Origin of the sequence: Chryseobacterium sp. BGARF1, from assembly GCF_001677955.1 — a bacterium.
In the GTDB taxonomy this organism is placed as follows: domain Bacteria; phylum Bacteroidota; class Bacteroidia; order Flavobacteriales; family Weeksellaceae; genus Chryseobacterium.
In genome coordinates, this window is record NZ_LELA01000080.1 from 57,672 (window position 1) to 106,375 (window position 48,704).

Annotated in this window: 38 protein-coding genes (1 of these 38 only partly in view); 18 read left to right on the forward strand and 20 right to left on the reverse strand. The window is 34.8% G+C overall.

Features of this window, described 5'->3' with window-relative positions; all coding sequences use genetic code 11:
* Nucleotides 1–303: the 5' portion of a M28 family peptidase gene (locus AB671_RS15130; protein WP_066676492.1), read on the reverse strand. 621 nt of this gene lie to the left of the window's left edge; the window shows 303 of its 924 coding nt (coding positions 1–303); it begins with the start codon at nt 301–303; its stop codon lies off the left edge, out of view.
* 285 nt (nt 304–588) lie between these two features.
* Nucleotides 589–978, reverse strand: coding sequence for a DUF4293 family protein (locus AB671_RS15135; RefSeq protein ID WP_066676494.1), 390 nt, complete (start codon nt 976–978; stop codon nt 589–591).
* A 144-nt stretch (nt 979–1,122) separates the two neighbouring features.
* Here AB671_RS15135 and rho point away from each other — a divergent pair, with 144 nt between their 5' ends.
* Nucleotides 1,123–3,015, forward strand: a complete 1,893-nt coding sequence (gene rho / locus AB671_RS15140) for a transcription termination factor Rho (RefSeq protein ID WP_066676496.1) — start codon at nt 1,123–1,125, stop codon at nt 3,013–3,015.
* 55 nt (nt 3,016–3,070) lie between these two features.
* Here the strand turns inward: rho and AB671_RS15145 are convergent, their stop codons facing one another.
* Nucleotides 3,071–3,664 (reverse strand): hypothetical protein, encoded by a 594-nt coding sequence (locus tag AB671_RS15145; RefSeq protein WP_066676497.1) that lies wholly within the window; start codon nt 3,662–3,664, stop codon nt 3,071–3,073.
* Nucleotides 3,665–3,813: 149 nt separating this feature from the next.
* On the opposite strand from AB671_RS15145, the gene AB671_RS15150 reads away from it, so the two are divergent.
* Complete coding sequence (locus AB671_RS15150) at nt 3,814–4,410, forward strand: superoxide dismutase (RefSeq protein ID WP_066676498.1); 597 nt, start codon at nt 3,814–3,816, stop codon at nt 4,408–4,410.
* 54 nt (nt 4,411–4,464) lie between these two features.
* On the opposite strand, the gene AB671_RS15155 is transcribed toward AB671_RS15150, so the two are convergent.
* Together AB671_RS15155 and AB671_RS15160 are read right to left on the reverse strand one after the other, a co-directional pair.
* Entirely contained in the window at nt 4,465–4,884 is a 420-nt protein-coding gene (locus tag AB671_RS15155) for a DUF6146 family protein (protein WP_066676499.1), read from the reverse strand.
* Nucleotides 4,885–4,933: 49 nt separating this feature from the next.
* Entirely contained in the window at nt 4,934–6,133 is a 1,200-nt protein-coding gene (locus AB671_RS15160) for an endonuclease (RefSeq protein WP_066676576.1), read from the reverse strand.
* 265 nt (nt 6,134–6,398) lie between these two features.
* On the opposite strand from AB671_RS15160, the gene AB671_RS15165 reads away from it, so the two are divergent.
* The 10 genes from AB671_RS15165 (at nt 6,399) to AB671_RS15210 (ending at nt 21,289) form a co-directional block, all read left to right on the forward strand.
* Nucleotides 6,399–9,110, forward strand: a complete 2,712-nt coding sequence (locus tag AB671_RS15165; protein WP_228391045.1) for a carboxypeptidase-like regulatory domain-containing protein — start codon at nt 6,399–6,401, stop codon at nt 9,108–9,110.
* A gap of 13 nt (nt 9,111–9,123) precedes the next feature.
* Nucleotides 9,124–11,268: a DUF5689 domain-containing protein gene (locus AB671_RS15170; RefSeq protein WP_066676503.1), complete on the forward strand. Its 2,145-nt coding sequence runs from the start codon at nt 9,124–9,126 to the stop codon at nt 11,266–11,268.
* 131 nt (nt 11,269–11,399) lie between these two features.
* Nucleotides 11,400–12,029: an NAD(P)H-dependent oxidoreductase gene (locus AB671_RS15175; protein WP_066676505.1), complete on the forward strand. Its 630-nt coding sequence runs from the start codon at nt 11,400–11,402 to the stop codon at nt 12,027–12,029.
* Between the two features lie 34 nt (nt 12,030–12,063).
* On the forward strand, nt 12,064–13,641 hold the full coding sequence (gene nadB, locus AB671_RS15180) for an L-aspartate oxidase (protein ID WP_066676510.1): 1,578 nt from the start codon (nt 12,064–12,066) through the stop codon (nt 13,639–13,641).
* A gap of 13 nt (nt 13,642–13,654) precedes the next feature.
* Entirely contained in the window at nt 13,655–14,698 is a 1,044-nt protein-coding gene (locus tag AB671_RS15185) for a YhcG family protein (protein ID WP_066676511.1), read from the forward strand.
* The gene (gene nadC, locus AB671_RS15190) at nt 14,698–15,558 is read left to right on the forward strand and encodes a carboxylating nicotinate-nucleotide diphosphorylase (protein ID WP_066676512.1); all 861 of its coding nucleotides are present in this window, start codon (nt 14,698–14,700) and stop codon (nt 15,556–15,558) included. The genes AB671_RS15185 and nadC overlap by 1 nt, the downstream gene beginning before the upstream one ends.
* Nucleotides 15,559–15,770: 212 nt before the next feature.
* Nucleotides 15,771–18,470, forward strand: coding sequence for a TonB-dependent receptor (locus AB671_RS15195; protein WP_066676514.1), 2,700 nt, complete (start codon nt 15,771–15,773; stop codon nt 18,468–18,470).
* An 89-nt stretch (nt 18,471–18,559) separates the two neighbouring features.
* A complete protein-coding gene (locus AB671_RS15200; RefSeq protein WP_066676515.1) occupies nt 18,560–18,991 on the forward strand; it encodes a hypothetical protein in 432 nt (143 codons plus the stop codon).
* A 32-nt stretch (nt 18,992–19,023) separates the two neighbouring features.
* A complete protein-coding gene (locus AB671_RS15205; RefSeq protein ID WP_066676517.1) occupies nt 19,024–20,016 on the forward strand; it encodes an aspartate-semialdehyde dehydrogenase in 993 nt (330 codons plus the stop codon).
* Between the two features lie 277 nt (nt 20,017–20,293).
* The gene (locus tag AB671_RS15210; protein WP_066676519.1) at nt 20,294–21,289 is read left to right on the forward strand and encodes a cation diffusion facilitator family transporter; all 996 of its coding nucleotides are present in this window, start codon (nt 20,294–20,296) and stop codon (nt 21,287–21,289) included.
* Nucleotides 21,290–21,674: 385 nt separating this feature from the next.
* On the opposite strand, the gene AB671_RS15215 is transcribed toward AB671_RS15210, so the two are convergent.
* A complete protein-coding gene (locus AB671_RS15215) occupies nt 21,675–22,118 on the reverse strand; it encodes an exosortase F system-associated membrane protein (RefSeq protein ID WP_066676521.1) in 444 nt (147 codons plus the stop codon).
* Entirely contained in the window at nt 22,105–22,635 is a 531-nt protein-coding gene (gene xrtF / locus AB671_RS15220) for an exosortase family protein XrtF (protein WP_066676523.1), read from the reverse strand. The genes AB671_RS15215 and xrtF overlap by 14 nt, the downstream gene beginning before the upstream one ends.
* 49 nt (nt 22,636–22,684) lie before the next feature.
* Here xrtF and AB671_RS15225 point away from each other — a divergent pair, with 49 nt between their 5' ends.
* The 5 genes from AB671_RS15225 (at nt 22,685) to AB671_RS15245 (ending at nt 26,370) form a co-directional block, all read left to right on the forward strand.
* Nucleotides 22,685–23,707, forward strand: a complete 1,023-nt coding sequence (locus tag AB671_RS15225) for an aminoglycoside phosphotransferase family protein (protein WP_066676524.1) — start codon at nt 22,685–22,687, stop codon at nt 23,705–23,707.
* Between the two features lie 162 nt (nt 23,708–23,869).
* On the forward strand, nt 23,870–24,277 hold the full coding sequence (locus AB671_RS15230; protein WP_066676530.1) for an RNase adapter RapZ: 408 nt from the start codon (nt 23,870–23,872) through the stop codon (nt 24,275–24,277).
* Between the two features lie 93 nt (nt 24,278–24,370).
* Complete coding sequence (locus AB671_RS15235; protein WP_066676532.1) at nt 24,371–25,084, forward strand: NDP-sugar synthase; 714 nt, start codon at nt 24,371–24,373, stop codon at nt 25,082–25,084.
* Nucleotides 25,085–25,089: 5 nt separating this feature from the next.
* Nucleotides 25,090–25,842 carry a TIGR00730 family Rossman fold protein gene (locus AB671_RS15240; protein ID WP_066676534.1) on the forward strand — a complete coding sequence of 251 codons (753 nt, stop codon included), beginning with the start codon at nt 25,090–25,092 and terminating at the stop codon, nt 25,840–25,842.
* Between the two features lie 57 nt (nt 25,843–25,899).
* A complete protein-coding gene (locus AB671_RS15245; RefSeq protein WP_066676535.1) occupies nt 25,900–26,370 on the forward strand; it encodes a DUF6702 family protein in 471 nt (156 codons plus the stop codon).
* 415 nt (nt 26,371–26,785) lie between these two features.
* Here the strand turns inward: AB671_RS15245 and AB671_RS15250 are convergent, their stop codons facing one another.
* From AB671_RS15250 to AB671_RS15310, 13 genes are all read right to left on the reverse strand, one after another.
* The gene (locus AB671_RS15250; protein ID WP_066676536.1) at nt 26,786–29,056 is read right to left on the reverse strand and encodes a T9SS type B sorting domain-containing protein; all 2,271 of its coding nucleotides are present in this window, start codon (nt 29,054–29,056) and stop codon (nt 26,786–26,788) included.
* A 190-nt stretch (nt 29,057–29,246) separates the two neighbouring features.
* The gene (locus tag AB671_RS15255) at nt 29,247–31,502 is read right to left on the reverse strand and encodes a lectin-like domain-containing protein (protein ID WP_066676538.1); all 2,256 of its coding nucleotides are present in this window, start codon (nt 31,500–31,502) and stop codon (nt 29,247–29,249) included.
* A gap of 155 nt (nt 31,503–31,657) precedes the next feature.
* A complete protein-coding gene (rnhA, locus tag AB671_RS15260) occupies nt 31,658–32,134 on the reverse strand; it encodes a ribonuclease HI (RefSeq protein ID WP_066676539.1) in 477 nt (158 codons plus the stop codon).
* 84 nt (nt 32,135–32,218) lie between these two features.
* Complete coding sequence (gene dnaB, locus AB671_RS15265; RefSeq protein WP_066676540.1) at nt 32,219–33,796, reverse strand: replicative DNA helicase; 1,578 nt, start codon at nt 33,794–33,796, stop codon at nt 32,219–32,221.
* Between the two features lie 153 nt (nt 33,797–33,949).
* Complete coding sequence (locus AB671_RS15270) at nt 33,950–36,034, reverse strand: gliding motility-associated C-terminal domain-containing protein (RefSeq protein WP_066676542.1); 2,085 nt, start codon at nt 36,032–36,034, stop codon at nt 33,950–33,952.
* Nucleotides 36,035–36,148: 114 nt separating this feature from the next.
* Nucleotides 36,149–38,224, reverse strand: coding sequence for a gliding motility-associated C-terminal domain-containing protein (locus AB671_RS15275; RefSeq protein WP_066676543.1), 2,076 nt, complete (start codon nt 38,222–38,224; stop codon nt 36,149–36,151).
* 91 nt (nt 38,225–38,315) lie between these two features.
* Nucleotides 38,316–39,551, reverse strand: coding sequence for an MFS transporter (locus AB671_RS15280; RefSeq protein ID WP_066676544.1), 1,236 nt, complete (start codon nt 39,549–39,551; stop codon nt 38,316–38,318).
* Nucleotides 39,552–39,645: 94 nt separating this feature from the next.
* Nucleotides 39,646–40,008 carry a hypothetical protein gene (locus tag AB671_RS15285; RefSeq protein ID WP_066676545.1) on the reverse strand — a complete coding sequence of 121 codons (363 nt, stop codon included), beginning with the start codon at nt 40,006–40,008 and terminating at the stop codon, nt 39,646–39,648.
* A gap of 133 nt (nt 40,009–40,141) precedes the next feature.
* Nucleotides 40,142–40,519 (reverse strand): hypothetical protein, encoded by a 378-nt coding sequence (locus tag AB671_RS15290; protein ID WP_066676556.1) that lies wholly within the window; start codon nt 40,517–40,519, stop codon nt 40,142–40,144.
* A gap of 23 nt (nt 40,520–40,542) precedes the next feature.
* The gene (locus tag AB671_RS15295; RefSeq protein ID WP_066676558.1) at nt 40,543–42,042 is read right to left on the reverse strand and encodes a GH3 auxin-responsive promoter family protein; all 1,500 of its coding nucleotides are present in this window, start codon (nt 42,040–42,042) and stop codon (nt 40,543–40,545) included.
* Nucleotides 42,043–42,165: 123 nt separating this feature from the next.
* Nucleotides 42,166–42,423, reverse strand: coding sequence for a hypothetical protein (locus tag AB671_RS15300; protein WP_066676560.1), 258 nt, complete (start codon nt 42,421–42,423; stop codon nt 42,166–42,168).
* Nucleotides 42,424–42,502: 79 nt separating this feature from the next.
* Complete coding sequence (locus AB671_RS15305) at nt 42,503–44,353, reverse strand: T9SS type A sorting domain-containing protein (RefSeq protein ID WP_066676562.1); 1,851 nt, start codon at nt 44,351–44,353, stop codon at nt 42,503–42,505.
* Nucleotides 44,354–44,559: 206 nt separating this feature from the next.
* Nucleotides 44,560–44,949, reverse strand: coding sequence for a hypothetical protein (locus tag AB671_RS15310; RefSeq protein WP_066676564.1), 390 nt, complete (start codon nt 44,947–44,949; stop codon nt 44,560–44,562).
* Between the two features lie 242 nt (nt 44,950–45,191).
* Here AB671_RS15310 and mfd point away from each other — a divergent pair, with 242 nt between their 5' ends.
* On the forward strand, nt 45,192–48,554 hold the full coding sequence (gene mfd / locus AB671_RS15315; RefSeq protein WP_066676566.1) for a transcription-repair coupling factor: 3,363 nt from the start codon (nt 45,192–45,194) through the stop codon (nt 48,552–48,554).
* The last annotated feature ends 150 nt before the right edge of the window (nt 48,555–48,704 follow it).

The following is a 48,704-nucleotide window of genomic DNA, read 5'->3' on the forward strand; positions in this document are numbered from 1 at the left end:
AGAGAATCCTAAAAACTTTTCAGATTTTCCTTTTTTAATTCCACATACATTGTAAGCTGTTTTTCCTTTATAGTCAAAAGGAACGAGATAAGATTTTCCGGTACAATATTCCAAATTGTTTTCTTTAAAAAGCTGAGCGATATATTCTGCTGCTTTATCGTTTTCAGGTGTTCCGATTTCACGGCCTTTCATTTCGTCTGAAGCAAGTGTTGAAATGACGGTTTTTACTCTCTCTTCAGAAACATCCTGTGCAAAAGCCGAAACAGAAAAAAGTGAAAGAAAAAGATAGGTTAGTTTTTTCATAGGTAGATTGATTAGTTTAATTATAATCGAATCTGTCGTAATTTTATATGAAATGTTGCAAGTCTTCTTAATTTATTTACTCTCCACAGGTTTTATGATGATTAAATTAATAATTTACTACCTAAACCTTATTGGTTTTTAAAACCTACAAGGTTTGAAGAATGATTATCCAAATATAAAATCTTGATGTTTTTAAAAAAACTGAATGGTTGTGTAAATCTGTGGGAAAATAAAAAAAACAGCTCCCAAAAGGAAGCTGTTCTCACTCAAAAAATCGTTGTAAGGTTATCGCAGTCTGTCTACAGATTTTACGAGCCTCTCATCTTTTTTGATAAATAGGTTTGCCAAAAACAAACAAATTATCGCAATCGATGGAAAAACCGGCTCAATACCCTTCTCAGGAAAATCTATTCCTCCGGATAAGTTTTGCATCCAGTACACCAATACACCAATCAACAAAGCGTTTATTATAATACTGATGTTATTCAGCAAGATTTGTCTTTTTCTGTTTTTAAAACTGAACAAACTCAATGCTCCTAGCAAAACTAAAACAACTGATGCAATGCTTATAATCGGAGTTTTTCCGAAAACATCTACATCCTGTCCTGTAATATATAGGAAAGCGGCGGCTAAAACCGAGAGCAAAATCCAAATAGTCTGTATCCTCTGTAACATAGAATTTTAAATTCAGAAGCAAAAATAACATAAATTTTGCACAATTCAAAAATAAGTGTAGATTTGCAACATACAATGTACTTGAAAACAAAAGTCACCCGACTTACTTTTCTTACTCACAACTAATTACATTTTTACATAAATATGTTTAACATAGAAACGTTAAGGTCAAAATCTGTAACGGAATTGACTAAAATCTTAAAAGATTTGGGCGTTAAGGTTGCAAGAACCAGCAATGAAAATGATAAAATTTTTGCTATTCTAGATTTTCAGGCTTCCAACCCTAAAGTTACAAAAGATTACTTCAATACCACAGAAACACCAACTGCTGTTACAGAGGAACAGCCAGTGGAAAAGGTGGTAAAACCAGCTCCTAAAAAAGCTGCTCCCAAAAAAGCTGTAAAACCCAAAGTAGAAACAGCAACGGAGCCAAAAGAAACTCCACCTGCAAAAGCACCGGAAGTTATCAAAGAACCAGAGGCAATCAAAGTAGAAGAAGCTCCTGCTGAAGAAGTGAAAGCAGAAGTTACAGAAAGTGCTCCAGAAGAAAAACCAGCTTCTCCTAACAACAGACAAAAAAGAAAAAGAGTTTTACCTCCTGCAGGAAATAGTGAAATTGAAGCGCAGGGAACGATAGAACTTCCTTTAAATATAGATTCTCAGCCAAGTGCACCTGCACAGGCAAAAGAGGAGAGACCTAAAAGACCACAACAAGGTCAGTCACAACAAAATCAAAAAGGTCAAAACCATCCACAGCAAAACAGTGGAAATTCTCATAATAGAAATCAGAACAATAACCAAAATCAGAATTCTAATCAAAACAACCCTAATCAAAACCAAAATCCTAATCAGAACAGACAGCAACATGCCGAAAGACCTGAGAGACACGAGGAGCAGCACGAACAGAAAAAAGAGTTCAGCTTCGACGGAATGGTTAGCATTGAAGGGGTTTTAGAAATTTTACCAGATAACTACGGATTTTTACGTTCATCAGATTTTTCTTATATTTCTTCACCGGATGACGTGTATGTTTCGACTGCACAGATTAGAAATTTTGGTTTAAAAACCGGAGATACCGTAAGAGGAATTGTAAGACTTCCGAAAGAAGGCGAAAAATATTTCTCATTACTAAAGCCAACTGAGGTAAACGGTCGCGATTTAGCATATATTAAAGACCGTGTTGCTTTTGAATATCTTACACCGTTATTCCCTGAAGAGAAATTTAATCTTTCAGGAGATAATTCTACGATGTCAACAAGAATTGTAGATTTATTTGCACCAATCGGAAAAGGGCAGAGAGCAATGATTGTTGCTCAGCCGAAAACCGGTAAAACAATGTTGCTGAAAGATATTGCTAATTCTATCGCAGCCAATCACCCAGAAGTTTATATGATGGTACTTTTAATAGACGAACGTCCTGAAGAAGTTACCGATATGGAAAGAAGTGTGAATGCAGAAGTAATTGCTTCTACATTTGATGAAGCTGCAGATAAACACGTAAAAGTAGCTAACTTAGTTTTAGCGAAAGCTCAGAGAATGGTAGAGTGCGGTCATGATGTGGTGATTCTTTTAGATTCAATTACAAGGTTGGCAAGAGCTTATAATACTGTAACTCCTGCTTCTGGAAAAGTACTTTCTGGTGGTGTAGATGCAAATGCACTTCATAAGCCAAAAAGATTCTTCGGAGCTGCAAGAAAAATTGAAAACGGAGGGTCGCTAACCATAGTTGCAACCGCTTTAATTGATACAGGTTCTAAAATGGATGAAGTTATTTTTGAAGAATTCAAAGGTACCGGAAACATGGAGCTTCAATTAGACAGAAAAATTGCCAACAGAAGAATTTATCCGGCCATCGATTTGATCTCTTCAAGTACAAGAAGAGATGATTTGTTGCTTGACGAGGTAACTTCACAAAGAATGTGGATTTTCAGAAAGTATCTTTCAGAAATGAATCCTATCGAAGCAATGGAATTTGTCAGCAAAAACATCAGAGGAACTTTAAATAATGAAGAGTTCTTGATGTCGATGAACAGATAATAAAGTATTTACTTTAAAAATATAAAAGCAGTCAAATTTTTGACTGCTTTTTTTATTAACTTCTTTTAACCCATTCGTTATGAATTTTTCGAAAGCGGATAAATCTTGGTATACAATCGTTACCTGTAATGTTCTTACATTTCTGATAATAGATAATTGCCTTCTCACCCGATTTATCGATGATGGGTCGGCTTAAAGTAATTTTGCCAAGAAATTCACCATTTTCGCTTGGCTTTTCTACCTTTTCGTAATTTTCAGGGAATTTTATTTTAGTTAAATCTAAACTTGTTGCCTTTAAATTTTCTTTTGCCGGAACAATACTGTCTAATTCTAAAAGAGAATGATACACATTGCTGCTCGTAGAAGAACTTTCGATACTGTCGGAAATTGCAAATTCAAATTTTCTTCTCATTGCAATGGCATCTTCAATTATTTTTGCATCTTTCTCACTCATTGTTCGATTTAAATCAATTCCGTTATTAGCGGCAATTTCGTTCATTTCATCTTGTGAAAGATGAGTCATTCCGTATGGTTTTAGAATTTCATTGACAGATTCATTAAGTAGAGCATATTCATCTTTAGAAATACCGTCATTGTTACAGCTTATCAATAATAAAAATAATGTGGAGATTGTATAAATTTTCTTCATAACGACAAATTTAAAAAAATAATGGTTTTATAAACATTTAGCTATCTTTTTGTTATTATCAATGTTAAAGATTTATTAAAATAATATACAATCTTTGATATTGGCTTGAATATTGGCTAACTTTGAATCATAACATTAAAAATAAACTTATGTCATTTGAATTACCAAAATTAGGATATGCTTACGAAGCTTTAGAGCCAACAATTGATGCAAAAACAATGGAAATCCACCATTCAAAACATCACCAAGCGTATGTTGATAACTTAAATAAAGCAATCGAAGGAACTGATCTTGACGGATTAACTATCGAAGAAATTTGCAGAACAGGTGTTGAAAAACCAGCTGTAAGAAATAACGGTGGTGGTCACTTCAATCACTCTCTTTTCTGGGAAATCTTAACTCCAGGAGGAAGTAAAGAGCCTGTAGGAAGCGTAAAAGCTGCTATCGAAAATTATGGTGGTCTTGAAAAATTCAAAAATGATTTTTCTGAAGCTGCTAAAACAAGATTTGGTTCAGGATGGGCTTGGTTAGTAAAAAATGAAGACGGATCTGTTTCTGTAACTTCTACTCCAAACCAAGATAATCCATTAATGCCGGTTGCTGATGCAAAAGGAACTCCAGTTTTAGGATTGGATGTTTGGGAACACGCTTATTACTTAAACTACCAAAACAGAAGACCTGATTATGTATCTGCGTTCTTCGATGTTGTAAACTGGGATAAAGTAGAAGAATTATTCAACAAATAATCTTTAGTTACTTTAAAAATAAAAAAGGTTCAGAATTTTCTGAACCTTTTTTTGTTATCTGAATGTGTCGCTTGCGCTCAACCCATTCATTCTCAGTTTGTATTTCCAATTAACATAAGCGAAAACCTGATATAGTTTATACTCAAATTTAATTCCGTATTGTTCTCTTGGGTCGTAGTCGATGGAAGATTCAATGATATTACGATATCTTCCTGACATAAAATAGGAATTCCACTCGTTGACCAAAATGGTATTTCTGCTTTTCAAATTAGCTTCAGTGTACTGATTCATTGGTTTTGCAATAGCATTCATAAAATAATCAAACTGAGTGTCGATTACAATCAAATCCCATTCTCCATCATCATTTTTTGATGGTTTCATTGCAGAATCTTCCTTTTCGTTTTTAGGATTACTCTGTGCAAATGAATGTAATGGAATAAGAACTGTAAATAATATGATGATTAAATTTTTCATAATGAGTAATTTACACAAAAAAAAGCACTCCAAATAGAGTGCCTTTGTTTTATTTTTTGATGTATTCTTTCTGAAGAACTGATACAGCTGGGAAGTGGTCGCTGTAACCACCGGTGAATCGGTCACCATCCCAAGAACGAAGCGGATAGCCTTTCCATTGCCCTTCTTTATTCACTAAATAAGACGGAGCATAGATTTCTGCTTTAAAAACACTGTAACCAGGAGTCAATTTTTCTTTTGAATATAAATTCTGAGAAATAATAATTTGATCGAATAAGTTCGGAGCGTCTCTGTAGGCCAAAGAAGCAACTCCAGCTTTATATAATTTGTACATTAAATTATAATAAGGAGTTTTGTCAGATAAGTCTTCTGGCTTTTCTACTGCGCCAAGATGTTTTTTCAAACTCGGACTTACCGGGTCATCATTATAATCTCCCATTGAAATTAACTTGATTCCAGGGTATTCTGCAGATAATTTATCCATTTCACCTTTCAAAACGGCAGCAGCTGCGTTCCTTCTAGGTTGTGAAGCTGCTTCACCACCGCTTCTTGAAGGCCAGTGATTCATGAAAACCGCAATTTTTTCACCATCCAAAAGTCCTACTGCTACAAGAACATCTCTTGTGTATTGTCTTCTTCCGTCTTCGTTGTAGACTTTTATTTCTTTAGTGTAAGAATTTTGAACTATAAATCTGCTTTTCTGATAAATAATAGCGATGTCAATACCTCTTGCATCATACGAGTTGTAGTGTACAATTCCATAATTACTTTTAGCTAAAACGGGTTGCTTAATAAGGTCTTCAATTACCTGTCTGTTTTCTACTTCAATTAAACCACAAATTGCCGGGTTATCGTTGGTGTACTGTCTTCCAAGTTCAGAAATTACTTTTGCTTCGTTGGCTAATTTTTGGTTATAGTATTTCGTTCCCCATCTTTTTGGGCTGTTTGCCGTGAAGTCAGTCGCTAAGATTTGATGACGAATTACTTTTTTTCCTACTAAAAGTTCATTGCTCCATTCTCCTTTGTAGTCTTCAGTAGTTTCCAAAAACTTTAGAGAATCGATTGGTACACTTCTGTGAAATTTAGGATTAGAAAAAGGAAGAGTTCCATCAATATAATCTGCGGATGCAATGGTGTCCCAAAGATTTTCTACATTCAGGAAAGCTACGGTTGCTCTTTTAACTTGTTTTTGCTGAGAAAAACCAAAATTAAAACACAATACCGCAAAAAGGATAAGATATTTTTTCATGTTTTTAAAAAATTCAAAAAATTGAGGGGCTAAAATTACAACTTTTAAAATCATTTAGATATTAAATTAATCTTAAGAAGTATTTTTGAATTAAATCATAATAAGGGCTTTTTATTGAGAGTATTATTGAGTGTTAAGAATAATTAATAGAATGAAGTAGTAAAAATGTTTTTGTTTATGAAAATAATCCTAAATTTGTTGCCCCTTAAATAAAGAAGGTGAAAAAAATAAGTTTATTATGATTAAAAAACTATCCCTAATCTCTTTGTTTACACTATTACCTGCATCTTATTACTATGCTCAAACTACTGTTTATGCGTATGTTAAAGGTCAGGATGGTAAGCCGGTAGAGAGAGCAGAGGTTGATCTTGAACAATCTGTTGATGACGTAACTGCAGACAAAATCGGTTACTTCCAGTTTGTAGATTTAAAGCCGGGACATTATCTTATTACCGTTACGAAGCCAAATTTTGAATCTAAAATTTTAGAGTTTGATGTAACTGCTGATGAGAAAAGAAAAGACTTAGGTGTCATTGTACTAAACAACAGTTTGGGAACAGATGCTGGGGTTGTTGTGATTGATGATTCTGCAACTGATACTGAAGATGGAGGTTCTTCAATGCAACCAACAGTAGGTCTTTTGAGTTCAGGTAGAGATGCTTTTCAAAATGTTTCTGCTTTTGAGCTAGGTGCTTATTGGTTCAGACCAAGAGGGGTAGATAACCGTTTTGAAGATGTGATGTTCAATGGAGTTTCGATGTCTAAAAACGATGACGGAAGAATCGACTTCAACAACTGGGGTGGTTTGAATGATGTTACAAGATATCCTTATGAAAATGTAGATAATATTACGCCGTCAGAATATGCTTTTGGTAACTTGGGTGGTGTTGCATATTATAATACTAGAGCTTCTTCTTACAGAAAACAAACATCTTTAGCTTATTCATTCACAAACAGAAGTTATTTGCACAGAGCAATGGCAACTTATTCTTCAGGAATGAGCAAAAGTGGATGGGCATTTACATTCTCTGGAAGTAGAAGATGGGGTGATAATGCAATCATCGATGGAGTTTACCAGGATGCTTATGCTTATTTCGCATCAGTTGAGAAAAAATTCAGTGAAAGACACTCTATTAACTTCACCGGTTTTGGATCTCCTACTTACAGAGCTTCAAACTCACCAAACACTCAGGAGGTTTATGACATCATGGGTAAAGATTACAACTCATACTGGGGATGGCAAGATGGTGAAAAGAGAAACTCAAGAATCAGAAAAGTGTTCGAACCGATGTTCATGCTTACTGATTATTTGAAAATAGGTAAAAATTCAAACTGGATCAATACAGTTTCTTACCAGATCGGAAGCGATGCTAGAAGCAGACTAGACTGGTTCCACGCAGCAGATCCAAACCCTACTTATTACAGAAAATTACCAAGTTACGGTCTTTTAACAGCTGACGAATTTAGAGCGCAGTCGCAAATCGATTGGAATTATTTATATAATACTAATCGTTTGAACCTTACCAATATGGATGGTTCAGTAAAAGGAGCTTCATATAGTTTAGTTGAAGATGTAAATAAAGATAAAACGTTCAACTGGGCGTCTCACTTTGATACAAGATTAAAGGAAAACTGGAAGTTGAATATCAATTTTAATTTTCAAAATTTAAATTCGGATAATTTTAGAAGAGTTAAGGATCTATTAGGTGCTAATTATGCTAATAATCTTAATCCTTTTAATAATGATGCACGTTATAATATTGATGATGAAAACTATAAAGTAAAAGAAGGAGACAGAACGCAGTATTCTTATCAACTTCATAAAAATCATTATACTTTAAACGTTTCTACAGAGATTGATTTCAACAAATTTAATATTGTAGCATCTATTTTCTCTTCATACTCTGAAGCTTACAGAAATGGTGATTACAGAAGTGGAATTGCTGAATTTGCAAATAATTCTAAAGGTAAAAGTGCTATTTATGATGCTTTAGATGCCGGAATCAAAGGTAAAATCACTTACAAAATCAATGGTAAAAACTTTATCGTTTACAACGGGGCTTTCTTTAGTTTAGCACCAACGTTTAACGAGATTTATATTAACCCAAGAGTTGTCGATTTTGTAACTCCAGGTGTAAAAAATCAAATAGTTAATTCAAACGATTTGAGCTACATCATGAGAGGACAAGTTTTAAAATTAAGGTTATCAGGTTATTATACAACAATTAGTAATTCAACAGAAATTTCAAGGTATTATGCGGCATCATCATCATCTACAAATTCAGGAGCGTATAATACGTTGATCAACGAAGCGATGAGTGGTGCTGATAAGAGATATATGGGTGCTGAATTAGGATTTGATGTTAAAATTACACCTACATTAAACGCAACCGGTGTTGCAAGTGTAGGTGAATATAAATTTACAAACACTCCTCAGGTATATTCATTTGATGACCAAATCGGATTCAGAAGCTATGGAAAAGCAAATATCAAAGATTATAAAGTTGCCGGAACTCCTCAAAAAGCATTCTCTTTTGGATTAAAGTATAATTCACCGAAATATTGGTGGGTGGGTGCTTCCGCTAATTATTTAATGGATCAGTATTTAGATTTCTCTGCGCTTAATAAGACAGCAACTCTTTATACTATTCCTGGAACATCTGATGTATTGTATGATGGTGTTACTCCTGAGCTTATCCAGCAACTTACTGCACAGAAGAAATTCGATGACCAGTTTATGTTGAATGCTAATGCGGGTAAATCTTTCCAATTCGGAAAATACAGAATGGGGATCAGTGTTTCGGTAAATAATATTTTAAATAATAGAGATTACGTTACCGGAGGTTTTGAGCAAGGAAGGCTTGCAAACTTCCCTCAAGCTCTGGAAGAAAACAACAGAGGGACACCTTATTTCGGTCCAAAACTTTGGTACGACAGAGGAAGAACATTCTTTACTAATGTTTATTTAAGATTCTAAACTATTGACTATTATGAAAAAATTTAATTTAATTTTCTCCTATATTTTTGCTCTCATTACAGTCCTAATTATTACAGGCTGTGTGCATGACGACAAATATGATGAACCCAATCTTGAGAATTACCAGTGTAGAACTGCTGATTATTATACAAAGGCTGAAAACAAATATGTAAAATGGACTTTGCATGATTTGAAGTTGAAGACTTTAAATGAAGTAATTACAGAGAATGCTTATGTTGAAGGATATGTGTCTTCTACAGACGAATCTGGGAATATCTATAAAACGATATATATTCAGGATGATCCGGAAAACCCTACAGAAGGTTTAACGATAAGCGTGGATATGGTAAGCACATATACGAGATTTCCACAAGGATATAAAGTATATATTGATCTGAAAGGTCTTGCTGTTACAGCGTATGGTAGTGTAAAACAATTAGGCCAAATCACTCCTGCCGGAACGAGAATATTGGAAAAAGAAGTTCCAAACCACATTTTCAGAGATTGTAATATTAGAGCGAATATTAAACCTAAAGTTTTAACAATGGCTCAGTTCGCTGCAAATGACGCTCTTGTAGGATGTTTGGTACAACTTGATAATGTAGAATTTGACGAAAGAGCTTTATGTACCAACTTTGCTCCGAACGGAGAAACTGTTGATAGAACGATTGGTCAGGGTTGGATTAGTGCAACTCAAAAGTATGCATCAACGGCAATTGTAAGAAACAGTGGTTATGCATCCTTTGCAAACCAAATTGTTCCTGCGGGACAAGGTAAGTTTGTCGGAATTTTGAGTAGATTTAATTCTATTTATCAATTGTATATCAATAAGCTTACAGATCTTGATATGAAAGGTGTAGGTGCGGATGGTGTTGATCATCACTTCCCACGTGTTGATGGTAAAACTGCAAATCCATGTAACTTCAGTGCAGATGGATTAACAGCTAAAACAGTTGCTGATGTTAAACAATTAGCAGGGAATTTGGCGCCAAACGGGCTTGTTCAAATTACCGGTGATTTCTATCTTAAAGCGCAAATTATTGCGGATGACGCTACTGGAAACTTGTTCAAGTACCTTTACTTAGAAGATGCTACTGGAGGTATTAAAATCAATATCAACAGAGCAAATCTATATTTTGAAAAAAGATTTAAACTAGGAAAAGATCTAAATGTTAAACTGAAAGGTTTATACATTAGAAATGTAAACGGAGAACTTCAGTTAGGGTCTAATGATTCTTCTTCTGCTGTTGCTTACAGAATTAAAGACGAAGAGATTTATAAATATCTATTTGATAGCAATGCTTTAGCAAGAGCGGTTGTTCCTACGGAAAGAACAATTACTCAACTTACAAAAGCAGACGTAGGAAGATGGATTAAAATTAAAGATCTTCAGTTTATAAATAGTGATCTAGGAAGAACATATGCTGATGGAACAGCGGCATCTAACAGAACGTTAGAAGATTGTTCAGGGAATAAAGTAACCTTGAGAACGAGTGGACGTGCTATTTTTGGAATAAAAGCGGCCAGTGCTATTGATGTAGCCGGAGGTAAAGGTGATATTTATGCAGTTGTAAGCATTTTTAATGATAGTTACCAGCTTTGGATTCCTCAGCTTACAGATATTAAATTTATTAATCCAAGATGTGATGGCTCAGTTTATGTTCCGCTTCCAGTATTATATAAAGATGATTTTGCAGCAGGAGGTTTCAGTACAGATTGGACTGCAGTAAATGTGACAGGACCTAACCAGTTTTGGAAAACTTCAAACCAAGGTAACGGAACCAATTATTATGCGATAATGAATGGTTTTGCTTCTGGAAATAATGTTAACGAAGACTGGCTGATTTCTAAAGCAGTAAGTTTAGTAGGAAAAACCAAAGCAGCAGTAAGTTTTACATCTGATGTAAATTTTCCTGGACCTGCTCTTCGGGTTTACGCTACAGAAAACTATACAGGAGATCCTACAACAACTACTTGGGTAGCTTTACCAGCATTATTAGATACAAATAATAGTGGATTTGGTGACTGGGTAAGTTCAGGAAATGTAGATTTATCAGCATTCTTAGGCAAAAATGTAAGAATTGCATTTAAATATACGTCAACATCTTCCGAAGCGGCAACGTGGGAAATTGATGATTTCAAAATTAAAGGTCAGTAATTCGCTGATTTATTTAGATTTATAAAGAACCTGTCTCTTCATTGAGGCAGGTTTTTTTATTTAGAAAATTTACAAATAGATATTTTATTTAAAACAGGCTTTATTCGGCATCAATTCTTAAATTTGTTGTTATGAATTATTTGGAAGCTTTAAGCAGAAGATATTCTGTGAAAAAATTCAACCCCGAAATGATTATTCCGCAAGAAACCCTTCTCAGTATCCTTGAGTCTGGAAAACTTGCGGCAAGTTCGCTGGGACTTCAGCCTTATAAAATATTCGTAGTAGAGAGTCAGGAAATGAAGGAAAAGTTGATACCAGCTTTTTACAACCCTTCACAAATTTCTACATGTTCGCATCTCATTATTTTAGTTTCTAAAAAAAATATTGAAGAAACTTATCTCGATGGATATTTCAGACACATCTCTGAAGTGCGTGATCAACCTGTGGAAAGTTTAGACTTATTCAGAAACAGCATTACAGGCCATTTTGGAAGACAGGAGCATGATGATATTTTAATTTGGGCAGAAAAACAGTCTTATATCGTTTTAGCCAATTTAATGTATGCTGCAGCGATTGAAAATATAGACACTTGCCCTATGGAAGGTTTCAGACAAGATATCATTGAAGAAGTTTTGAATATAGATTCTGAAAAAGAAAAAGTGACAGTTACTTTAGCTTTGGGGTACAGATCAGGAGAAGATCAGTTTCAGCATATGAAAAAAGTGAGAAAGCCAAGCGAAAAATTGTTTAAATTTATTTAATTATTTAGATAGACGGTCGTCTTAAAGCAAGAATATGATAAAAGCGGATGTATTAGTGATTGGTTCCGGAATTTCCGGATTATCTTATGCCATAAAAGTTTCAGAACAGTTTCCCGATGCCAAAATAATCATTGTAACAAAATCAGATGAAGATGAGAGCAATACCAAATATGCTCAGGGTGGTTTGGCGGTGGTTACTGATTCTAAAAATGATAATTTCGAAAAGCACATCGAAGACACCATGAGAGCCGGCGATGGCGAAAACAAACGTGATGTTGTAGAAATGGTCGTAAGAGAAGCTCCCGCAAGATTTAATGAAATTGTAGAATGGGGCGCCAATTTTGATAAGAAAAATGGCGAATTTGCTTTAGGAAGAGAAGGCGGTCATACCGAAAATAGAATTGTACATCACAAAGATATTACCGGTTTTGAAATTGAAAGAGCTTTGCTTCAAACGGTTAAAAACAGCCCAAATATAGAAATACTCGATCATCATTACGTAATCGATATCATTACGCAGCATCATGTTCCGGGAAAAGAATTAAATGAAGGCGAGATCAATTGCTACGGAGCCTATATTTTAGACGAAAAATCAAGATCAATAAAAAAGATCACTTCGAAGATCACATTAGTTGCAACAGGCGGAGCTGGTCATGTTTATAAAAACACTACAAATCCTACCATTGCAACAGGAGACGGGATTGCTTTCGTTGCCCGTGCAAAAGGAAAAGTAAGCAATATGCAATATTATCAGTTCCATCCGACCGCTTTGTACAGCAAACTTGATGGGATGTTATTTCTAATTTCTGAAGCTGTTCGTGGTGATGGTGCAAAACTGAGAACCAAAAAAGGGGAAAAGTTTATGCATAAATATGATGAAAGGGAAGAATTGGCTTCTAGGGACATCGTTGCAAGAGCAATTGACGCCGAAATGAAAATCACAGGTGACGAATATGTTGGCCTTGATTGTCGTGAAATGAATCAGGAAAGGTTTTTAGAACATTTTCCTAATATTTATAAAAAATGTAAAAGCGAAGGGGTAGACCCTTTCGTGCAGCTTATTCCGGTAGTTCCGGCCTGTCATTATCTGATGGGTGGAATTGATGTTGATAAAGACGGACAATCTTCATTAAATAATTTATTCGCTGTTGGAGAATGTACCAACTCCGGACTTCACGGAGCTAACAGATTAGCTTCAAACTCTTTATTGGAAGGTTTGGTTTTTGGTCATAATGCAGCGATGAAAACCGTAGAATTGTTAAAAGAGAATAATTTTAATTTTGATGATTTAAAAGCAGTTCCAGAATGGAATGAAGAAGGAATGAAAATTATTGACGAAATGGTCATTGTTTCTTATCTCCGAAAGCAGCTGCAAGAAATGATGAGCAACCTGGTTGGGATTGTGAGAAGCAATAGCAGACTAAAAATGGCATTGCAGAAACATGCCGAAATTGCTGCTGCAGTTGACGAAATTTATCATTATTCTATTCTCTCGCCTCAACTTTCAGAACTGAGAAATCTTACTACGGTTGCGCATCTCATCATCATCCAATCAATGGAAATGACGCAAAATAAAGGTGCATTTTACAATAAAGATTTAATTCAAGCATAAAAATCAAGCAATAATGCTGGAAAAAAGCAATGAACAATACATTAGTTGGATTTTAGATTTAAAACAAAAAATTCAGCAAAGCCAAATCAAAGCGGCAATTCAGGTGAATTCTGCTCTGATAGAAATGTATTGGGATTTGGGAAAAGAGATTTCTGAAAGAAATTTTGAAAATAGCTATGGCTCAGGTTTCTTTTCGCAATTAAGCAAAGATTTGCGCTCAGAATTCCCCGAAATAAAAGGGTTTTCTGAGAGCAATTTAAAATACTGTAAAAGATTCTACTTGTTTTATAATCAGAAAGATGAAAATCGTCAACAACTTGTTGACGAATTGAGTGGTCAGATCTTTCTTATTCCGTGGGGGCATCACGTCACATTAATAACAAAATGCAAAGACCCGAAAGAAGCTCATTTTTATATTGAAAAAACTATAGAAAATGGTTGGAGTAGAGCTATTTTGCTCAATATGATTTCAGGAAAACTTATAGATACGCAAGGAAAGGCAATCACCAATTTTTCCAAAACGCTCCCTGATTATGAAAGTGATTTAATTCGTGAAACTCTCAAAGATCCCTATATTTTTGATTTCATTAATGTCACAGAGAGCTATAAAGAAAGAGAGCTAGAAAATGCTTTAACTGAAAATATTTCTAAATTTTTAATTGAGCTTGGAAGTGGATTTGCTTTTGTAGGTAAGCAAGTTGAAATATCAGTAGGCAATCAGTCATTTTTTATAGATTTGCTTTTTTATCACATCAAACTGAAAAGATATGTTGTAATAGAATTGAAAACCGGACATTTCGAATCTGAATTTGTAGGAAAACTCAACTTCTACGTCACAGCGGTCGACAAGCAGATGCGGGACGAAAATGACAATGCTACCGTTGGGATGATTATCTGTAAAGATAAAAATGAAATTATTGCAGAATATTCGCTTACCGACCTACATAAGCCTTTAGGGATTTCTTCTTATGAGCTTAAAAAAATATTACCCGAAAATTTAAGATCACATCTTCCATCAATAGAAGATGTTGAAAAAGAATTAAAAAAAATAGAATAATGAATAGACCAAGCTACGCTACAGATAAAGTTTTAAAACAATTCATAAAAAATGCTTTAGAAGAAGACATTCAGGATGGGGATCACTCTACATTGTCTACAATTCCTAAAGACCTTCAGCAGAGTGCAAAACTTTTGGTGAAAGAAAACTGCATTTTGGCTGGCGTTGAGCTGGCTGAAATTATTTTTAAAACTTTCGATAAAAACTTGATTGTTGAAAATTATATTAAAGATGGAGAGGTTGCAAAATCTGGAGATATCGCCTTCATTGTGACTGGTAGCGCAAGATCAATTCTCTCAACGGAAAGATTAGTTCTCAATTGTATGCAGAGAATGAGCGGAATTGCAACATTAACTCACGATTGGGATTCTAGACTGATTGGTACGAAAACAAAACTTTTAGACACCCGAAAAACGACTCCTAACTTCAGAGTTTGCGAGAAATGGGCAGTTGCCATCGGTGGCGGAACCAATCATAGATACGGTTTGTATGATATGATTATGTTGAAAGACAATCATATTGATTATAACGGAAGTATTACCAATGCCGTAAAAATGGCAAAAGACTATGTAAAAAAGTCAAAGAAAAAATTGAAGATCGAAGTAGAAACCAGAAACCTTGAAGAAGTACAGGAGGCAATCAATGCTAAGGTTGATAGAATTATGCTCGATAATATGGATGTTGCTACAATGAAAAAAGCAGTTAAGCTTATTAATGGCTCTTGTGAAAGCGAAGCTTCCGGCGGAATTACAAGAGATCAGTTAAAAGATATTGCTACCACAGGAGTTACTTTTATCTCTGTAGGGGCGCTTACTCATTCTGCTAATAATATCGATTTAAGTTTAAAAGCTGTTATGTAAAACATTATATTTTTAATAAAAACAAAGGTATTTTGTTAAAAATTAAATAATATGATTTTTTTCACCTCATAATTCGATTTTTGTATTTTGCTTTGAAAATCAGTGAATTAACCTTTGTTAAGAATCGTTAAAAATTAACATTAAGTTAATAATAGTTAATTTTTATTTGTCGAATTTTGCATAAAATTTAATTCTAACTATTACTTACGATTATGAAATTAATCAACAAATCGATGCTAACTGTGTTAATCACGCTTTCTACGGCAAGTGTTTATTACGCACAAGAAACTCAAGACTCGGTAAAAACCAAGTCTAAAGACATTGAGGAAGTTATTTTACAAGGTGTAACCGATATCGCAAAAGATAGAAAAACACCAGTTGCTGCATCTACTATAAAAGCAGCGCAAATTGTCGAAAGATTAGGAAATCAGGAGCTTACTGAGATTTTAAACACAACGCCATCTGTATACGCTACAAAATCAGGAGGTGGTTTTGGAGACGGAGGTATTACCATGAGAGGTTTCGAATCAAGAAACATTGCTGTAATGGTAAACGGTATGCCGGTAAATGACATGGAAGGTGGATCTGTTTATTTCTCAAACTGGACTGGTCTTGCTGACGTAACAAGCTTTATGCAAGTTCAGAGAGGTTTAGGTTCTTCTAAACTAGGAATTGCTTCTGTAGGAGGTACCATGAACTTTATTACTCGTACAGCAGACATGAAGAAGGGAGGTGTAGTACGTTTAGGAGTAGGTAATGATGATTATTTAAAAACATCATTTGCATATAATACAGGGAAAAGTGAGAACGGATGGTCTACATCATTCTTAACAAGTAGAACGAGCGGAGGAACTTATATTGACAATACTGACTTTGAATCTTATGCTTATTATTTTGCATTAGGATGGGAGCCAAACAAAAAACATAACTTCCAGTTTACTTTAACGTCTTCTCCACAATGGCACGATCAGAGAACGTTCGCTCCAACTATTGCTAATTATATTAGATTTAATCCTGATAACGACAATACACCATACAGACAGTATAATTCTGATTTTGGATATAAAACTGGAGCTAATGGCGACAGATATGCTATTGCAAACAGATCAAACTATTATGCAAAACCAGTTATGATGGTAAACTGGGACTGGACGATGAATGAAAAGTCTAAACTAAGTACCGTTTTATATATGTCTAACGGTAGAGGTGGTGGAACTGGAGATTTAGGAAGTTATTGGACAGGAAAGTTTAATAGTAGCGGAAACCCTACAACATCAAATATTAATTCATACAGAGGAACTGATGGGACTTTTAATTATGATCAAATTTTTGCTTTAAATAATGGTTTAAACGCTGGAGCTCCTTACCAAGTTACGGATCCTGTAACAGGAAAAGTTTCAACAGTTAGAGATGGTATTGTAAGGAGAGCAAGTGTAAACTCTCATAACTGGTACGGAATTTTAGCAAATTTTCAACACAAAGTTAATGATAATTTAAGCTTTTCAGTTGGGACTGATAACAGATACTATTATGGCTATCATTATCAAGTAGTTTCAGATTTATATAACGCTAATTCTTATAAAGAAACTCTTAATGCAAATGTAGCTCCATATAATGTTACAAATGCATATGATTACAAAAAGCTTTCTTGGAATCCTTTCGGGGGAAAAACGGCTCCTATATCTGATCAGGTAGGCTATAGTAATGATGGAGAAGTTCTTTGGTACAGTGGTTTTGCTCAGGTAGAATATACTAAAGATAAATTATCTGCATTCTTACAAGGATCAGTTTCAAACCAATCTTATCAAAGGATTGATAACTTTGTGAAAGATGGTGTTACTATTCAACAAGGTCAAGCAGTTAATACTAAAACAGGATTTAAAGATTTATTGGGATATAATGTAAAAGGTGGTGCTAATTACAATATTAACGATTACCATAATGTATTCGCAAATATTGGTTATTACAGCAAACAGCCTTTTATGAACTCTGTTTATCCAAGTAATTTACAGGTCTTAAACCCAAGTTTAACGAATGAGAAAATTTTCTCTGCAGAAATTGGGTACGGTTTCAGATCTCCTAAATTAACAGCTAATGTTAACTTATACAGAACTGAATGGAAAGACAGATGGTTAAGAAGATCAGGACAAGTATTTGACGTTGCAGATTCTACAACTCCAACAGGAGTTAGTACAGTTAATGGATATTCTGAAATCAGTGGAATTACTCAACTTCACATGGGTGTAGAAGTAGATGCGGTTTATAAGCCATTCCATTTCTTAGAATTCCAAGGGATGTTATCTTATGGAGACTACCAATACAAAGGAAATGCTACAGGAACAAATTTTGATGATAACAACAATCCAGTTGCAGTAGTAGGTACAAAAACTACTAATACACTTTATTTAGATGGTGTAAAAGTAGGAGGAAGCAGCAGCAACAGTATTCCACAAGTTACCGCATCTTTAGGTGCTACAGTAAGACCGGTAAGAGACCTTAATATTTATGGTACTTGGAGGTATGTTGGAGAGTTATATTCTTCTATCGATGCAGCAACATTCACTACGGTAGCTAATCAAGAGAGAGGTTCTCTTCAGTTGCCAGATTTCAACTTGTTTGATATTGGTGCATCATATAAAATTAGAATGAAAAACACCGCTCAATACTTTACAGTAGGAGTAAACGTGTATAACTTGTTTGATACTACTTATATCGCTGATGGAGCAACAAATAATTTTGTTAAAAATGTTGGAGACTTCAAAACTCAAACAAATACAGATGCGCAAGCACAGGCATTGTATAATACTTACATCAACAATCCAGCGAATTTCTATAAAGGAATTGATACTTCAAACAGAGTATTCTTCGGATTCGGAAGAACTTGGGCTGCCAATTTATCTTTCAACTTCTAATAAATTCAGTTTTATTACATATCAAATCCCAGCTTTATCGCTGGGATTTTTTTATATTTGTATACTTTAAAAATAGAAAAAATAGAAGTATGGATTTTTACAAAATTTTACTGAGTGCTCATAAAGGATTTGCCTATTTGGAACTTGGATTAACAGCACTATTCATCGTCGCTTTATTAACCGTAATGTTCGGATATAGCGGGAAAGTAAACAAGTTACTGAAGAAAGTTACTTTATTTACTATGATCTTCTTCCACGTTCAGTTTACAATCGGGATCGTTATGCTGATTATGAACTTTACTAAAGGATTGGATATGGGAGCTGTAATGAAAAACGCTGACTTAAGATTTCAGTATGTAGAACATCCATTTTCAATGCTTATTGCTGCCGTTTTGATGACCATCATCAATAGAAAAGTAAAATCTAATGACACCATTTCTTTAGGAATCGTGATCATGGGGTTGATCGCAGTAGGTTTATTTGCATTCGCATTTCCATGGACAAGGGTCTTTGGAGCTTAATTATATATTAACTTAATAATTTTATTTATTCAATGAAAGTAGCTGTAGTAGGTTCAACAGGAATGGTTGGACAAGTGATGCTTAAGGTTCTCGAAGAGAGAAATTTCCCTGTAACAGAATTAATTCCGGTAGCTTCGGAAAGATCTATTGGTAAACAGGTGAAGTATAAACAGGTAGATTATACTATCGTAAGCATCGACGACGCTATAGCTGCCAAACCGGATATCGCAATTTTCTCTGCAGGAGGTGATACTTCTTTAGAATATGCTCCCAAATTTGCTGAAGCAGGAATTACCGTAATCGATAATTCTTCAGCCTGGAGAATGGATCCAACTAAAAAATTAGTAGTTCCGGAGATTAATGCTGATGTTTTAACAAAAGAAGACAAGATTATTGCAAATCCAAACTGTTCTACCATTCAGTTGGTCATGGTTTTAGGTCCTTTGAATAAAAAATATGATTTAAAAAGAGTAGTTGTTTCTACCTATCAGTCTGTAACAGGTACAGGAAAAGCTGCTGTAGATCAGCTAAACGGAGAAATCAGCGGAGATGACTCTGTTGCTAAAGTTTACCCTTATCAGATCTTCAAAAATGCATTGCCACATTGTGATGTGTTTTCGGATGATGATTATACCAAAGAAGAAATTAAATTAATGAAAGAGCCTAAGAAAATTTTAGGTGACGATACATTCAATTTAACTGCAACTGCAGTGAGAGTTCCTGTACAAGGAGGTCATTCTGAAAGTGTAAATATCGAATTTGAAAACGAATTTGATTTGGATGAATTAAGAAAAATCTTGTCAGAAACTCCAGGAGTTGTCGTAATGGATAACGTAAAAAACAACGAATATCCAATGCCGCTTTACTCAGAAGGAAAAGATGAGGTTTTCGTCGGAAGGATTAGAAGAGATCTCTCGCAGCCGAAAACACTTAACCTCTGGATTGTAGCAGACAATCTGCGAAAAGGCGCTGCTACCAACGCAGTACAGATTGCAGAATACTTAATAGCAAACAACTTAGTATAACCTAACAAAAAAGAAAAGAGTCTCCAAAAGAGATTCTTTTTTTTATCAAATAATTTTTGGTTGATAGTGATTGGTTGTTAGTTAATAGCTAAACAGGTCCTGAAAGGACGATTTAATGAAGAATAGGATAAAATCCTATTAAAAAAACACAAAAGTTTATCATAATTAATTGTTCGAATAAGTCCTGAAAGGACGACCTAACAAAGGATAGGATAAAATCCTATCAAAAAAAATAAAATTTTTGATATTTATTTAAATTTCAAACGATTAAAGAAAAATGGCAACAAAAGATATAAGTAAAGACAAAATAGGCTTCCAGAAAATCATTGCCGTTTTCGGGATTATTTTATTCGTTGGGAAAATTATCGCTTGGAAACTTACAGATTCCGATGCTGTGTTTTCTGATGCTATGGAAAGTATCGTTAATGTCATCAGCGCATTCATGGGGTTGTATTCATTGCATTTGGCTTCAAAACCTAAAGACGAAGATCACCCATACGGTCACGGAAAAGTAGAATTTGTAACCTCCGGAATTGAAGGTGCATTGATTGCTATTGCAGGGGTAATGATTATCTACGAAGGGATAAACAGTTTAATAACAGGTAAAGTTTTAGGACAGCTAGATTGGGGAATCGCCATTATTGCAGTGACAGCGATTATTAACTATATTTTGGGCTATATTTCTATTAAAAAAGGAGAAAAAGAGAATTCTTTGGTCTTAATTTCCTCCGGAAAGCATTTGCAGTCAGATACGATTACTACTTTAGGAGTGGTGATCAGTTTAATCATCGTGTACTTTACCAAGATCTATTGGATTGACTCTATGGTTGCCTTAATATTCGGTTTCTACATTATTTTTGTGGGCTATAAAATTGTTAGAAAATCCCTTCGCGGAATTATGGACGAACAAGATCCCGAACTTCTAAACAACATTATTGATCTTCTCGAAAAAAACAGAAAAATAGAATGGATTGACATTCACAACATGAAGATCCAGCAGTTTGGTTCGTCGCTGCACATCGATGCGCACATTACTTTGCCGTATTATTACAGCCTTCGTGAAGCGCATAAGGAAATGGAAAATGTAATTCTTTTGTTAGCTAAAAACACTAAGCGTACCGTTGAATTCAATTTCCACATGGATGATTGCAAGACCATTTCTTGCCCACTTTGCCAGATTATGGATTGCCCAGTACGAAAACAACCATTTGTAAAAAGGGTAGAATGGACGGCAGAAAATGTAACAAGAGTAGAAAAACATACCGTTGATTAATTTTTTAGAAGCTATTTCCCGCTCTCCGCTCATACTCCTCACACGGTCGCTTTTCCATCCTCTAAATCCCTCCAACTTTCCAACGCAAGTTGCGGGGTAACCGCTGCAATCGGGGCTATTAATAAACAAACCTCACAGGTTTTCAAAACCTGTGAGGTTTAAACACATTGCTCCAAAGTATAAAAAACTTTGTTTATGATAATTAATTTGCTCTAGGATAGGTGCTGTTTTTTATGAGAATAATTCATTGAATCAATGTAACCCCATTTTTATAATTTTTACAAAAATACTCCGTAGGAGTGATATCTGTGTAGCCAAAAATTAAAACGAGCACAACGAAGCGCTCCTTTAGGAGCGCTATCTTAATATTTGAGATTCTTACAGATCAATAATTTGAATCCCTCAATATCATCTGCTTTCTATAATAAAACAAAGGAACAATCAAAAGCAGGATCAAAGGTTGTATCACAAACCTTCTCATATAGAAAGAGAAAAGATAGCCAATATCAAATCTGTCGTAGATACAGTAAAGATAGATTGGGAATGTAATTGCAAAAATAATAGAAATTAAAACCGCTCCTTGAACTGTCCATTCTTTATTTTTAAATAAAAAATGAATGATAATACATGAGAAAAATAGGTTTAAAACAAATCTAAAAATGTGACTGATTATCAGTTTTCCCCATTCAAATTCCGGGAAAGGAATGTTTTTATTGCCTTCGTGAAAATAATTCAAAAAAGGGTCGTAAAAAATCTGCTCTTCCAGTATTCTCACACCCATGAGTCCGCAAACTCCTAAGAGGACTAAAAACCAACTAAGAATTCTCATTTTTTAAAGCAAAAAATTTAATCCAAACCAACCAAAGTATAACCACACTTCCGTAAATCACAGCCGGAAAAACATAATCATGTACCATTCTGTTGTATTCTGGGTGGTCTCTGGTTACAATATTAAGTCCTATAATCCGTAAAATATTCATTACGTATAGCAATAAGAGGCTTACTGCAATAAAAACGAAAGTTTTAGGCCCTTTATAAAAGGCAAAAATAAAAGCTGTAAAAAGAATGATTACCGAAATCGCATTACAGCCTTCTACCATTCGGCTAACATACTTTTCATTAACATAAAACCAAACCTGCTCTTTAGAAACATCATTATATAATGATGTGGTGTAGCCTATTTTATTTTGTATGGTAGCTACTTGCTCTGCAATACTACGTGAATAAGGGTCGAGACCAGATTCTTTAAAACTATTAAGATAAAACTGATACGCAAAAAGCAACACCAAATAAATGATGATAAAGCGCAACAGGATGCTCAAAACAGGCTTAAAGTCTTTTAACATGCTGCAAAGATAGCAATTAGCCTGTAAATTAGTATATTTGTTACCATATATGACTTCTGAAAACGCGAAAAGATTTTTTGAAAACCATTTTGGTGAAAAATCAACCGAATTTATTACTTTAGCTCAAAGCGGTTCTGCAAGAGTCAATTTTTTGGCTCAAAATCAAATAGGAAAATACATTCTTACCTACAATGAGAACATTGCCGAAAACGAATGTTTTCTGTATTTCTCGGGCGTGTTTTCTGAATTGAATCTCAATACTCCTAAAATATTTTCTGTTTCAGAAGATCGGAAATTATATATTCAGGAGTTTTTAGGCGAAAAAACTTTTTCAGAAATCATTGCTGAAGAAGGTTTGTCAGAAAATGTGCAAGATTTGGTAAAGCAAACTCTTAAAGAGCTTTTTGATCTTCAGGAAAAGACCAAAGATAAAATAGACTTTCAAAAAACATTTGAATATGAAAGTTATGATGAGCTTCCAATAATGCATGATCTGTATTATTTCAAAAATTTCGTCGCAGATGTTTTAGAACTAGAATATCACAAATCTTCTTTGCTGAAAGAGTTCAAAAAAATCATCAATCTCATAGGAAATTTTAAGCCGAAAGGCATCATGATTCGAGATTTTCAGGCAAGAAATATCTTGGTAAAAGATGAGAATAAAGTTTCTTTTATCGATTACCAGTCGGCTATGAAAGGTCCTTTAATGTATGATGTAATTTCTTTTTTATTCCAAGCTAAAGCCAATTTTCCTGAAGATTTTAAAAATGAAATGCTGGAGTTTTATATTCAACAGTTTGATAATAAGGAAACTCAGGCTCAACTAAGAAATTCGGTAAAGCCAATTCAGATGATGAGGTTTTTACAGGTTTTGGGAGCATATGGCTTCCGAGGGCTTATTCAAAGAAAGCAACATTTCATCGCAAGTATCGATAAAGGCATTCAAAATATTACAGAGTTTTCAGAAATTTGGGATGAGATGAAAAATTATCCCGAGCTGAAAAAAGTAATTGGACAGCTGAGTTCTGAAAAAGTCAAATTTAAAATATTAGAAATATTAAAGGTAAATTAAACTATTAAGTTTGATTAAACATAAGATTTGTCATTCTGGAGGAATCTCAATTATTGAATAGAATTAATAGTGCTTAGATTCCTACGAAATGACAAAAATGTCCTGAAAAAATAGTTATCAATCAATCATCATTTATCAACAATCAATTATAAATAATAAAATATGCTACACATAGACATCCACAGTTTTTCATACAAAAAAGGAGGGATCCCTAAAGATGACTCAGGTAACGGAGGTGGTTTTACATTCGATTGCCGAGGAATTTTAAACCCAGGAAGAGTAGAAGAGTATAAAATACAAACCGGTAATGATATTGGTGTTCAGGAATATTTAGAAACAAAAACAGAGATGCCTCAGTTTTTAGAATTAATTAAAAACTTAGTTTCAATTAACATCGATAATTATTTGGGAAGAGGTTTTGAAAACCTGCAAATCAATTTCGGGTGTACAGGAGGCCAACACAGGTCAGTTTATTCGGCTATAAAGATCGCTCAATTTATTGAAGAAAAATACGGTGATAAAGTACAAATAAGCCTTCACCACGACGAGCAACACCAACTTAACCATTAGTAATGGGTGATGTGCAATAATTAATATTTAGCTTCGCTAATATTATTTGTGTTTTAAAATTACTCATTACCAATTACTCATTACCCATAATTTATGAAGGCATTAATTTTTGCAGCAGGAAAAGGTACCCGTTTAAAACCTTTTACAGACCATCATCCTAAAGCTTTGGCTAAAGTGAATGGCGTTCCTCTTTTAGAAAGAAATATACAATATCTCAAAGGATTTGGAATTACTGATTTTGTAATCAATATTCATCACTTTGGTGATCAGATTGTTGCGTTTTTAAAAGAAAATGATAATTTTGGCTGTAAGATTGAGGTTTCTGATGAATCGAATGAACTGTTGGAAACTGGAGGTGGTTTGATTTTTGCTAAAGAATTCCTCAATCACGGTGAAGATTTCCTGATTATGAATGCTGATATTTTAACCCAAATCAATATTGATGATTTTGTAAGCTATCACAAAGAAATCAAAGATTTTGTTACCTTAGCGGTTTCAGATAGAGAAAGTTCGAGAAAACTGCTGTTCAATGATGACTTGGTTTTAAGAGGTTGGCTTAATGTACAGACAGGAGAGCAGCGCCTTGCAGAATTCAACAAGGGATTTAGACCTTTAGCTTTTAGCGGGGTGCATTGCATTAATCCGGTGATTTTTGATAAAATAAAAAGAAAAGGGAAGTTTTCTGTAATGGAAGAATATCTGGATCTGATGCATACCGAAAAAATACACGGTTTTGTACACGACAGTATTTTGATTGATGTAGGAAGACCGGAATCTGTGATTGAAGCAGAAAAATATTTTAAATAATTTGAATGAGAACTGAAGGAACGAGAGACGAAAGTTTAGAAAATACAGAATTAGATATCAACGAATCTAAATTACATAATAGTTTACGCGAAAAAACCTGGGACGAGACCATTACCAAAGACAGCTGGATGGTTTTCAAAGTGATGGCAGAGTTTGTAGATGGCTACGAAAAAATGGCCAGAATAGGCCCTTGTGTTTCTATTTTTGGATCTGCAAGATTAAAGCCTGAAAGTAAATACTACAATATGGCGGTAGAAATCGCTGAAAAAATAACCAAAATAGGTTTCGGAGTCATTACAGGAGGTGGTCCAGGAATTATGGAAGCGGGTAATAAAGGAGCTTTCAATGCAGAAGGAAAATCGATTGGTTTAAATATTGACCTACCTTTTGAGCAACATTTTAATCCTTATATCAACAAATTATATTCACTGAATTTTGATTATTTCTTTGTAAGAAAAGTAATGTTTGTAAAATATTCTCAGGGGTTTATTGTAATGCCGGGAGGTTTTGGCACATTAGATGAACTTACAGAAGCGATGACGTTAATTCAGACCAATAAAATAGGGCGTTTCCCAATTGTTTTGGTAGGAACTGAATTTTGGGGTGGTTTGCTAGGATGGTTTAAGGAAACGCTACTAAAAGAAGGGATGATCTCTGAAGGCGATCTTGATCTTTACCGTGTGGTAGATACTGCTGATGAAGCTGTAGCTCACATCAAAGCTTTCTATGATAAGTACTCTGTGAATGTTAACTTTTAATTGGCATCAAATTTGACCAAACCTATTTAGCAATATGCTGTAAATCTATAAATTGAGATGAAAAAATTTTTATATATATCGGGTATTTTTACATTGATTATACTGATGAGTTTTTCTGTAGCAGACTTTTTCTCTTCGATGACAAAAGTAGACTATATCGACGGAAGCAAAACGCTGAAGTTTACTGCTAAAATGAATACAAGCCATATTTCTGATGCGATAAAAATCAACAGAAATACTGCAGGATTTGAAGCTGAAGTAAAAAAATATGTAAATAATAATTTTGATGTATTTGTAAATGGTTCTCCTAAAACTTTAACTTTCACCGGAAGTCAGGTAAGTGGAGAAACGGTTTGGGTGTATTTTGAAACCGGTGGTGTTTCTGACATCAACAGTTTAAAAATAAAAAATACGATACTTTTAAGCGCATTTCCTAAGCAAATAAACCTAGTCAATATTGCCTATAAAGGAAATCAGAAAACGATGAATTTTCAGCGCGGAAAAGAGGTAAATGAAGTTTCTTTTTAAAAGACACTTTTACTTGAAATACTAAACCATTGCTTTTGCAGTGGTTTTTTTGTTGCACATCATATTGCTTTTCTGATGTTGAAAAAGTCTTTTATGAAAAAGTAAATTTTTAGGATAAGATATTTTTAGAACATGTAAAGAATAAATAAGATGTTGTCTAAAGCGAATAAAGAAATAATAAAGTAATATTCTACATGTTGTAAACTTTTGAATTTCTCTATTTTTAATCATTTCTTTTGATGCTTTTGCGGTAAATATTTTTCTGATTTAAGCTTCTAAAGTTTTAAATATTGATCTCTCGCCTTGTAAGATTATTGTATAAAAGAATTCAAATTTTAATATTCCATTTAAATAAAAAAAGAATCCATCTCACGAATGAGACAGATTCTTTAAAATTAAGTATAGTTGAAAAAAATTATTCTCTGTTTTTTACCATAATCCAACCAGATAATTTTACTGGTGTTTTGGCTTTGTTATTTTCATTCCATGTTACAGAATACCAATAGCTTCCTGTAGGAACTTTTCTTCCGTTTGAGGTTCCGTCCCATGTGTAATTATTGGTTTTGTCACCTTGGTGAAGTTTAGCTCCGTATCGGTTATAAATAGTAAATGTTAAGTCTGTTTTACTTCCCAATGCCGAGTAATCTATTACGTCATTGCGGCCATCTCCGTTTGGTGTAATGACATTAATAATATTAGGAACAGTAATTTCTACTTCCATAGGTTCGCAATCATAAGAATCTTTCACAAAAATCTTATGAATTCCTCTTACCAAACCTTTGAAAATATTAGAGTCCTGCCAATTTGTATTATCTAAAGAATATTGATAAGCAGGAGTTCCTCCATTAACATAAACGGTAACTGTTGTAGCAGATACGTCAATTGATGTGATGACAGGTTGTTCTGATGCAAATACCTTTACATTTTGAGTAATGGTACAATCTCCAGTTTTAAGTTTTACCCAATAAGTTCCTACTCCCACATTTGAAATTGTTTGTGTAGTCGCTCCTGTACTCCAAAGGTAAGAAGTGAAACCAGCTCCTGCATCTAATGTTGTTTTGTCTTCTACGCAGATGATTTTATCTTTTAAGATTTCCGAATACACAGGTGGAATGACAATTAAAGTCACCTTTGCAATTGCATAACATCCGTTGGCATTTGTTACTTTGATGTAAACGACTCCATTTGGAGCAATGTAAGGATTTGTAGTGATGATCAGGTTGCTACCGTTAATCGCATCCTGTAATGATGGGTAATATGTTTTTGTTATTCCGGTTTGTGTGGTTACTGTAGCGTTGGTAAGATTAAACGATCCCATTGAAATATTGTCTTCTAATGAACATGACCGTAATGTTGCATCATTTACCACCACCACTGGGAAATGATTAAGGGTAATTATAGCATTGTCAACACAACCTTGTGGGGTTGTAACTTTTACATGCACCGTAGTTCCGTTTGCTGCAGGGTAGTTTGACCAGTTTAAAATTTCACTAGTACCTGCATTAAGATCGGCCAATGTAGGATAATATTTTTTCGTAGCACCCGGTACACCGGTAACTGCAGCAGTGCTCAAATCAAAATAAGCTACTCCTGCATTATTATTGTTGCAGGCAGTTATAGTAACGTCATCTGCGGCAAATGGACTCGGATTTAAAATAATTCTTGCGTCACCATTATCACATAAGGTAGATGATGGGTCTTTTATAACCACCGAAATCGTAGTGTTACCAGAATATTGGAAGTTTGTAGGTACGGCAATTGGTGTAGAGCTTCCTAAAACATAATAAGTGATGATATAGTTCCCTGGGTTGTTGACAAACTGACTTGCATAAGAAGTTAAATCTACAAAGCCATTTCCTGTTGCAGGGTTGGTACATACAAATGGAGTAACAGTGTTTTGGAGGATTGGAACTTTATCAATGTATATTTTAGCGTTTTTGATAGAGTGTCTTGCGCTTGCAGCTCCTGTTCCTGCAGAAAACCCGAAAAATCCTGCACCCATACCGACTGCGCCACCACTTGCTGTGAAAGGTTGATTGGCAATAAGAACTCCATCAATTCTGATTTGAATTAACCAGATATTAGGATTAAAAGGGTCTATTTCCCCATTTACTTCAACATGTTTGTAGGTAGCTCCTACAAAAGGTTGAGTGGGGTTAAGGTCTGGGGAGTGAAAAGTACTGTTTGCTGTCGTATTGTACTCAATATTTGGATTTCCTGCAGGCATATTATTGGTTCCATACAGTACGTGCACTTTACTCATTTGCCCCTCTGTCGAATTGTTGAATATATCAAATGCTACCATTAGTCCATTTGCATTTGCCGGAATTCCTAGTCCGCCTCCGGTTGTGAATGTCGTTGGAGGATTAGAAAGGTACCAAAATGTAAGCCCGTCACCTCTTCCATAGGCGGTGGTTCCGTTTCCGTCGATTCTGAAATCAAACTCAACTTTCCATTTATCACAATATTTTAGATTGATGGGGTCAGAGAGTTTTATGGCTCCAAACTTACTGGTTTGATCTGGGGTAAGTTGCACAAAGTCTCCGGTAGCAGTAGCAGAAGGAACGAGGTCCCAGCCTGCAGTGTTAATGACAGGAGCTCCGGTGAGTTGATAAGTTTGAGCTGATAAGCCTGAACTTATGATTGATAAAAAGAACAAAAAACTGAGGAGTAGAAATTTTTTCATTTTTATATTTAAAAGATTATTATTTGGTAAAATTATTAGTTTTTTTATTCAGAATGAATGTTTTTTGAGCTAGTAAGTAGCTATAGAGTATGAGGAAGTGTTTGGTTCTGTATGGTGTTTAATTGCGTTTGGATGTTGAATTTTGAGATTTAAAAAAGCGCCACGTTTGTTTGGGTGGCGCTTTTTTGTATTATTCTCTATTTTTCACCAATACCCATCCGTTATAGTTTGTCGGTGTATTGTTTTTGTCATTTTCTATCCAAGTGATAGTGTACCAATAAGTGCCTGTTGATAATTTTTTACCTCCGGAAGTTCCATCCCAGGTGTAGTTTCTTAGTTTATCTGCCTGATACTTCATATTTCCATATCTATCATAGACTGTAAAGACAAGATTTTTCTTATAAGCAAGTGCTGAGTAATCGATAAAGTCATTCACATTGTCACCATTAGGAGTAATAGCATTGATGAGGTTTGGAACCGTTACCTGAATGTGTGTTGGCTCACAATTATAAAAGTCTTTTACAAAAATTTTATGTTCACCTCTTGGAAGCCCAGTAAATACATTAGAGTCTTGCCAGTTGATTCCGTCTAAAGAAAACTTGTAAGGAGCAAGCCCTCCAGTAGCATTTACAGTAATCGTATTGTTGGTAATGTCTATGCTTGAAATAACAGGGTTTGTTGCTAATTTTACAGTTACTGGTTGTAATGTGTAGCAATTTCCTGTTTTCAATCTTACCCAATAGCTTCCTACAGGTACATTTATGATAGATGAAGTGGTGGCTCCTGTGCTCCATTCGTACCCATCAAATCCCGGACCCGCATCTAGCGTTGTTCTATCATTGATACAGATTATTTTGTCTTTTAAAATTGAAGATTTTACGGAAGGAATTACTTTAAGAGTTATTTTTTTAATAATATAACAACTATTGGTACCCGTTATTCTTACATACACATCTGTAGATGGAGAGATATGGGTAATAGGAACTACAATTTCGTTGGTTCCGCTTAATGCATTGGATAAAGAAGTGTAAAACTTTTTAGTAATACCTGCTTCTGACGAAACATTAGCTGTTGTAAGATTAAACAATGCTGTATTTGGAGCCGTTGCAATAAAACAAGACTCTAAGATAGCATCAGTAGATACAGGCAATGGATAGAAAACAAGCGTGATTTCAGCATTTCCGGTACAACCTTGCGGAGTAGTTACTTTTACATAAACCTTCCCGGGGGCTGAAACATAATCTGTAGGATTTAAGATTTCGTTTATTCCTGCATTTAAATCAGCTAAAGTGCGATAATATTTTTTTGTAACACCAGAGACAGTTGTCACATCAGCCGTAGAAAGGTTAAATGTTGCGGTAGACGCACCATTATTATTACATGCAGAAAGAGTTCTATTGGTTGCTGTGAAAGGTGAAAGGGTAAGAATTATTTTTCCATCCGGGTTATCACAAAGAACAGACGAATTATCTCTAATAATAACGTTTACAGTAGTATTCGCATTAAATTGATAATTGGTAGGGGAGGTAATAGGTGTACCAGCAACAGTATAAGTGAAAGTATAGTTAGCAGGGTTTGCTACAAACTGAGAATTAAATGATGTTAAATTCACCGTTCCAAAACCTGTAGAAGGGTTTGGACAAAAAGTTTGTGTTGCAGTAGGCTGCAGTAAACTTACTTTATCGGTATATATTTTTACATTTTTAATAGAATGTCTCGATCTGTTTCCTCCTGTAGAAGCTGAGAATCCGAAATATCCCTGAGTCATTGTAGCGGCTGCTCCAGATGCCGTAAATGGTTGATTGCAGATTTGAGTTCCGTCAATCATTATTTTTATGTTCCAAGTATTAGGAATAGATGTATTTACTTCAGCAGTAACCTCTACGTGTTTATATGTAGTTCCCTGAAAAGGAAGGGTGGTATTCATGTCTGGAGAGTGAAAAGAACTCCCTACAGTATTGAAAAATTCTACATTGTTGTTATCTGTTGTGTTGGCAACCTGCCCGTAGGCAACGTGTACTTTGCTCATTACAGCAGTTGTGGTATTGTTGTAAGTATCAAATCCTACAATAAGGCCTACAGCATTTTGTGAAACTCCAAGACCTGAGCCTAAAACACTCGCTACGGGTGGATTTGCAAGATACCAGAATGCGAGACCGTCACCATTGGCGGTTTGGTTAGAATCCATCCTGAAATCGAATTCTACTTTCCATTTATCGCAATATTTTAGGTTAATAGGGTCGTTTAATCTGATGGATCCAGATTGATTGTTTGTATCCGGAGTTAATTGGATGAAATCATTTCCGGCTCCTACTACAGTGGGGGAGACCATTGTCCATCCTGTTGTAGTAATAGGAACTCCTGTGAGCTGATAAGTTTGAGCGGAAAAGTTTCCAGAGATACAAAGTACAAAAAGGGTAAAATAAAACAGTAATTTTTTATTCATTTATTAGGATACTTTTATTAGACGTGTAAAGATATTAAATCTTCACTAATAAATGAATATAAATAGTTAATTTTACGTAAAAAGTATCTTTTACGCAACGAAAAATAACAATGATAACGAAAAGTTGAATATGATAAGCTTTGTCTTAGTTTTATTCAAAATAGTGAATTGTTTTCTAAGCTTTCAAAATAAGAATCTATTTCAAGGTTTTGTGAATTTGCTGCAGCAACTGCCAGTTTATCGCAAAGCTCATTTTCAAAATGTCCTGCATGGCCCTTTACCCAATGCATTTTTGGAGTATGCTGATTATAAAGTACAACAAACCTTTTCCAAAGATCTGGGTTTTTTACATTCTTCCAACCTCGTTTGATCCATCCTGCGATCCAATTTTGATTAACGGCGTCAGAAACATATTTGCTATCTGTAAAAACGTGAATATCATTTTCTGTTGATTTCAATTTTTCTAATGCAGTAATTACCGCCAAAAGTTCCATTCGGTTATTGGTCGTTTTCCTGAAACCTTTAGAAAATGTTTTTTGATAATTTTTTTCGGGAACACGCATTAAAATGCCGTAACCTCCTTTTCCCGGGTTTCCGCTACATGCTCCGTCAGTATATATTTCAATTCTCATTTAAGATAAATTGCCACGAATGCACGAATTTCTTTTTTAAAACATTCGTGTATTCGTGGCATTAATAGGTTTTATAATTAATTTTTAAAACGGAAAGTCTTCTTCATCATCAAGGTCATTCATAGAAGACCCCGAAAGTTTTGAGCTGTCTGGTAAGTCGAAAGCTGCGCCCGGCTGAATAGTAGTTTTTATTTTTTCAAAGCCACTCGGTTCACCAAAAGGAGTTGATAGACCCATTCCGTTGGTTGCTTCTTCAATATTCCCAAATTTTGCAAAATGTTTTAGGAAAGACAATCTTACATCTGCAGTAGCACCGTTTCTGTGTTTGGCAATAATTAATTCTGCTTGGTTTTCGGTAGAAGTTTCGGCTCCGTCTTCATCATTATCCCAAACAGTAATTTTATAATATTCAGGTCTGAAAATAAAGGATACAATATCGGCATCCTGCTCAATTGCTCCAGATTCTCTTAGGTCGGAAAGCTGAGGTCGTTTTCCAGGTCGGGTTTCAACACTTCTTGAAAGCTGAGAAAGGGCAATTACTGGTACATTTAATTCTTTGGCAATCGCTTTTAATGAACGGGAAATCATTGAAATTTCTTGTTCACGGTTTCCACCTCCTTTTCCACCACTTCCTGCAGTCATCAGCTGAAGGTAGTCAACCATGATAAGTCTTACTCCGTGCTGCATGACCAGTCTTCGGCATTTTGCTCTAAAGTCGAATATAGATAGGGAAGGAGTTTCGTCAATATATAAAGGGGCATTTTCTAATTCGGATACATTAGAAAATAGTCTTTGCCACTCTTCGTCGTCTAGTGTTCCTTTTCTTAATTTTTCTGATGAAATTTTGGTCTCCGAAGCAATCATTCTGGTGATTAGCTGTACCGATGCCATCTCGAGTGAAAACAGAGCCATTGGGATTTTATACTCCACTGCAATATTTCTCGCCATTGAAAGGATAAAGGCTGTTTTTCCCATCGCAGGACGTGCTGCAACAATAATAAGGTCAGAATTTTGCCAACCTCCAGTTTCTTTATCTACATCTCTGAATCCGGAAGGCACCCCCGAAATTCCTTCTTTATCTTTTAAAGCTTTAATGATATCAATAGCTTCTTTTACTAAAGTATTGGCGGTATCAAACCCTTTTTTGATGGTTCCGTTGGTGATTTCAAAAAAAGATTGTTCTGCTTTGTCTAAGAGTTCAAAAACGTCAGTAGATTCTTTATAGGAAGTATCTATAACATTAGCCGACACATTAATTAAGCTTCTTAAAATATATTTTTCAAGAATAACACGTACGTGATATTCGATGTGGGCAGATGAGCTTACTCCCATTGTAAGTTCGATAATGTAGTGGTCACCACCTGCGGAGCTTAGCTTGTCTGTTTTTTTCATCTCCTGAATAACAGTCATAATATCTACCGGATGGTTTGCTTCGTACAATTTTAGAATTGTAGCAAATATAACCTGATGTCTCGGGTCGTAGAATACTTCCGGAGTAAGAAGGTCGATAGAATGATCGAGTCCTTTTTTATCAATTAAAAAAGTACCGATTACCAATCTTTCAAAATCTATTGCATTAGGAGGCATTTTTCCATCTGCAATTGATAGTTCTCTCGCAAAGTTCCCTTGTGTAAGAGAAGAGAGTGTTTCTTTCTGCGCCATGATGCAAAGATAGTTTATTTAAAAAATATTTTTAAAATAGTAACTAACAATTCTATGGAAAACATAACTCAAGTATGATAAATAGATTAGATATCGTGTTAATAAAAAAATCACCCCATTGCTGAGGTGATTTTTTATGATTGAGGAAAATTATTATTCTCTGTTTTTTACCAATACCCATCCGTCATATTTGGTTTGTGTATTGTTTTTGTCATTTTCATTCCAAGTAATGGTGTACCAGTAGGTTCCTGTAGGGATTTTTTTACCTCCTGAAGTACCGTTCCATTTGAAGTTTCTTATTTTATCAGCCTCATAGATTTTATTACCGTATCTGTTATAAACAACGAATAATAAATTCTTTTTGTAGGCTAATGCAGAGTAGTCTATTTCGTCGTTAACATTATCTCCATTTGGAGTAATGGCATTTACAAGATTAGGGACAGTAACTTGTATTTGGACAGGGTTACAATCAAATGAATCTTTAACGAAAATTTTATTTTCACCTCTTGGTAATCCTGAGAATACATTAGAGTCTTGCCAGTCTGTTCCATTCAATGAATATTGGTATGGTGCAGAACCTCCCGATGCATTTACCGTAATTGTATTATTGGTAATGTCGATGCTTGCAATTACTGGTTGTTGTGTAGCATAAACATGTACTTGCTGAAGTGTAAAACATTTACCAGTTTTTAATTTTACCCAATAAGCACCTACACCAACATTTGAAATAACTTGTGTTGTAGCACCTGTACTCCATTCGTATTCACTGAATCCAGGTCCTGCATCTAGTGTAGTTTTATCTTCAACACAAATTGTTTTGTCTTTAAGAACCGTTGATTTTACTGGTGGTAAAACTTTTAATGTAATTTTTGTAATCGCATAACAGGCATCATTATTAGTTACTCTTACATATACGTCTGTGCTTGTTGTAATGTAATTGTTGGCAGGGATAATTTCGTTAGTACCAGCTAAAGCATTTGCCATCGTTGTGAAAAACCTTTTTGTAGTTCCTGATTGAGAGGTTACATTAGCTAGTCTAAGATCAAAAGAAGCAGTTGTAATAGCTCCTTCAATAAAGCAAGACTCTAAATATGCCGGTGTAACCACCACTACAGGGAAGAACTCTAAAGTAATTGTAGAGTATGCTGTACAGCCTTCAAGTGATGACACTTTAACATAAATTATTTTAGGTGCAGATACATAAGCTGTAGGATTTGGTATTTCATTAATTCCTGCATTCAAATCTGCTAATGTAAGGTAGTATTTTTTTATAGCAGTCGCATCATCAAAAACATCTGCGGTATTAAGATTGTAGGTTCCAGTTCCTGCGCCGTTGTTGTTACATGCTTGGAGTGTTGCATTTTTAGGTACAATATTTCCTTGTCTGAATTTGAATTTTCCTAATTGGAAGCATCCATTAATAGGATTGGTCGGATTGGTCGGGTCTGTGTATTTAATTCGATAATAATAAATGGTCGTTCCATCTACCATTGCTGTTGTCAAAGGACTGGTTCCTACAATTGCTTGGTTGTTATCATTATGATAAGTAACTGTAAAATTAGTATTTCCATTGATAATTCCTGCCGATAATGTAGTGAAGTCAAACATCGTAGGTAGATTACACTTTAAAATTTCGTTAGGTAGAGTTGGATCTGTAGCATTAGGTACTCCAGGAGTAATAAATGGGTTTGGAGTTAAGGCAGGATTTGTAAAAGCTGAAGTCAATGTTGCTGTACCTCCCCAATTTAAAGAAAAACCAGTTGTTGATTGAGAGTAGTTATCAATTACCAAATAATAAGTTTCACCGGCAACGACGTCCATAAAACTACTCCATTGTGCAGGTTGTGCAGGTGTTCCTCCACCTCCATTGGGATTAGTTGCTAATAATGAAAGCCCTGTTGGTCCATCGGCTCCTGAATAATTACATCTGATAGGGTTTCCTAAAGCTGCACATGTTACATTGGGTCCGTATACACCAAAGTCATAGTCATCTGCAAATACAGCAGGATCGATAGTAAAAGTTAATGTTCCAGAAGTCGCAATAGTAAATGTATACCAAACCGTATATCTTTCATCGGTTGCTAAACATCCTCCAAGTTCTTCAGGAATGTTACCATGGCCTTGTGAATTGTAGGAAAAGCCAGAATTACCACAAACAGGTATTGCAGATATGCAATCTGATTGTGAATAATATAGTTGGGAAGTGATTAAAATAAAAAAAAGTAGTAGTTTTCTCATTTCTAAATGATTTTAATTACAAATTTAACAAAAATTTAATTAATTAAGCGATATATCATTTAAAATATAAAAGAGCCGCTTAATAGGCGACTCTTTTATAATTTGTATTGATTATTATTCTCTATTTTTCAATAATACCCATCCAGAGAATTTAACTTGAGTACTTTGTTTGTTGTTTTCATTCCACGTTACCGAATACCAGTAGTTACCCGTTGAAGCTTTCTTGCCTCCATTAGAGGTTCCATCCCACTTGTAACCATTCGTTTTATCAGCTTGGTAGATTTTTGCTCCATATCTGTCAAAAATACTCAGAACTAAATTTTGTTTTCCTGATAATGCAGAGTAGTCAATTACATCATTCATACCATCCCCGTTTGGAGTAATTACATTCGTAATATTTGGTACGACTACATTTACTTGAACAGGTATACACTTGTAGTTGTCTCTAACGAAAACAGTGTGATCTCCTCTTGAAATATTGGTGAAAACGTTAACGTCTTGCCAGTTTATGTTATCAAGTGAGTATTGGTAAGAAGGCATACCGCCAATAACATGCGCAGTAATTGTACTATTTGAAATTTCAATGCTTGAAATAACCGGTATTTCAGACGCATAAACCTTTACATTTTGTTTTGCGGTACAGTCGCCAGTTTTTAATTTTACCCAGTATGTTCCTACTCCTACATTGCTTATCGTTTGAGTAGTAGCACCTGTGCTCCATAGATAACTACTAAATCCTGGGCCTGCGTCTAAAGTTGTTTTGTCTTCTGCACAGATAATTTTATCTACCAAAACGGTTGAGTATACAGGTAAAATAACAATTAAATTTACTTTTGCAATTTTATAGCATCCATTACCGTTAGAAACTCTTACATATGCATATCCGGTAGGGGCGATATGAGTTGCTGGAAGTAGTATTTCGTTGGTCTGGTTTATGGCATCGGCCTCTGAAGGATAATACTTCTTCGCAAAGCCTTGCATATTAACAGTTGCTACTGTAAGATCAAATTGTGCTGTTGATGGATTAATTTCAAGAAAGCAAGATCTCAATGTAGCTTCAGTTACAATTATCTCAGGATAAAAAGTTAATTTGATTTCGGCAATATCAGTACATCCAAATTGTGAAGTAACCAAAACAAAAACAGAACCTACTGCAGATACATATTGATAAGGATTGGTGATTTCATTGGTTCCATTATTCAAATCTGCAAGGGTAGGATAGTATTTCTTGATAACTGTAGGGTCGTTTATTACGTTTGCAGTTGTTAAATCATACATTGCAGTTCCCGCATTATTGTTGTTACAACTAGTTAGAGTAGCATCCACTACATTAATTGCACGTTGCACAAATTTAAAGGTTCCAGGGAGTCTACATTTACTGATGGCTCCACCGGGTGCACTTGGATCTACATAAGTAATTACATAGTAATAAGTGTCAGTTGTATTCACAGGAATTGGTCCTAATATAGGATTGTTCCCACTAATTGCATCATTTGAAATCTTATAATACGAAACAACAAAATTAGGATTACCGTTGATAATTCCGCTAGATAGTGTACTGAAATCAAATACAGGAGGTTCAGTACAAACAATAACTTCATTCGGTGCTGTTGGGTTTGCTGCCGGGCTTCCTGGAGCAATGAATGGATTTGGCTGAAATGCAGCCGTAAATGGTGATACCAATGTCGCTGTTCCACCCCAGTTTAATACAAACCCGTTGGCAGATTGCGAGAAGTTATCAACAACGATGTAATAGGTTTGTCCCGCCACAACATTCATAAATGAACAGAATGGAGATCCTGTAGCATCAGATGTAGTATTTGTGTTGGTGAAATTTAATCCGGTAAGACCAGAAGTTCCCGAATAGTTACATCTAATAGGTGCCCCTAAACTACTACACGCTACATCTGGGCCATACAATGCCCAGTCATAATCATTTGCCATCGCATTGGGAACGATGGTGAATGTTAAAGTTCCTGATGTAGCTACGGTAAAAGTATACCAGATAGAAAAGTGCTCATCAGATGTCATACATCCTCCTAAATCTTCTTTAATATCACCCGGTCCGGTGGGTGTAAAAGAGATAGGTGTATTACCGCAAACTTGCACAGTTCCACCACAGTCTGAGCTGGATTGTGCAAAAATCATCTGCGTTATAATCATTAAAAAAAAGAGTAGAGTTTTTTTCATTTTCGAAAAATTTGTTAATACAAATATAAAGAATTTATTAATTTTACATTAAAGTTTTTATTATATATCATAGTATAACGGTAAAATGCTTTTAATATTGCATTTTTCTTAATTTTGAGTTGGTGCTTCCTACAATTAAAGCAATTAAGACCGTCATACTCCCACCAAAAACGACTGACCTTACTACGCCTAAGACCTTGGCCATGAGACCACTCTCAAACTGTCCCATTTCATTGCTCGACATAATGAAAATTGAGTTTACGCTTAAAACTCTTCCGCGAATATGATCTGGAGTTTTCAATTGTACAATAGTTCCGCGGATGACAACCGAAATCCCGTCGAGAATTCCGCTTAATACCAAAAACATGAAAGATAACCAGTAATAATTCGATAATCCGAAACCGATGATGCACAATCCAAAACCTGCTACAACAGCCAATAAAATTTTACCCTGATTTTTTCTTAACGGAACTAAAGATAGGGTCGTGATAATAATCATTGAGCCAATATCTGAGGCTGCATTCAATAGTCCAAAACCTTCAGCTCCTGATTTTAAAATATCCGTGGCAAAAACAGGGATCATGGCAACGGCACCTCCAAAAAGTACGGCAAACATATCCAGACAAAGCGCTCCCAAAATTTCTTTAGTTTTAAAAATATAAGAAATTCCCTCACGCATACTTTCCAAGACTTTCACCTCATCTTTTTTATGTTCAGAAAACTGTTGTTTTAATTGCCAGAAAAAAAGAGAAGCAAACAATAATAGAGAGACGATAATTAATAAGGTCCATTTCACTCCAAAAAATCCGATAAAAAGCCCTCCTGCAGCGTGGCCGCAAACTGAAGAAATTAAGAATGTCGCCTGATTTAAAGTAATTGCACTCGGAAGATTTACTTTCTTTACAATTTTAGGAATCATCGACGGAACAATGGGGCCGATAAAAGCTCTTGCAATTCCGGTAAAGAAAATAACCCCATAAATAAAGTAGGTGATTTCGTGACCTGTAAAATGTAGTTCCACATCGAAAAATGCAGGAATCAACAACAAGCTAATCAGGAAAACATATACATAATTACAAATCAGGAGAAGTCTTTTCTTTTCATTCATATCGATAACGTGACCTGCGTATAATGCACAACTTACCGCAGGAATTACTTCCGATAATCCGATAAGTCCGATAGAAAAAGGATCTTTAGTTAGTTTGTAAACCCACCATCCAAGTAATGTGGCGAGCATTCTGAAAGCTAAAACAATGAAAAATCTTCCGGTAAGAAGATTTCTGAATTCTACATTTTGTAATGTTTTGAGCGGTAGTAAAGAAATCATTCCACAAAAATAGCCCTAAATATTCATTTAAGGCTACCTGTATTTTCTATTTTCAAATGATAAATAAAATACCTTTTGAAAGATTATGTCTATTTTAGTCAGCTCTTAAAGAACCTACTACAATGGCAGCGGCGGCGGCAGCTCCGATTACAACAGCACCTCCTGCAACTCTTGCTTTTGATCTGTCTTTTACGGCAGCAATGTTTGATTTAGGGATGATTACCTCTGTACTGTCTTTTTTTCCTGCTGTACCGATGATATTATCTCCATCGATATTACGGAATAAGAATTTCTGTTTTTTAGTACCGTCTTTGTGAGTAACGATGTATATTTTACCCGCTTCAAGGTTAGAATAGTTGTTCTGTGCGATATCTTCACTGTACTTTGTTGTTGCACAAGATGAGATGACAAATAAAGATGTTAATAATGATGATTTTAAAAGTACAGATGCTTTCATTATAATTTTTTAGTTTTCCAAATTTATAATTTTTTTTGAATATACGTTTTCATTAAAAGGGAAAATCTTATATTTTTTGTAATATTAAAGTAGAAAATGAAGAAATTTTATATTTGAAAGATTATTTTACTAATTAATTTAAACCAGTCCCAAACGCCGCACCAACATCCTGTATATCGTCAGTAGCATTTTTTATACCGATAACAATGACAGTAGCGGCAGCGATTCCTCCGGCTGTAGCAACAACAGCAATGGCTGTTTTATCTTTTCTTATCTCTGTAATATTGTTTTTTGCAATCGAAATTCTCTCCTTTCTTTTGGTCCCGATAATACTGTCTTTAGAGATCGAGCTTATTGTCATAGGTGTTTTACTTCCGTCTGATTGATGAAAAGTGTATTTATTCCCGGCTTTTATATTTTTATAATTGTCAGGATTTTTTGTAACGCTATATTTTAGAGAGCTACAAGATGTAAATGAAATGATAACTAAAACAAACAATGATCTTTTCATGCAATGTGATTTTTATGGTGTTTTTATTTCTTATAAATTTTCAATAGATCTGCTATTTTTCTGTCATTTGCCAGTCTTGGAATTTTATTTTGTCCACCCAATTTGCCCTGAGATTTTGCATATTCCTGAAAGGCATTTTTCTGAAGTTTTGAAATATGAAGTTTTTGCAGAATGTTTCCTGCAATTAAATCATCATAATAGGTGTTTCGTTTTCTCAACTGATCATCCAGTTCATTTTTAAATGTATCTAAATTTTCAGGTTCTTTTTCAAACTCGATAAACCATTCGTGATAAGGCAAACCTTCTTCCGGATTTACTTCCGGAGCTAAATGGAATTCTGTAATCTGTGCCGGAAATTTCTCAACGGTAGCTTTCATCGCTTCTTCCACTTCAAAAGCAATAACGTGCTCGCCAAAAGCAGAGGTGAAATGTTTGGTTCTTCCGCTTACCAAAATTCTGTGCGGATCTTTATCAATAAACCTAACAACATCGCCAATGGAATACGCCCACAAACCGGAGTTGGTTGTTAAAATTAAAGCATAATCTTTATTAAGCTCAATGTCTTTCAAGGTTAATCTTTGAGCATTGGGTTTTCCGTATTGTTCTAAAGGAATAAACTCATAAAAAATTCCGTGATTGGTTAAAAGTAATAAACCTTCTTTGGTGTAGTCGTCCTGAAATGCAAAAAAACCTTCAGAAGCCGGAAACGTTTGTACAATATCTACTTTTCCACCCAAAAGTTCTTCCATTTTCTCACGGTAAGGTTCGTAATTTACGCCGCCTGTAACGATGAGTTGAAGATTAGGGAAAATCTGTTTGATTTTTTTACCGTTTTTCTCAATCAATTTTTCAAAATACATAATCAGCCAAGGCGGAATTCCCGAGATCAAGGTCATGTTTTCTTTTTCCGTTTCTTCAACGATCTTATCCACTTTGGCTTCCCAGTCTTCCATCATGTTGGTTTCCCAGCTAGGCAAACGGTTTTTTTGAAGATAATTGGGGATGTGATGCGCTACAATTCCTGAAAGTCTGCCGGTTTTTACGCCAAAAACTTCTTCCAATTCCGGGCTTCCTTGTAAGAAAATCATTTTTCCGCCTACGAAATCAGCATTGTTTTTCTTAGCAATATAATGGAAAAGTGCACTCTGAGCTCCTTTCACCTGAAAAGGCATCCCTTCTTTAGAAATCGGAATGTATTTAGACCCGGAAGTTGTGCCTGAAGTTTTGGCAAAATATTCGGGAGTTTCTGTCCACAAAATATCACGTTGCCCTCGTTTTACTTTTTCAATGTAAGGTTTCAAATCTTCATAATCTGCAACAGGAACTTTCTCCTGAAAATCTTTTACAGACTTGATATTTTCAAAATCATATGTTCTTCCAAAAAGAGTCTTTTTAGCAGTGTCAACAAGAGATAACAGCAGTTTCTCCTGATTATTTTCCGCATTTTTTTTGAATTCTTCAGCTTTTTGAACATGCTTTTTTGCCCAAATCAACGCTGCATTTTTCTTTAGAAAGTTTAACATGGTTCAAATTTATAAATAAGTAGAGAATTCAAACAATATTTTAAAATTTAAAAATAAAAAAACCGATGGTCTAGGCATCGGCTTATTGAAAATTTGATTATGAATAGCAGTTATCTGCCTTTTTTATTTGTTAACTTTATATCTCTTATCCGGAGTTCCGTCTTTTTTCAGTTTCTGATTTTCTTTATATCGTTTATCCGGAGTTCCGTCCTTTTTCATTTTTTGTGCAGGCTTTGCCATTTTGGCTTCAGTGGCTTTTACAGGTTGTGCTGCTTTTGTAGTTGTTGTTTTTACAGCTGTTTTAGTTGCAGGAGCAACTTGTTGTGCGGTTGCAAATCCTAATCCTAAAATAATGGACATTGCAGTAAGAAATTTTTTCATTTGATTGATTGTTTTTTGTTTAAGTAAAGTTATATAAAATCTCAAAATGAAAATCAAATTTGACAGATTTAATTAAATTTTAATTTTTCACAATCATTTTAATATTGGCGAGATTGTTATTCTTGCTATCATTCACTTGTACCATATAAGTGCCTCTTAGAAGTTTTTCTTTTAAATAGATGTTTTGGGACTTGTTTTTTTCTAAAGTCTGAGAGTGTATAAATTTTCCGGTCATGTCATAGAGTTTAATAGTGCAGGTTTCTTTTTCCAATATATTGCCTTTTAATGAAAAATTACCATTATTGGGATTGTTGTAAAGTTTCAGTTTCTCAGGTTTATTATTCTCAGATGTAGAAAGATTCTTAAGGTCAAATTTTGCAACAAAAGCAACATTCTTTTTTTGACTGTTTGGGTCTATAATTTGTGGTTGCCAACTGTTTGGAGTTGAATAACCCGTGGTAGCAAGTGTTTCTCCGTATAAATATAAAGATGAATTATTAACAGCAATATTGATAGGAAGATTATAGCCAAGACTTGAATCTCCATAATAAGAGGCCCAGATTCTTTGCCCGTTACTATTGAATTTTACAAAAAATTGATTGGTAGCCAAATTTGTATTTAATGTTGGTGATGATTTGTAGGTTTCTGGTGTTGCCAGATTATTTCCAAGTCCGTATGTCCAGCCCGTAATATAAATGTCATTTCCGTTTAAAGCGAGCGGTTGCATACATGAGTAAGCCTGGTCTAAACCGGTACCCCCAAAATAAGTACTCCAGATGCGTTCTCCGGAATAATTAAATTTACTCAGAAATAGATCATAGCTTCCAGCATTCGTTGTTTGGTGTGTTCCCTGAGTTCCAAAGTAGCCTTGTGTAGCGGTATTCGATTGTGCATCTCCCATTACAAAAACTCCGGTTTCGTTAACGTCTATGCTGCTAATTCTGCTGGATCCGTCAGAGTGCCCATAATAAGTGCCCCATAGTCTTGTGCCATTTTCTGCATTGAATTTTTGAAGGTTAAAATTGGCAGGAAGCGATTGGAATGTATTTGCAGATGCAATGTTGTATTGATTACCTGTTGGTTCTTGTCCTCCTACAATATATAGTGAATTGTTATAATATTTTAAGTTATAAATTTGGCTAGGGAAATAAGTACCCCAGATTTTTTCACCATTAGAGTTTAGTTTTACAATGTATCCGTTAAGAATTTCAGTTGTTTGATTGTATAAGAGTTGATAAGTGTCTTGAAATGTACCCGGAGTTGTAATGTTTTGTTTAATATCACTGGAGCCTGCAAGATAAATGTTTCCCGATTCGTCTTCAGCAATACTTATGTTTGCAAGAAGACCATAAATATAAGTTTGATTACCCACAGGTAGATAAGTTGCCCAAAGCAAAGTGCCATTTGGGGAATGTTTGGCTAAAACTGTACCTAATTGTGGATGATTGGAATTTTGCAGCCAGGCATTTTGTGTCGGCGCAATGGGTAAATTATTTATAGATGCAGCATATTCATAATAGTAATTATTGTTGTGGTCAATATATTTTAGTTTTTTCTTATAGCCGTCATTGTCTAATAAATAATTGTAATATTCATAAGCTTGTACATTACCAGACGGATTTATTTTTGCTGCAACAGTATTGGTTGTACTCATTATTGATGGGTTTATCTTAAAACCCTGACCACCATTTCCAACTCTGAACTGGTCATAATAAGAAGAAGGGTAGTTGTTAGGATATCCCATTGCTGTACCGGTAAGATGGATGTTATTCTGGCTGTCAAATAGCATTGTTTTCGTTGCGCTTTCTGTCCAGGATGTAGCTCCTACAGGGCCTATATATGTTCCCCAGGTTCTTGAGTATTCAAAACTTTGAGCATTAAGTGGGATAAATGCAATGAGATTGAGAAAAAAGAGTAAAATTTTTGACATATTTGATATTATTTTAAGTGTTTGATTGTAAAAATAAGAAAAATATTGTGTATTTCCCAATTTGTTGATGTTTTTTAGATTACAATTGTCCTTTTAAAATAATTTCAAATTATATTTTAAAGCTTTTATTTTTAGAAAGTTAGATTAAAAACAAAGCCCGCCTCCAAATTTGGAAACGGGCAACATATGAATGAATAGTTATTGTATTATCGTGTACAGTTGGCTCTCCATGTTTTGCCATCTGCGGTGTAAAGCATCTTAAGTTCGTTATTGTCAATTCTTACATACACTAAAGCGTTAGAATTTACCATTACTAAAGTATGATCACCTTGTTTTTGAAATTCTAATCCGTTAAGATCAGGAATTCCATTAGAAAATCTAAAGTTGTATTTGGTTCCGCTTGCAATTTTTGTTACGAAAACTTCACCATTGTCTGTTGCGATATCATTGTTGTTATCTTTGTAGGAAATACTTCCTTTATAAGTTCCTGCGAAAAAATCATTGTCTGCCGGATCGTCATCGTTACTGCACGAGGAAATCGACATGAAGGTAAAAAGAAGCATTAAGGCCCCCAGAATTTTGAATGCATTTTTCATAATATTTTATTTTTTGGTTTATGTAGTTTATATTTCCAAAGATTATGCCCTAAAGCGAATGCCTATTTTTTTTAACTTATTTTAAAACATTTTGTATTGATATTAAGAAATAACCTCTTTTATGTTAAAATTTGATTGAGCTTGGATGATTTTAAAAATAAAAAAATAACGTATCTTTGATAAAATCAAACGGTTTCGGAGCTCTCTGAAATCGATTTTGTCGTTTTATACCTACATTATTTATGCAGTTAAAAAATATCAACGAAAAGTTCCTCCCCGATTTGCTTAAAAATGAATTTGGAAAAGAAATTTTCACGCAAATTGATGCCCAATCACATCTTTCTGTAAGAGGAAGTGCCGGTTCTTCGGCTTCGGTTTTTGCAGCCGAGCTTTTTCTTACTCACAAAAAAACTTTACTTTTTCTTGTTGATGACAAAGAAGAAGCGTTATATGTAAACAGCGAAATGGAAGATTTGCTGGGAAAAGAAAATATACTTTATTTTCCGGCAACTCACATGGAGCCTTATCAGGTAGAGAAAACTCAGAATGCCAATTTGGTATTGCGTACTGAGGTTTTAAACAAAATAAATTCAGAAAAATCTCCAAAAGTTATTGTAGCTTATATTGGTGCTTTGTCTGAAAAAGTTTTGAAGAAAGAAGATTTTAAAGCGATTTCTCACCAAATAAAAACTGGAGACCAGCTCGATTTTGATTTTGTGGATGAATTATTGAATCATTATCAGTTTCAACAAACCGATTTTGTTTCCGAACCGGGAGAATTTTCTGTACGTGGCGGAATTGTAGATGTATTTTCTTATTCCAACGAACGACCTTATCGTCTTACTTTCTTCGGAAATGAAGTAGAAAATATTAAAACATTCGATATCGAAACCCAGCTTTCTGTAGATAAAGTAGAAGGTTTTCAATTGGTTTCAAATATGAATTTTTCGGTTTCAGGAACAAGGGTTTCTTTTCTTGAAATTTTACCGAAAGAAAGTTTTATTATTTCTAAAAACGGTATTGTAGGTCTTCAGAAGCTGAGAACTTTTTATGAAAAATCTTTGACTAAATATGAGGATTTAAGTAAAGATATTGCGCACCGTACTCCACAGGAACTTTTTATTTCTGATGAAGAATTTCTTTTTGACTATAAAAAATTTAAAACGGTTGATTTCAGTAGCGTAGGAATTGAAAGAGTAAATTCTCAAGAAGTAAAACTTAATCAAACAGCCCAACCTTCGTTTCACAAAAATTTTCAGTTATTGATTGATGATCTGCAGGAGAAAAAAGAGGAAGGTTTTGATATCTGGATCTCTTTTTCTACCGAAAAACAAAAAGAAAGATTGGTGTCTATTTTTGATGAACTGGGACATCAGCTGGCTTTTAAAAGCTTTAAATCTGAACTTCATGAAGGTTTTGTAGATCCCGATCACAAAATTTTGGTCTACACCGATCATCAAATTTTTGACCGTTACCAAAGATATAAAGCTAAAAATACATTTGCCAAATCTGAACAGTTAACGCTGAAAGATCTAATGTCGCTGAAAGTTGGAGATTTTATCGCCCATATCGATCACGGGATTGGGAAGTTTATGGGACTGGTAAAAGTCAATAACGATGGTAAAATTCAGGAGTGTTTTAAACTTACATATAAAAATGGAGATTTATTATATGTAAGTATTCATTCACTTCACAAAATTTCGAAATACAACGGTCCGGATGGAAAAGAGATTGTTCTAAGCAAGCTTGGTTCTCCTGCCTGGAAATCATTAAAACAAAAAACAAAAGCGAGAGTAAAACAGATCGCTTTCGATTTGATCAAATTATATGCGGAAAGAAAAACCGCAAAAGGATTCCAGTATTCGCCAGATTCTTATCTTCAAAATGAGTTGGAGGCAAGTTTTGCTTATGAAGATACTCCAGATCAGGAAAAAGCAACTTTTGATGTGAAAAAAGACATGGAAGATGAAGGGGTGATGGATCGTTTGATCTGTGGAGATGTAGGTTTCGGAAAAACGGAAGTTGCTATTCGTGCTGCTTTTAAAGCTGCTACAGATGGTAAGCAAGTTGCTATTTTGGTTCCTACTACCATTCTGGCTTTTCAACATTACAGAAGTTTCAAGGAAAGATTAAAAGATTTTCCGGTGAATATTTCTTATCTCAATAGATTCCGAACAGCGAAACAAAAATCTGAAACTTTACATGGGCTGGAAGACGGTAAAATGGATATCGTTATTGGTACTCATCAATTGGCTTCAGATAAAGTGAAATTTAAAGATTTAGGTTTATTGATTATTGATGAAGAACATAAGTTTGGAGTTTCTGTAAAAGATAAGCTCAAAACAATGAAAACCAATGTTGATACTTTGACATTGACTGCAACACCAATCCCGAGAACTTTACAATTTTCTTTGATGGCTGCACGAGATCTTTCGGTGATCAAAACGCCACCACCAAACAGACAACCGGTAGATACCAATATTATTGGTTTTAGCGAAGAAATTATTCGTGATGCAGTTTCTTATGAATTGCAACGTGACGGACAGGTTTATTTCATCAATAACAGAATTGAAAACCTGAAAGATATTGCAGGTTTAATTCAAAGATTGGTTCCCGATGCAAGAGTGATTACGGCACACGGACAAATGGAAGGGAAGCAAATGGAACAGAATGTCCTGGATTTTATGGATGGAAAATATGATGTTTTGGTCGCAACCACGATTATTGAAAGTGGAGTAGACGTTCCGAATGCGAATACAATTTTCATTAATGATGCGCAACGTTTTGGAATGGCAGATCTTCACCAGATGAGAGGAAGAGTAGGACGAAGCAATAGAAAAGCATTTTGTTACCTGATTACACCGCCTTTTGATATGATGACTTCTGATGCAAGAAAAAGACTGGAAGCGATTGAACAATTTTCAGATTTGGGAAGCGGTTTCCAGATTGCGATGAAAGATTTGGAAATTCGTGGAGCAGGAGATCTGTTGGGTGGTGAACAAAGCGGATTTATCAATGAAATGGGATTCGAAACCTATCAGAAAATGATGCAGGAAGCGCTTGAAGAATTAAAAGATGATGAAAATTTTGAAAATCTTTTTGAAAATGAAGAAGACAGGAATAAACTTTTCAAATCGGTAAAAGAAGTAAATATAGACACTGATTTGGAATTGATGCTTCCGGATTCTTATGTTTCGAGCACCGAAGAAAGGCTATCGCTTTACCAGAAATTAGCAGAAATAGATAACGAAAACGATCTGCAGAAATTTGAATTGGAGCTGAAAGACCGTTTCGGAAACTTACCAAGTGAAGCTGTTAACTTACTGAAAAGTGTTGCTCTAAAATGGTTGGCTGCAGAGATTGGTTTCGAAAAAATTGTGATGAAAAACGGAATTTTCCTAGGCTATTTTCCAAGTAATCCGCAAGATAAGTTTTATCAGACCGATAAATTCAGACAAATTATTTCTTATTTAACCCAAAACCCTGCACAAGCTCAGTTGAAAGAGAAAGCTGGCAAAGAAGGAAATAATCTGATGATGCGAAAAGATAAGGTGAAGAATGTAGATGAGGTGAATATTTTGCTGAAATCAATTTTAGGAATTTAATTAGCTATTTCCTTAATTTATAAAAGATCTAAAAGTTGTTTTAGGTCTTTTTTTATTAATTTTTTTTATGTATATCCGTTTTTCATCATACCGCTGTAATGTTAGCAATAATGAGCCTATCGAATAGTTTATCTGCAAAATATCTTCGAT

Coding starts and splice junctions, on each gene's coding strand:
- AB671_RS15135 (WP_066676494.1), bottom strand. CDS start 978: ATGTTACAGAGGATACAGACTATTTGGATTTTGCTCTCGGTTTTAGCC.
- rho (WP_066676496.1), top strand. CDS start 1,123: ATGTTTAACATAGAAACGTTAAGGTCAAAATCTGTAACGGAATTGACT.
- AB671_RS15145 (WP_066676497.1), bottom strand. CDS start 3,664: ATGAAGAAAATTTATACAATCTCCACATTATTTTTATTATTGATAAGC.
- AB671_RS15150 (WP_066676498.1), top strand. CDS start 3,814: ATGTCATTTGAATTACCAAAATTAGGATATGCTTACGAAGCTTTAGAG.
- AB671_RS15155 (WP_066676499.1), bottom strand. CDS start 4,884: ATGAAAAATTTAATCATCATATTATTTACAGTTCTTATTCCATTACAT.
- AB671_RS15160 (WP_066676576.1), bottom strand. CDS start 6,133: ATGAAAAAATATCTTATCCTTTTTGCGGTATTGTGTTTTAATTTTGGT.
- AB671_RS15170 (WP_066676503.1), top strand. CDS start 9,124: ATGAAAAAATTTAATTTAATTTTCTCCTATATTTTTGCTCTCATTACA.
- AB671_RS15175 (WP_066676505.1), top strand. CDS start 11,400: ATGAATTATTTGGAAGCTTTAAGCAGAAGATATTCTGTGAAAAAATTC.
- nadB (WP_066676510.1), top strand. CDS start 12,064: ATGATAAAAGCGGATGTATTAGTGATTGGTTCCGGAATTTCCGGATTA.
- AB671_RS15185 (WP_066676511.1), top strand. CDS start 13,655: ATGCTGGAAAAAAGCAATGAACAATACATTAGTTGGATTTTAGATTTA.
- nadC (WP_066676512.1), top strand. CDS start 14,698: ATGAATAGACCAAGCTACGCTACAGATAAAGTTTTAAAACAATTCATA.
- AB671_RS15195 (WP_066676514.1), top strand. CDS start 15,771: ATGAAATTAATCAACAAATCGATGCTAACTGTGTTAATCACGCTTTCT.
- AB671_RS15200 (WP_066676515.1), top strand. CDS start 18,560: ATGGATTTTTACAAAATTTTACTGAGTGCTCATAAAGGATTTGCCTAT.
- AB671_RS15205 (WP_066676517.1), top strand. CDS start 19,024: ATGAAAGTAGCTGTAGTAGGTTCAACAGGAATGGTTGGACAAGTGATG.
- AB671_RS15210 (WP_066676519.1), top strand. CDS start 20,294: ATGGCAACAAAAGATATAAGTAAAGACAAAATAGGCTTCCAGAAAATC.
- AB671_RS15215 (WP_066676521.1), bottom strand. CDS start 22,118: ATGAGAATTCTTAGTTGGTTTTTAGTCCTCTTAGGAGTTTGCGGACTC.
- xrtF (WP_066676523.1), bottom strand. CDS start 22,635: ATGTTAAAAGACTTTAAGCCTGTTTTGAGCATCCTGTTGCGCTTTATC.
- AB671_RS15225 (WP_066676524.1), top strand. CDS start 22,685: ATGACTTCTGAAAACGCGAAAAGATTTTTTGAAAACCATTTTGGTGAA.
- AB671_RS15230 (WP_066676530.1), top strand. CDS start 23,870: ATGCTACACATAGACATCCACAGTTTTTCATACAAAAAAGGAGGGATC.
- AB671_RS15235 (WP_066676532.1), top strand. CDS start 24,371: ATGAAGGCATTAATTTTTGCAGCAGGAAAAGGTACCCGTTTAAAACCT.
- AB671_RS15240 (WP_066676534.1), top strand. CDS start 25,090: ATGAGAACTGAAGGAACGAGAGACGAAAGTTTAGAAAATACAGAATTA.
- AB671_RS15245 (WP_066676535.1), top strand. CDS start 25,900: ATGAAAAAATTTTTATATATATCGGGTATTTTTACATTGATTATACTG.
- AB671_RS15250 (WP_066676536.1), bottom strand. CDS start 29,056: ATGAAAAAATTTCTACTCCTCAGTTTTTTGTTCTTTTTATCAATCATA.
- AB671_RS15255 (WP_066676538.1), bottom strand. CDS start 31,502: ATGAATAAAAAATTACTGTTTTATTTTACCCTTTTTGTACTTTGTATC.
- rnhA (WP_066676539.1), bottom strand. CDS start 32,134: ATGAGAATTGAAATATATACTGACGGAGCATGTAGCGGAAACCCGGGA.
- dnaB (WP_066676540.1), bottom strand. CDS start 33,796: ATGGCGCAGAAAGAAACACTCTCTTCTCTTACACAAGGGAACTTTGCG.
- AB671_RS15270 (WP_066676542.1), bottom strand. CDS start 36,034: ATGAGAAAACTACTACTTTTTTTTATTTTAATCACTTCCCAACTATAT.
- AB671_RS15275 (WP_066676543.1), bottom strand. CDS start 38,224: ATGAAAAAAACTCTACTCTTTTTTTTAATGATTATAACGCAGATGATT.
- AB671_RS15280 (WP_066676544.1), bottom strand. CDS start 39,551: ATGATTTCTTTACTACCGCTCAAAACATTACAAAATGTAGAATTCAGA.
- AB671_RS15285 (WP_066676545.1), bottom strand. CDS start 40,008: ATGAAAGCATCTGTACTTTTAAAATCATCATTATTAACATCTTTATTT.
- AB671_RS15290 (WP_066676556.1), bottom strand. CDS start 40,519: ATGAAAAGATCATTGTTTGTTTTAGTTATCATTTCATTTACATCTTGT.
- AB671_RS15295 (WP_066676558.1), bottom strand. CDS start 42,042: ATGTTAAACTTTCTAAAGAAAAATGCAGCGTTGATTTGGGCAAAAAAG.
- AB671_RS15300 (WP_066676560.1), bottom strand. CDS start 42,423: ATGAAAAAATTTCTTACTGCAATGTCCATTATTTTAGGATTAGGATTT.
- AB671_RS15305 (WP_066676562.1), bottom strand. CDS start 44,353: ATGTCAAAAATTTTACTCTTTTTTCTCAATCTCATTGCATTTATCCCA.
- AB671_RS15310 (WP_066676564.1), bottom strand. CDS start 44,949: ATGAAAAATGCATTCAAAATTCTGGGGGCCTTAATGCTTCTTTTTACC.
- mfd (WP_066676566.1), top strand. CDS start 45,192: ATGCAGTTAAAAAATATCAACGAAAAGTTCCTCCCCGATTTGCTTAAA.